General features: G+C 50.5%; 54 protein-coding genes and 1 pseudogene (2 of these 55 running past the window's edge). 28 read left to right on the top strand and 27 right to left on the bottom strand.

Going from position 1 to position 57,671, the window contains the following annotated elements; genetic code table 11:
- From ACN5NT_RS14600 to ACN5NT_RS14610, 3 genes are all read right to left on the bottom strand, one after another.
- Positions 1-444, bottom strand: the beginning of a protein-coding gene (locus ACN5NT_RS14600; protein ID WP_419175905.1) for an aryl-sulfate sulfotransferase. The gene continues 993 nt to the left of window position 1, outside the view; 444 of the gene's 1,437 nt are visible here — the first part of the coding sequence; its start codon is at positions 442-444; its stop codon lies beyond the left edge, outside the window.
- 39 nt (positions 445-483) lie between these two features.
- Positions 484-1,206, bottom strand: coding sequence for a FadR/GntR family transcriptional regulator (locus ACN5NT_RS14605; protein WP_419175906.1), 723 nt, complete (start codon positions 1,204-1,206; stop codon positions 484-486).
- A gap of 208 nt (positions 1,207-1,414) precedes the next feature.
- Positions 1,415-2,326 (bottom strand): DMT family transporter, encoded by a 912-nt coding sequence (locus tag ACN5NT_RS14610; protein WP_419175907.1) that lies wholly within the window; start codon positions 2,324-2,326, stop codon positions 1,415-1,417.
- Positions 2,327-2,925: 599 nt separating this feature from the next.
- Here ACN5NT_RS14610 and ACN5NT_RS14615 point away from each other — a divergent pair.
- From ACN5NT_RS14615 to hydG, 8 genes are all read left to right on the top strand, one after another.
- Positions 2,926-3,195: a hypothetical protein gene (locus tag ACN5NT_RS14615; protein WP_419175908.1), complete on the top strand. Its 270-nt coding sequence runs from the start codon at positions 2,926-2,928 to the stop codon at positions 3,193-3,195.
- Between the two features lie 450 nt (positions 3,196-3,645).
- Positions 3,646-5,004, top strand: coding sequence for a hypothetical protein (locus ACN5NT_RS14620; RefSeq protein WP_136797364.1), 1,359 nt, complete (start codon positions 3,646-3,648; stop codon positions 5,002-5,004).
- 383 nt (positions 5,005-5,387) lie between these two features.
- Positions 5,388-7,448, top strand: coding sequence for a formate dehydrogenase subunit alpha (fdhF, locus tag ACN5NT_RS14625; protein WP_136797362.1), 2,061 nt, complete (start codon positions 5,388-5,390; stop codon positions 7,446-7,448).
- A 19-nt stretch (positions 7,449-7,467) separates the two neighbouring features.
- Positions 7,468-8,076, top strand: coding sequence for a 4Fe-4S dicluster domain-containing protein (locus ACN5NT_RS14630; RefSeq protein ID WP_136797360.1), 609 nt, complete (start codon positions 7,468-7,470; stop codon positions 8,074-8,076).
- Between the two features lie 80 nt (positions 8,077-8,156).
- A complete protein-coding gene (locus ACN5NT_RS14635) occupies positions 8,157-9,536 on the top strand; it encodes a [FeFe] hydrogenase, group A (RefSeq protein ID WP_419175909.1) in 1,380 nt (459 codons plus the stop codon).
- Entirely contained in the window at positions 9,533-10,114 is a 582-nt protein-coding gene (locus ACN5NT_RS14640; protein ID WP_136797356.1) for a 4Fe-4S dicluster domain-containing protein, read from the top strand. Before ACN5NT_RS14635 ends, ACN5NT_RS14640 begins: the two co-directional genes overlap by 4 nt.
- 9 nt (positions 10,115-10,123) lie before the next feature.
- Complete coding sequence (locus ACN5NT_RS14645) at positions 10,124-11,506, top strand: sigma-54 interaction domain-containing protein (protein WP_136797354.1); 1,383 nt, start codon at positions 10,124-10,126, stop codon at positions 11,504-11,506.
- A 25-nt stretch (positions 11,507-11,531) separates the two neighbouring features.
- On the top strand, positions 11,532-12,941 hold the full coding sequence (hydG, locus tag ACN5NT_RS14650) for a [FeFe] hydrogenase H-cluster radical SAM maturase HydG (RefSeq protein ID WP_419175910.1): 1,410 nt from the start codon (positions 11,532-11,534) through the stop codon (positions 12,939-12,941).
- Positions 12,942-13,035: 94 nt separating this feature from the next.
- Here hydG and hydF read toward each other — a convergent pair whose 3' ends face one another.
- From hydF to hydE, 3 genes are read right to left on the bottom strand one after another with little or no spacing between them, the layout of a single operon-like run.
- Positions 13,036-14,256, bottom strand: a complete 1,221-nt coding sequence (hydF, locus tag ACN5NT_RS14655; protein WP_419175911.1) for a [FeFe] hydrogenase H-cluster maturation GTPase HydF — start codon at positions 14,254-14,256, stop codon at positions 13,036-13,038.
- Positions 14,256-15,611: a lyase family protein gene (locus tag ACN5NT_RS14660; protein WP_419175912.1), complete on the bottom strand. Its 1,356-nt coding sequence runs from the start codon at positions 15,609-15,611 to the stop codon at positions 14,256-14,258. The genes hydF and ACN5NT_RS14660 overlap by 1 nt, the downstream gene beginning before the upstream one ends.
- Positions 15,612-15,666: 55 nt before the next feature.
- Positions 15,667-16,704: a [FeFe] hydrogenase H-cluster radical SAM maturase HydE gene (gene hydE, locus ACN5NT_RS14665; RefSeq protein WP_419175913.1), complete on the bottom strand. Its 1,038-nt coding sequence runs from the start codon at positions 16,702-16,704 to the stop codon at positions 15,667-15,669.
- Positions 16,705-17,268: 564 nt separating this feature from the next.
- Here hydE and ACN5NT_RS14670 point away from each other — a divergent pair.
- Positions 17,269-19,284: an FAD-dependent oxidoreductase gene (locus tag ACN5NT_RS14670; RefSeq protein ID WP_419175914.1), complete on the top strand. Its 2,016-nt coding sequence runs from the start codon at positions 17,269-17,271 to the stop codon at positions 19,282-19,284.
- 17 nt (positions 19,285-19,301) lie between these two features.
- Entirely contained in the window at positions 19,302-21,104 is a 1,803-nt protein-coding gene (locus tag ACN5NT_RS14675) for a [FeFe] hydrogenase, group A (protein WP_419175915.1), read from the top strand.
- A 143-nt stretch (positions 21,105-21,247) separates the two neighbouring features.
- On the opposite strand, the gene ACN5NT_RS14680 is transcribed toward ACN5NT_RS14675, so the two are convergent.
- From ACN5NT_RS14680 to ACN5NT_RS14690, 3 genes are read right to left on the bottom strand one after another with little or no spacing between them, the layout of a single operon-like run.
- Entirely contained in the window at positions 21,248-22,741 is a 1,494-nt protein-coding gene (locus tag ACN5NT_RS14680) for a PhnE/PtxC family ABC transporter permease (protein WP_419175916.1), read from the bottom strand.
- A 2-nt stretch (positions 22,742-22,743) separates the two neighbouring features.
- Positions 22,744-23,442: a phosphonate ABC transporter ATP-binding protein gene (locus tag ACN5NT_RS14685; protein ID WP_419175917.1), complete on the bottom strand. Its 699-nt coding sequence runs from the start codon at positions 23,440-23,442 to the stop codon at positions 22,744-22,746.
- A gap of 59 nt (positions 23,443-23,501) precedes the next feature.
- On the bottom strand, positions 23,502-24,386 hold the full coding sequence (locus ACN5NT_RS14690) for a putative selenate ABC transporter substrate-binding protein (RefSeq protein ID WP_136797339.1): 885 nt from the start codon (positions 24,384-24,386) through the stop codon (positions 23,502-23,504).
- A 315-nt stretch (positions 24,387-24,701) separates the two neighbouring features.
- Here ACN5NT_RS14690 and ACN5NT_RS14695 point away from each other — a divergent pair, with 315 nt between their 5' ends.
- The 3 genes from ACN5NT_RS14695 (at position 24,702) to ACN5NT_RS14705 (ending at position 26,989) form a co-directional block, all read left to right on the top strand.
- On the top strand, positions 24,702-24,890 hold the full coding sequence (locus ACN5NT_RS14695; RefSeq protein WP_419175918.1) for a hypothetical protein: 189 nt from the start codon (positions 24,702-24,704) through the stop codon (positions 24,888-24,890).
- Positions 24,891-24,913: 23 nt separating this feature from the next.
- A complete protein-coding gene (locus tag ACN5NT_RS14700) occupies positions 24,914-25,093 on the top strand; it encodes a hypothetical protein (protein WP_419175919.1) in 180 nt (59 codons plus the stop codon).
- A gap of 639 nt (positions 25,094-25,732) precedes the next feature.
- A complete protein-coding gene (locus tag ACN5NT_RS14705) occupies positions 25,733-26,989 on the top strand; it encodes a cytochrome-c peroxidase (protein WP_419175920.1) in 1,257 nt (418 codons plus the stop codon).
- A 30-nt stretch (positions 26,990-27,019) separates the two neighbouring features.
- Here ACN5NT_RS14705 and ACN5NT_RS14710 read toward each other — a convergent pair whose 3' ends face one another.
- The 3 genes and pseudogenes from ACN5NT_RS14710 to ACN5NT_RS14720 all read right to left on the bottom strand — a co-directional run bounded on the left by ACN5NT_RS14710 (position 27,020) and on the right by ACN5NT_RS14720 (position 28,107).
- Positions 27,020-27,397, bottom strand: a complete 378-nt coding sequence (locus ACN5NT_RS14710) for a hypothetical protein (protein WP_419175921.1) — start codon at positions 27,395-27,397, stop codon at positions 27,020-27,022.
- Positions 27,397-27,588: pseudogene (locus ACN5NT_RS14715) on the bottom strand (integrase core domain-containing protein); the annotation flags it as partial. The gene ACN5NT_RS14710 and the pseudogene ACN5NT_RS14715, both read right to left, overlap by 1 nt.
- 18 nt (positions 27,589-27,606) lie before the next feature.
- Positions 27,607-28,107 (bottom strand): Lrp/AsnC family transcriptional regulator, encoded by a 501-nt coding sequence (locus ACN5NT_RS14720; protein ID WP_419175922.1) that lies wholly within the window; start codon positions 28,105-28,107, stop codon positions 27,607-27,609.
- 125 nt (positions 28,108-28,232) lie between these two features.
- Here ACN5NT_RS14720 and ACN5NT_RS14725 point away from each other — a divergent pair, with 125 nt between their 5' ends.
- Positions 28,233-28,874, top strand: a complete 642-nt coding sequence (locus ACN5NT_RS14725) for a LysE family translocator (RefSeq protein WP_419175923.1) — start codon at positions 28,233-28,235, stop codon at positions 28,872-28,874.
- Positions 28,875-29,038: 164 nt separating this feature from the next.
- Here ACN5NT_RS14725 and ACN5NT_RS14730 read toward each other — a convergent pair whose 3' ends face one another.
- Together ACN5NT_RS14730 and ACN5NT_RS14735 are read right to left on the bottom strand one after the other, a co-directional pair.
- A complete protein-coding gene (locus tag ACN5NT_RS14730) occupies positions 29,039-29,569 on the bottom strand; it encodes a GNAT family N-acetyltransferase (protein WP_419175924.1) in 531 nt (176 codons plus the stop codon).
- Positions 29,570-29,811: 242 nt separating this feature from the next.
- Positions 29,812-30,405: a nicotinamide mononucleotide transporter gene (locus ACN5NT_RS14735; protein ID WP_419175925.1), complete on the bottom strand. Its 594-nt coding sequence runs from the start codon at positions 30,403-30,405 to the stop codon at positions 29,812-29,814.
- A gap of 264 nt (positions 30,406-30,669) precedes the next feature.
- Between ACN5NT_RS14735 and ACN5NT_RS14740 the strand changes: the two genes are divergently transcribed.
- Positions 30,670-31,281 (top strand): uracil-DNA glycosylase, encoded by a 612-nt coding sequence (locus tag ACN5NT_RS14740; RefSeq protein ID WP_419175926.1) that lies wholly within the window; start codon positions 30,670-30,672, stop codon positions 31,279-31,281.
- On the opposite strand, the gene ACN5NT_RS14745 is transcribed toward ACN5NT_RS14740, so the two are convergent.
- From ACN5NT_RS14745 to ACN5NT_RS14770, 6 genes are all read right to left on the bottom strand, one after another.
- The gene (locus ACN5NT_RS14745) at positions 31,278-31,916 is read right to left on the bottom strand and encodes a transglutaminase-like domain-containing protein (RefSeq protein ID WP_419175927.1); all 639 of its coding nucleotides are present in this window, start codon (positions 31,914-31,916) and stop codon (positions 31,278-31,280) included. The two genes, ACN5NT_RS14740 and ACN5NT_RS14745, sit on opposite strands and share 4 nt — an antisense overlap.
- Entirely contained in the window at positions 31,913-32,749 is an 837-nt protein-coding gene (locus ACN5NT_RS14750) for a M48 family metallopeptidase (RefSeq protein WP_419175928.1), read from the bottom strand. Before ACN5NT_RS14750 ends, ACN5NT_RS14745 begins: the two co-directional genes overlap by 4 nt.
- The gene (locus tag ACN5NT_RS14755; protein ID WP_419175929.1) at positions 32,746-33,222 is read right to left on the bottom strand and encodes a YbjQ family protein; all 477 of its coding nucleotides are present in this window, start codon (positions 33,220-33,222) and stop codon (positions 32,746-32,748) included. Before ACN5NT_RS14755 ends, ACN5NT_RS14750 begins: the two co-directional genes overlap by 4 nt.
- A gap of 36 nt (positions 33,223-33,258) precedes the next feature.
- Positions 33,259-33,573: a YbjQ family protein gene (locus ACN5NT_RS14760; protein WP_136797320.1), complete on the bottom strand. Its 315-nt coding sequence runs from the start codon at positions 33,571-33,573 to the stop codon at positions 33,259-33,261.
- Between the two features lie 276 nt (positions 33,574-33,849).
- Positions 33,850-34,407 (bottom strand): hypothetical protein, encoded by a 558-nt coding sequence (locus tag ACN5NT_RS14765; protein WP_419175930.1) that lies wholly within the window; start codon positions 34,405-34,407, stop codon positions 33,850-33,852.
- Positions 34,408-34,495: 88 nt separating this feature from the next.
- Positions 34,496-35,074, bottom strand: coding sequence for a hypothetical protein (locus ACN5NT_RS14770; protein ID WP_419175931.1), 579 nt, complete (start codon positions 35,072-35,074; stop codon positions 34,496-34,498).
- A 413-nt stretch (positions 35,075-35,487) separates the two neighbouring features.
- On the opposite strand from ACN5NT_RS14770, the gene ACN5NT_RS14775 reads away from it, so the two are divergent.
- A complete protein-coding gene (locus ACN5NT_RS14775; protein WP_136797450.1) occupies positions 35,488-35,580 on the top strand; it encodes a PEP-CTERM sorting domain-containing protein in 93 nt (30 codons plus the stop codon).
- Positions 35,581-35,648: 68 nt separating this feature from the next.
- Here ACN5NT_RS14775 and ACN5NT_RS14780 read toward each other — a convergent pair whose 3' ends face one another.
- From ACN5NT_RS14780 to ACN5NT_RS14795, 4 genes are all read right to left on the bottom strand, one after another.
- Positions 35,649-36,293 carry a DNA-3-methyladenine glycosylase family protein gene (locus ACN5NT_RS14780; protein WP_419175932.1) on the bottom strand — a complete coding sequence of 215 codons (645 nt, stop codon included), beginning with the start codon at positions 36,291-36,293 and terminating at the stop codon, positions 35,649-35,651.
- Positions 36,294-36,301: 8 nt separating this feature from the next.
- Positions 36,302-37,099: an alpha/beta hydrolase gene (locus ACN5NT_RS14785; RefSeq protein WP_419175933.1), complete on the bottom strand. Its 798-nt coding sequence runs from the start codon at positions 37,097-37,099 to the stop codon at positions 36,302-36,304.
- Positions 37,100-37,386: 287 nt separating this feature from the next.
- On the bottom strand, positions 37,387-38,211 hold the full coding sequence (locus ACN5NT_RS14790; protein WP_419175934.1) for an AraC family transcriptional regulator: 825 nt from the start codon (positions 38,209-38,211) through the stop codon (positions 37,387-37,389).
- A 102-nt stretch (positions 38,212-38,313) separates the two neighbouring features.
- Positions 38,314-38,685 (bottom strand): hypothetical protein, encoded by a 372-nt coding sequence (locus tag ACN5NT_RS14795; protein ID WP_419175935.1) that lies wholly within the window; start codon positions 38,683-38,685, stop codon positions 38,314-38,316.
- 241 nt (positions 38,686-38,926) lie between these two features.
- On the opposite strand from ACN5NT_RS14795, the gene ACN5NT_RS14800 reads away from it, so the two are divergent.
- Together ACN5NT_RS14800 and ACN5NT_RS14805 are read left to right on the top strand one after the other, a co-directional pair.
- Entirely contained in the window at positions 38,927-39,484 is a 558-nt protein-coding gene (locus tag ACN5NT_RS14800) for a hypothetical protein (RefSeq protein WP_136797309.1), read from the top strand.
- 223 nt (positions 39,485-39,707) lie between these two features.
- Positions 39,708-40,970 (top strand): amidohydrolase family protein, encoded by a 1,263-nt coding sequence (locus tag ACN5NT_RS14805; protein ID WP_419175936.1) that lies wholly within the window; start codon positions 39,708-39,710, stop codon positions 40,968-40,970.
- A 172-nt stretch (positions 40,971-41,142) separates the two neighbouring features.
- On the opposite strand, the gene ACN5NT_RS14810 is transcribed toward ACN5NT_RS14805, so the two are convergent.
- The gene (locus ACN5NT_RS14810) at positions 41,143-41,850 is read right to left on the bottom strand and encodes an outer membrane protein (protein ID WP_419175937.1); all 708 of its coding nucleotides are present in this window, start codon (positions 41,848-41,850) and stop codon (positions 41,143-41,145) included.
- 313 nt (positions 41,851-42,163) lie between these two features.
- Here ACN5NT_RS14810 and ACN5NT_RS14815 point away from each other — a divergent pair, with 313 nt between their 5' ends.
- The 6 genes from ACN5NT_RS14815 (at position 42,164) to nrfA (ending at position 50,704) form a co-directional block, all read left to right on the top strand.
- Entirely contained in the window at positions 42,164-44,971 is a 2,808-nt protein-coding gene (locus tag ACN5NT_RS14815) for a molybdopterin-containing oxidoreductase family protein (RefSeq protein WP_419175938.1), read from the top strand.
- Between the two features lie 15 nt (positions 44,972-44,986).
- Complete coding sequence (locus tag ACN5NT_RS14820; RefSeq protein ID WP_419175939.1) at positions 44,987-45,598, top strand: 4Fe-4S dicluster domain-containing protein; 612 nt, start codon at positions 44,987-44,989, stop codon at positions 45,596-45,598.
- A 17-nt stretch (positions 45,599-45,615) separates the two neighbouring features.
- Positions 45,616-46,974 (top strand): radical SAM protein, encoded by a 1,359-nt coding sequence (locus ACN5NT_RS14825; protein ID WP_419175940.1) that lies wholly within the window; start codon positions 45,616-45,618, stop codon positions 46,972-46,974.
- 42 nt (positions 46,975-47,016) lie between these two features.
- Entirely contained in the window at positions 47,017-47,691 is a 675-nt protein-coding gene (locus tag ACN5NT_RS14830; RefSeq protein WP_136797299.1) for a TorD/DmsD family molecular chaperone, read from the top strand.
- Between the two features lie 176 nt (positions 47,692-47,867).
- Complete coding sequence (locus tag ACN5NT_RS14835; RefSeq protein ID WP_419175941.1) at positions 47,868-48,716, top strand: 4Fe-4S binding protein; 849 nt, start codon at positions 47,868-47,870, stop codon at positions 48,714-48,716.
- Between the two features lie 512 nt (positions 48,717-49,228).
- Entirely contained in the window at positions 49,229-50,704 is a 1,476-nt protein-coding gene (gene nrfA / locus ACN5NT_RS14840) for an ammonia-forming cytochrome c nitrite reductase (RefSeq protein ID WP_419175942.1), read from the top strand.
- Between the two features lie 133 nt (positions 50,705-50,837).
- On the opposite strand, the gene ACN5NT_RS14845 is transcribed toward nrfA, so the two are convergent.
- On the bottom strand, positions 50,838-51,473 hold the full coding sequence (locus tag ACN5NT_RS14845; RefSeq protein ID WP_419175943.1) for a class I SAM-dependent methyltransferase: 636 nt from the start codon (positions 51,471-51,473) through the stop codon (positions 50,838-50,840).
- Between the two features lie 540 nt (positions 51,474-52,013).
- On the opposite strand from ACN5NT_RS14845, the gene ACN5NT_RS14850 reads away from it, so the two are divergent.
- Both ACN5NT_RS14850 and ACN5NT_RS14855 read left to right on the top strand, forming a co-directional pair.
- A complete protein-coding gene (locus ACN5NT_RS14850) occupies positions 52,014-52,718 on the top strand; it encodes an outer membrane protein (protein ID WP_419175944.1) in 705 nt (234 codons plus the stop codon).
- 463 nt (positions 52,719-53,181) lie between these two features.
- Positions 53,182-53,871: a class I SAM-dependent methyltransferase gene (locus ACN5NT_RS14855; RefSeq protein WP_419175945.1), complete on the top strand. Its 690-nt coding sequence runs from the start codon at positions 53,182-53,184 to the stop codon at positions 53,869-53,871.
- A gap of 132 nt (positions 53,872-54,003) precedes the next feature.
- Here ACN5NT_RS14855 and ACN5NT_RS14860 read toward each other — a convergent pair whose 3' ends face one another.
- Positions 54,004-54,909: a transferrin-binding protein-like solute binding protein gene (locus ACN5NT_RS14860; protein ID WP_419175946.1), complete on the bottom strand. Its 906-nt coding sequence runs from the start codon at positions 54,907-54,909 to the stop codon at positions 54,004-54,006.
- 643 nt (positions 54,910-55,552) lie between these two features.
- Between ACN5NT_RS14860 and ACN5NT_RS14865 the strand changes: the two genes are divergently transcribed.
- Positions 55,553-56,638 carry an esterase/lipase family protein gene (locus ACN5NT_RS14865; protein WP_419175947.1) on the top strand — a complete coding sequence of 362 codons (1,086 nt, stop codon included), beginning with the start codon at positions 55,553-55,555 and terminating at the stop codon, positions 56,636-56,638.
- Between the two features lie 229 nt (positions 56,639-56,867).
- Positions 56,868-57,671 carry the 5' portion of a hypothetical protein gene (locus ACN5NT_RS14870; RefSeq protein ID WP_419175948.1) on the top strand. The gene runs 315 nt beyond the window's last position, so 804 of the gene's 1,119 nt are visible here — the first part of the coding sequence; it begins with the start codon at positions 56,868-56,870; the stop codon falls past the right edge of the window.

Here is a 57,671-nt window from a genome sequence, read left to right on the forward strand (position 1 = left end):
CAGGTTCTTGTGTCCAAGAATGAGGGTGTTGCCACCATCAACCTGGGCTTCCATGCCAGGCACGTAGTAGCCGACTGGATTACCCTGGCGCTGGTAATCGTGATGCACCCTTGCCATCCACTGGGGTTGCTCGCCCGGGTCCTCGATATATTCGTACTCGTTGAACTTCCAGACCACGTTTCCGTCCCAGTCCACCTGGATCAGGTCGCGGTAATCCTGCATACCAAAGAGCGTGGAGCGTTCACCGGTGTGGCCAAGCATCTGGCCACCTTTCAGGAGTTTGTTGGGAAAACCGTGCAACCCTCTCCAGAGTTTTATTTCCCCGCCGTTCATGTCGATGACCAGGGCGCCAAGCTCTTTGGCTTGAAAGACGGTGTAGCCGTTAAAGCATTTATCGGGGTTATAGATGGTGGCACCGGTGGGGTATATACTTGGGTATGTCATTATGAAGCGGACTCCTTGCTTTATCTGTTACTGCAGATTCTATTGTTTCTTAACTGATTCCGTTTTGGTGATGAGCTCTTCGAGTGTGTCGAAATGTTGAACCATTACTGCCTCTGCTTTCTCACCGTCCCTGTTCTTGATATGTTCGAAGAATAACTGATTGTATTCGATATCAATTTTGGCAGTTTCAAGATCAGGTACTTTGCCGAGTACTTTCTGGAACACTTCGACCAGCGCTTCCATCAGACTGCTGATAAAGGGATTGTGACAGGCGTTGGCAATAAGGCGATGAAAGCGAATGGCCTTGGTCTGATCGGGGCAGCCTCGCTCGATGGAGACTCTGATATCCCTGATGCATTCTTCCATCTCTTCAAGATCTTCATCGGTTCGTTTTTCGGCGGCAAGTTTGGCGAGTACCGGCTCGAGAATTCTTCTGAATTCTGCAAGATCACGGGCTGTTATGCCTCCAAACTGGTACGAGTTGATGACCACATCAACCATTTTTTCCGATCCGGGCTCGGCAACAAAGCTGCCTCCAAATGCGCCACGTTTCTTGACAATCAGTCCTTCAGCTTCCATCTCACGTAAGGCTTCTCTGGCTGAGACCTTGCTCACGCTGTATTGCTGGGCAATTTCGGCCTCGGGTGGGAGCTTATCTCCGGGTTTGAAGTGACCATCCAGAATGGACTGTTTCAGAATGGCTTTGATCTGGTCGGAGACCCGCTCTTTGTGTATTTCAGCGCTTTGCAGTTTTTTGGCCATAGTGACCTCGATAGAAAAAACAAAAGTTAGTTTTTTAAAAGTTAGTTTTTTATCAAAGGCTGAAATTTCCAGAGAATGAGTGTTTTGTCAAGCTGGAAAAAAAATGATATTGGCACGCCTGAACCCAAGTTCGTTGCCAGTTCAGGCGAGACAGGATCTCCAGGAAAATTCAAATTCGATAAGACTTGCCGGTTGAATTCTGTTTTGCCTAGCCTGGAGTAGGTATGGTGGCACTGTCTGGCTCAGATGAATCAACCGGCTGTTTTTCTCTGCCGAGGTAAACAGACCAGATTCCTCCGGAGACAATAAGCATCGCGCCGACCAGGGCAGAGGCGGCGGGAAGCTGCCCCCAGAAGAGCCAGCCCAAAAGGCCCGTGAACAGAACTCCGCTATAGCTGATTGGCGAGATAACCGTTGCCTTGGCGTAGCTGTAAGCGCGGGTGTAAAACCACATGGTCAGCCAGATAGAAATACCGATGCCGGCCATGAGCGGGATGGTGAACAGGGGCATGGGTTGCCAGTTAGTGATGGCCAGCGGCAGGCTGCAGAGGGCGGAGAAGGCAAAATAGTAGAACATGATCCTGCTGGTGGGCTCTGTGAGTGCAAGAGTCCGCGTCGTTACGATGGAGCCGGCCAGGGTTATTCCGGATAGCAGCCCGATAAGGTGCCAGAAACTTATCAAAGAACCTTGAGGTTTTAAAACAACGGCAATTCCGATAAAGCCCATAATCACGGGCAGCCAGCGCAGCAAAGGTAATCGAATCCCTTTCCAGATTAAAAAGATCACCGGAACACATACAGGGGCGGTATTTCGGAGCAGGCTGGCATCAACCAGGGGAATTCTCTCCAGCGCCAGATAATAGGTGTAAAAGCAGAGCCATCCGGCTGCGCCTCTTATCAGATGCAGCCAGGGGTGATCAGTCCTGAAGGTCTGAGTGCCTCTTCGCAATAAAAATGGCAGCATTACGATAGAACAAAACAGGTATTGAATAAAGACGATCTGCTCTACGGTCACGAATTCAGCGGTGTATTTGGTAGCTGCAGTTGCCAGACTGACAGTCATGGCTGTGGCGAGTGCCAGAAAGGCACCAAGAAACAAATGTAGTGTCGATTGCTGCATATAACAGGTACCTCAATAAAGAGAGCCGAAGAGTGTTGTTGACGGGGAAGCCGTTAATCAGGTATTTCCCTCGATAACAGTATCTTTGTAAAACCTTGCAGAAGCTTGTTACTCTGCTCTTCTGGCGGGATAGCGCATGAACCTCTTACCTTGGAAGTATGACTGATTATCGTGGATTATACTCTTAAACTATTATTTTCGTTTGAGATCAAGGTCTAGGAAAAATAATATTTGTGCCCCTGCGACCTGCATCCTGGAGATATATCCTGAATACAAAAAGATACGAGGTGATAAGGGCATTTGAGAAGAAAAAAATCGTTATCGATCCCCGGTATTTCTGCATTGATGATATTTGTTGGTTCAAATACCATTGCAAATGTATATCTCTGTATTTCTAAATTCTTCCTTGACAGTAAGCATCCCCGGAGACTAACACTAAATAGTAGTGGGCATATGTCTGTTATGTTACGCGGTCGTAGTTTCTTTCGAAAGATTTCTGGTGAAACTTTTTAGCTGGGTATATGAGATCCCGGTTAACTCAGAAAACGGAGGTCGTGCAAATGTGGAAGCGTATCTGGCCACACAAACGAGCATTGGCTATGAGCATTGTTGCGATGTTAGTATTTCCAGCACTATCTGTGGGGGACGATGATCTGGGACAGGACTGGTACTGTTCGGAGCCGGAGGCACATACTACTGCCTACAAGGAACATCTTGGTATGCACCTGGAGAGGGGGGCAGAAGCCATTACTGATGACCTTGACAAGATATACAGTGACGACAGTCTTACAGCCGATGAGAAAAAAGTGAGAGCCATCAAGGTAATAATGAAACACCTCACACAAATTAAATCCGGTATGGGAGATTGATGAAAAAATAGGTGCTGCGCACAGTCGGCAGGATCACCAGAATTTAGGTACTGCCGGGAGATGGATGACAGCTCTTCACCGTTCGTCCCGGCAGCAGCTGCATGCGTATCGGTGAAAAGGTTTCTTGCAGATGTTTTGCGGGAAAACACCTCATACCCCGCTTCATTGAACATGTTCACAGCCGGGAGTTGCTGACCATTGAGCTGGTTGTGCTCCGTCCGGAGTAATAGCTTTTCTTACATGTTTCCTCCAACGACAACAATAGCCCAATAGTATCGATCATCACGAGTGAAAATCGAAAGGAACAATTATCTGAATTTCAATCGGGTAATTAATGCTGCAGCCCCGGGCAATGGAGGGTGTATAATTACAGGTAAAATGGACTTGCTACGAGGTGCGGGTCTGCTCTGTATTGAGGCAAATTGAAGATGACTGCAAGATGAGGTGTGTATGTACCGGCTATTGATAGTTGTACTTCTTTTAATGAGCAATAAGGCAATGTGTAAGGAATTTGCCGCCAGCATGTCGGTTATTCCCCTGGAAATCGCCGCTCCTGAGAACACCGCTGGAGGGATGATAGCGGCAGATGTCAACGATGATGGCGCCTATGACCTGATAGTGACAGCTCCGGGATATGTAGGCGCTTATGCAACTGATGGAAGGAGGCTGTGGTCAAAACGCGTTGACATACGCGTGGGGGGACGTGCCGAGTCGGAAGGCCTGCCAGGTCACCATGCACCGGGCATTCAGGCTGGAGATATCAATGGTGATGGCGAAACCGAGGTCCTGTTTTTCGATCAGAAGAGTACCCTGCACGTGTTGCGCGGTGATAATGGAAGGGAGTTATGGTCGATCAAACTGGAGCCGCCGAAGGGCGCCAGGCGCTGGGAGCATGTGGTGATCGCCAATTTTCGCGGCAAAGGTGATCGGGACCTGCTGTTGCAGACAACACACGGCAGTGCACGCCACCGGCTCGGTAAATATCTTGCCGCCCATACGGTGCGTGATCTGCAAATGGGAAAGATCGCGCCGCTCTGGCAACGGGATGACTTTCTACCCTGTGGTCACAGTGGTGTCCGCGTAGCGGACCTTGATGGTGACGGGCGTGATGAAGTTCTGGGCGGAACCATCTTGGCTCCTGACGGCAGGCAACTGGTCGCGCTCGAGGTCGTTGGACATATCGACTCATTGTTTGTAGCTGATATTCGCCCGGATCTGCCAGGTCTTGAAGTGGTGATACTGGAAGAAGGGCGGCGTAACCGTATCTTTTTAGTTGGCCCGTCCGGCTTAATCTGGGAAACGGACCATAAGGGCCAGGAACCACAGAATGCCGTTATCGGCCGATTCTTGCCAGGACGCACTGATATGCAGATATGGTGTCGCAGCAGATACAACGAGCACCAGGTACCATTCGTGTTCGATGCGTTCGGCAGACTGCACTCAGAATACCGAATGGATGATGTCGCCCCAAAAGGCTGGACTATACGCGGGGTTGAGGTGATCCACAGTATCCAGTGGACCGGTCGCAAGCAATGGTATGCAGTTGCCAAGGAGCGTCATAAGCCGGGGGATGTGGCACTATTCGATCCTGTCACTGGCCGCTTTTTACTGTACTTGCCGGAACAGGCGAATCGCCTCTATGTGGCAGATGTTATCGGTGATAGGCGCGAGGAGATTATTGTTTGGAGTGATGACGAGCTCCATATTTATGCCAATCAACAGCTCAACCCACGCCCGGATGAGCCGCGACTGTGGACACTTCCATATTATCGTCGGAGCAAGATGACCTGGAATTATTATAGTCCGTAACTTCTCACCCTCCCGAAAAAAAGCAGCAGATTAATTTCCCTGAAAAAAATCGCCTCTGATTCAAGCGAACTCTGCAGTGCATTTTACCCTTGAGTATTACAATCCCGTCTCATTCTTCTCATTGAGTTGATAAAACTCTGTGCAATTTGCGGTTGCATGATTGTTGTATTGTGCATGCATAGTGCGCGGTTCATGCATGCAACACCTGGCCGCCTCTTCACTGGTGTAATCTCCTATCTGGCTAAATAAACGTGCAAGTTATACCTCGGTGTTTTTGGCACGTGATGTGCTTATATCACACCGTCGTGCAGTTGTGTGCAATGCGGCAATAAGTGCTTGTGTCCGTAAAATTGGTGTCCCCGTTATGCAATGAAGAGAAGACTATGAAGAAAACACTGACAACGTGCCCGTACTGTGGTTCGGGTTGCACGTTTTTTTTGGAAGTTGAAGCTGGTACCATTTCAGGCGTGACCCCGAATTGCAATGGCTCGGTAAATAATGGGGCGCTCTGCTCCAAGGGTCATTTTGGTACGGATTTTGTGCAAAGCAGGGACCGGTTGACAACGCCCCTTATCAGGAAAAACGGTGTCCTCACTCCTGTCGGCTGGCGGGAGGCGTATAGCTATACGGCGGAACGATTTTTAGATGTTGTAAATAAGCACGGCGGCAAAAGTGTTGCAGGCTTCAGTTCGGCCAGGTGTACAAATGAGGAAAACTATCTTTTCCAGAAAATGTTGAGAGCCGCGCTGGGAACCAACTCGGTTGACCATTGTGCCCGCCTCTGACACGCTCCCACAGTGGTCGGTCTGACCACGACTCTGGGCAGCGGCGCCATGACCAATTCCATTGCAGAACTCGATGAGATGGGACCCGGTGACACCATTTTCGCCATCGGCACCAACACCACGGAATGTCATCCTGTAATCGGCGTTGCCATGCTGCGTGCGGTGAGGCGCGGCACCCGCCTGGTGGTGGCGGACCCGCGGGCGACGACGCTGGCGCAAAAAGCCGATGTCTGGCTCCGCCTGGAGCCGGGCACCGATGTCGCGTTGCTGAACGGGATCGGCCAGATCATTGTCGAGGAAGGGCTTGAAAACGCCCAATTCATTTCCAGCCAGACTGAAAACTTTCAAGGGTACAGGGAGCATCTGCAACAGGTCAGTATCTCCGAGGTGGAGTCGATAACCGGAGTGGCAAAAGAACTGGTGGCGGCCGCGGCAAGAATCATAGGGGAATCTGCCAATGTCGCGACCTACTATACCATGGGGGTGACCCAGCATACCTCCGGGGTAGATAATGTGCTGGCGGTATCGAACCTTGCGCTATTGACCGGCAATATCGGCAGGCCCAAGACCGGGGTAAACCCGCTGCGCGGTCAGAACAATGTGCAGGGGGCCTGTGACATGGGGGCCTTGCCCGATGTTCTGCCCGGTTACCAGAAGATCACTGACCGCGCGGTTCGTGAAAGGTTTGCCGATGCCTGGGGGGGGGGACTCCCTGAACATGAGGGGCTGACCATACCTTCGGTCTTTTCGGCAATCGAGTGCGGCGAGGTGAAAGCGCTCTATATCTTCGGGGAGAACCCCATGCGGAGTGATCCCGATATCAATCATGTTCGCCACTGTCTTGAAAAAGCAGACTTTCTGGTAGTGCAGGATATCTTTTTAACGGAAACGGCCCAGCTTGCCGACGTGGTATTGCCGGGAGCCTCATTTGCCGAAAAAGACGGCACATTCACCAGCACCGAGCGAAGGGTGCAGCGGGTCCGCAAGGCGATTGAACCGGTTGGTACCAGCAAGGCGGACTGGCAGATATTCAGCGAGCTTATGCAGGCACTTGGCCATAAAGCGGCGTATACGCATCCCGAGGAGATTTTTGATGAGATGCGAAGCCTTACGCCGGGATATAGAGGGATAAGCTATCAACGGCTGGAAAACGAATCGCTGCAGTGGCCCTGTCTGGATGAAGATCATCCGGGCACACCGATTTTACACGTGGGAGGAGCCATTCGCGGCACGGCCCGGTTTGAACCGACACGTTACCGGCCACCGGCGGAACTGCCGGATAAAGACTACCCCCTGAAGCTGACCACCGGCCGAGTGGTGGCGCATTATCACACCGGCACCATGACCCGTCGCTGCTGGGGGCTGGAAGGGGTGGCTCCCCACGAGCAGGTGGAGATACATCCCGGGGACGCCCTGTCCCTTGATATCGTTGACGGAGATCCTGTGCGGGTGGAGTCCCGGCGGGGTACGGTGGAAGCGGTGGCCAGGGTGACAGATGTCGTCGGTAAAGGCCTGGTATTCATGACATTCCATTATAGCGAGAGTTCAGCCAATATGCTGACCAACAGCGCAGCCGATCCGGTAACACAGACCCCGGAGCTGAAAATCTGTGCGGTAAAGGTAACAAAATTGACCAATGAACTGCATGTTTGCAGTTGAAGGAACCTGAAGAGTTACGATGAAGAACTACAGTTTAAACAGTTTTGTGGTGGCTGATCCGGATAAATGTATCGGCTGCCGGGTGTGCCAGATAGCCTGTTCGGCGGCACATGCAGATGGAGATCGTGCGCTCACGGTGGGCAGTATGAAAAATCCTTTCCAGCCGCGTTTACACCTTATGCGCCATCGCTACGGTTATGCCCCGGTGCAGTGTCGCCACTGTGAGGGTGCTCCATGCGCCAACAGCTGTCAGGTTGCCGCCATAATCCAGAAAGAGGGTGTCATCCTGGTGGATGAAGATAAATGCATGGGCTGCAAGACCTGCCTGATTGCCTGCCCCTTCGGCGCCTTGGAAATGGCTCCTGTCTACAGAGACGGCAAAGCGGTGGAACAAAATTTTTATCTGGACCGGGAGGGAACCGTTCAGGCCGCTGGAGCAGAGCACGCCAAGCATCGCTATGTGGCAACGAAATGTGATCTCTGCCGCGACAGCGACCGGCAGCCCGCCTGCGTGGCGAATTGCCCGCAGCAGGCTCTGGGGTTGATAGATCCCGGTCAGCACCGGGCACAGCGCATGAGTGCAGCGGCAACAGGACTGGCGAAAATGAGCACGCATCGTAACAGATGAGCTGTGCAGGCCGGACGATTACAGGCGGTTATGCCGCTTTAGTGAAAGAACACAGTACGAATTTTCAATGAGATACAGTTATGACTGAATCAATTGTTTCAATCGATAGCGAGTTGTGTACCGGCTGCGGCAGATGCAAGGATATCTGCCCGGTCGGTGCCATCAGCGGTGAGCCGGCTGAGCCTCACCGAATAGCCGCATCCAGTTGTATAGTGTGCGGTCAATGTGTGCAGGTGTGCAGCGGTTTCGATTCCTCCCTTGAGGAGTATCCCACCGGCAGGCAGCAGCGTCTCCGGCAAAGAGGCATGCTCGACTCGGTGTCAGAGCCCCTTTTTGCCGCGCATTACCGGGGGGATATCCACGCCCTGCTTGCAGCCCTTGAAGATGGCAGCACCTCAACCTTCGTGCAATGTGCGCCAGCGGTGCGCGTCGCCCTGGGTGAGGAGTTCGGCATGGGCTATGGCGCGCTTACTCCGGGCAAACTGGCCGCAGCCCTTCGCGCGCTGGGGTTTGACCGGGTCTATGATACAACTTTTGCCGCGGATCTCACCATCATGGAAGAAGGGGCGGAACTTATAGAACGCATCCAGGGCAAGGGGCGGCTGCCGATGTTTACCTCATGCTGTCCCGGCTGGGTGAAGTTTATCGAAGACCAGCACCCCGATCTGCTAGAGAATATGTCCAGCTGCAAGTCGCCGCAGCAAATGGCGGGTACCCTGTTCAAAACCTATGGTGCCGGGGTGGATAAGGTTGATCCCGCCTCGATCTTCAGTGTGGCGGTCATGCCCTGTACCGCCAAGAAATTTGAATGTGCCAGGCCCGAGATGGATGCCAGCGGCCACCGTGACGTCGATCTGGTCATAACCACCAGGGAGCTGGCCCAGCTTATCAAACATAAGGGTTTGGATTTTCTCGGTCTGGACGATGAACCGTTCGACAACCCGCTGGGCTGTTATTCCGGGGCCGGTAATATTTTCGGCACCACCGGCGGAGTGATGGAAGCGGCTCTGCGGAGCGCCTGCGAGGTGCTTACCGGGGTTCCCCTGGGGGAGATCGAGCTGGAATATGTGCGGGGTGGTGAAGGTCTGCGCTATGCGGATATCGTCCACCAGGATCTTGAGTTGCGGGTCGCTATTGTGGCAGGTCTGGCCAACGTTCGTCGTTTGCTGGATGAGGTGCGGCGCGGTGAGGCGGATGTGCATTTTGTTGAGGTGATGTGCTGTCCCATGGGTTGTGTGAGTGGTGGCGGCCAACCCAAGCCGTTGTTGCCGGCTCAGCATCTCGAAGCCCATGCAGGGCGCAAGTCCGGCCTGTATTGTCATGACAAGAAGCTTGCCGTGCGCAAATCCCATGACAACCCTCAGGTGAAAAAGCTGTATGCGGATTTTCTGGGTGAACCGCTGGGCCATGAGTCGCACAGGCTGCTGCATACCGATCATACCAGCAGGAGGCGGGCATGAACGCATTTGTTGTCGCTGATGCAGGGTTGTGTATAGGTTGCCAGGCCTGCATGATCGCCTGTGCCAAAGCGCATAGCCCTGCAGGAAGCCCTGAAAGTGGCCAGACAACAGGAGCAATGGCGGCTGGCCGTGTATTTCAATCCAGAATCACCCTGGTGCGTACCGCAGAGGTTACTGTACCCGTGCAATGCAGGCATTGTGAGAATTCCCCTTGCGCCAATGTCTGCCCGGTGGATGCCATCGTGCAGAAAGACGCGTGCATAGATATTGTCGAAAAGAGCTGTGTAGGTTGTAAAAGCTGTATGCTGGCCTGTCCGTACGGGGCCATTCAGGTAGTTGCGGATGATACCGTCTGTGGAAAACAAGCGGTTGTAGAATTTCGGGAAAAAACCGGTCAGGACACTCTTCATGTTGTGGTTAAATGCGATCTCTGTTTTGATCATGGTTCTCCGGCCTGTGTCAAGATCTGCCCGGCGGGGGCGCTGAGGCTGGTGGAAGGACGTCAGCTCAGTGAGAGTATCGTGTCGAAACGCAGGGCCGCCGCGGGCAGGATGGGGCGGATAGGTAGTCAGCATTAAGGAAGAAGAATGTCGCAGAACAGAGATATATCCCGTCAGGATTCAGCGCAAAAAGGAGAACTCGTCAGGGTGTTTCTCGCCGATGGCACTATCACCTACGTGAACAGTGTCTGCTGTGATTTTTACGAGAAAACGATGGATGAGATGATAGGCAGCAACCTGGCGGCCTATCTCTCCGAAGACGAGCGGGAAGATATTATCGCGGCCATTTTTTCCATGAGCCAGGACAACCCTGAGGTTATAACCCGACCGCGATTTACCGGCAAAGACGGCAAATCCCGCTATCTCGAATATCGCAACCGGGGAATATTCCAGGCCGACGGCACCATAGTGGCGTACCAGTCGGTGGGAGTGGTCCTCGCCGAAGAACAACGGCTGGTGCCTGTTCCCGGGACCATGGAAGTGCCATCGAAGGTGGCGGGCAGTCCCCATACCTCCGGAAGAAGCCGGGAAAATGCACCCGGCTTTTTTTCCGAGCAGATGCGTGAGATCAGGCGTCAGGCCGAGATGTATCACCACGACCGTTCGATTCCGGTGTTGATCGAAGGGGAGACCGGGGTGGGTAAGGAAATCATAGCCAAACTCATCCATTTCGGGGGCACCACCTCACTGCGCCCATTTGTCGATATCAACTGTACCGCCATCACCCCATCACTTTTTGAGAGTGAGCTGTTTGGGTATGATTCCGGAGCGTTTACCGGCGCGGATGGCCGTGGAAAACAGGGCAAGCTCGATTGCGCCAGGGGCGGCACGCTCTTTCTGGATGAGGTGGCGGAGATTCCTACTGAACTCCAGGCTAAACTTCTCAGGGTGCTGGAGGAGAAAGCCTTTTACCGGGTGGGTGGCCTGCGCCGCATACATACCGATATCCGGGTGGTTGCGGCCACCAATGTCGACTTAGACAGTCGTGTCGCAGCCGAGACCTTTCGTCGGGATCTGTACTATCGCCTGCGTGTCGGCCATATCCGCATTCCGGCCTTGCGGGAACGGCGGGAGGATATCCTGCCCCTGGCCGGGCTTCTGCTGAACCAGTCTGCCCGAAAGCGTAATAAGAGGTTTGCGGATATCAATGACGGGGCCGCCCGCCTGCTGCTCGATCACCCGTGGCCCGGGAACATTCGTGAATTGAAAAACCTCATGGAATGGGTCACGTTCATGTTTGATGCCCGGCACCTTGCTGCTGAACATATCGCCGATCGTCTGACCGTTCCCGCCCATTACCAGCCCGCTGTACCGGCTCTTTTGCCGTCAGGCAGAGGCCGGAGTTCAGTCCGGATCGAAATTTCGAAAGCTGAGGTGCTGGCAGCCATTGATCAATGCCGGGGCAATAAGACCCAAGCTGCCCGCAGGCTGGGGATTTCCATTCGTACCCTCTATAACCGACTGATGTAATGTTCTTGATATGTAAAGGAATTTTATGATAGTGCATGCCGATCCATCCTACAATTTTATCGACCCTGAGCAGATCTCACGCATTATTGACGCAGCTCGACAACCGGCTCCGTCACAGGTGCGTGAGATCATCGCCAGGGGGCTTGAGAAAAAAGGCCTCTCTTTATCAGATGTTGCTGTCTTGCTGCAAAGTGACGATACCGAACTGGATGCGGAGATTTTTGCGGCCGCCAGACGGATAAAGCAGGAAATCTATGGCAACCGGATAGTGCTGTTCGCCCCTCTGTATGTGAGCAACGAATGTGCCAATCAATGCAGTTACTGCGGCTTCAACGCGAAAAACAGCGAACTGGTACGAAAAACCCTGACCAGCGAAGAGATTGCAGGAGAAGTACGCGCTCTGGAAGACTGCGGGCAAAAACGATTGCTGCTCGTTTATGGCGAGCACCCGAAGATTACAGCGCAGTGGATCGCCGACAGCGTTGCCACGGTATACGAGACGCTCTCAGACAAAAGCGGCGCCATCAGACGGGTGAATATCAACTGTGCGCCGCTGGACGTTGCCGGCTTCAAGCTCCTGCACCAGGCGGGAATAGGCACCTACCAGTGTTTTCAGGAGACCTACCATCAGCCGACCTATGAGAAGATGCACCTGGCCGGGAACAAGACCGATTACCTGTGGCGTCTGCAGGCCATGGACCGGGCGCAGCAGGCGGGCATCGATGACGTGGGCATCGGCGTGCTGTTTGGCCTGTATGACCATCGTTTCGAGTTGCTGGCCATGCTGAGGCATGCTGAGGAGCTGGAGAGTCGTTGGGGTGCGGGGCCGCATACCATCTCTTTCCCGCGTATGGAACCCGCCCTGGGTTCCGAGCTTTCCCAGGCTCCCCCGTACCTGATCTCCGACCATACGTTCAAGAAAATTGTGGCTATTACCAGGCTGGCGGTGCCGTATACCGGAATAATCATGAGTACCCGCGAGAGTGCCACGATGCGAACCGAACTGCTGCAGCTCGGGGTATCCCAGATGAGCGCTGGCTCAAGCACCTCGCCGGGCGGATACCGTGACGGTTCTTCGGACGAGATCACCAGTCAGCAGTTCTCTTTGGGGGATCATCGACAGCTGGATGATATCGTTCTTGATCTGGTGCGGCAGGGTTTTACCCCGTCCTGGTGCACGGCCTGTTACCGAACGGGACGGACCGGCGAGCATTTCATGACTCTGGCCAAAGAGGGCTTCATCCAGAATTTTTGCCACCCCAATGCCTTGCTCACCCTCAAGGAATACCTCAATGATTATGCCGGAACCGCGACTGTCGAGGCGGGCAAACGCCATATTGAGGGCGAGCTGGAAGCGTGTCAGCTGAAAGTCAAACCTCAACTTGAGGCCAAACTTACCAAAATCGAGGCTGGTGAGCGTGACCTCTATGTGTGAACGGTGAGCAGGGGAAATGAGTATTCCGGCAGCCTTTGCACATGTTCCTGACAGGAGTTGATCAGTATCATGATTAAAAAGGCTGCACTGCTCTTCAGCCCGGCTGGTGGAGTTCCCGGTAGAGTGAAATCATCTCGTCAATGGGTTCCAGTGCTCTGGGCATCAGCCCGTTGGCCCAGGCCAGAAACATGCCGAAGTTGATCACCGGAATCCCCTGCGCCTCAAATTGTCGCATGCGGTAGAGGATGGCTTTGCGGGAGAGCATACAGCCGCCGCAATGGAGAATGAGATCATAGGAGGTGAGGTCGTCGGGCAGCTTTCTGGTGTGACAGAATTCCACCTGGGAGCCAACCACCTGTCTGAATAACCGCGGAATTTTCACCGTGCCGAGATCATCTGCCTGCCGGTGATGGGAGCATGCCTCCATCACCAGTACCCTGCCGTTTGCCGGGAAATTCTCCAGCACTTTCAAACTCTTGATCAGCCATTTTGGGTCGGCTTTTTTCCTGGCAAAGAGCAGGGAAAACGAGGTGAGCGGCTGGTCCGGCGGCAGATCCGCCGCCACCTTGCTGAACGCCTGACTATCGGTGATGACCAGGGCCGGACGTATGCCGAGGTTGTTATAATAACTGCGCAACTCCCTCTCTTTTACCACCAGCGCCGCACAATCCCGGTCGAGCAGATCACGGATGGTTTCCACCTGGGGAAGTATCAGGCGTCCCCTGGGGGCGGCCCGATCGACAGGCGTGACCAGGAGTACCAGATCCCCTTCCTTTACCAGCCCCTGAACCGGAGTGAGTTCCTGTTCCAGGAGATGCTCCAGCGATTCCATTCTCCTGATCAGCTCCAGCCCGCTATCAAAGCTGTTGTTATTGACGGAAACAGAGTTCGCCCTCTGAAAGAACTTCTCTTTTTCCGGGTGGACGGCCTGATCGGCAAAAGTCATCACTCCCAGCCAGGGGCGGGTATTTGTCCTGAGCCAGTTGAGAAAATCCAGCTCCGCCTGCTCGGGCGGACGGTTGGCGGGGGTGGCAAAAAGAATCAGGTCTGCCGTCTCCAGTCTTTCGCTTGTTTTGCTCACCCGCAATTCCCCGAGGTCCCCTTCATCGTCAAAACCTGCGGTATCGGTGACTGCGCACATGCCCAGTTTGCCGAGTTCTATCTTTCTGGTGACCGGGTCGGTGGTGGTGCCCGGCGTGGTGGAGATTATCGCTTCATCCTTCTGGAACAGGTTGTTCAGCAGGCTCGATTTTCCGGCATTTCGTACACCGGCTATTACAATACGGCACAGTTCCGCAAGGGGAGTGGTGGTCATTATCGAAAATCCTTTTTCATGGTGGTAAGTGTCACGGGGGAAGACCAGTTGTCGAGAAAGGCCCTGTCCAGTTCTGTGTGCGCCTCCAGCCAATCGGCCAGTTCCTGCACAGTCGAGATCCTCGCCGCTTTGATTTGCGGCAGCAGCTTTTTCAGCCCATGGTAGCCCAGCGCCGCTCTCAAGGTGTTAATGAGGGCGGGGCTTGAGGTGAGGTTTGCTTCAAGTCGTTCCCTGTCCGGTACCAGGGCCTCCATGAGCGGGCCTGAGGCGGTGGTGAGCGCTTTTTCGAGTCGGCTGGCAAGCCGTATCATCTGCTCGGCAAGAAAGGGCAGGTTGGCGTTAAGCTGAAGCTGACCCGACCTGGCGTAGAGGCCGATGAGGTCGGCGGTGGAGGAACATTCCATGGCAAGGCCGCGTATCAGTTCCAATAGAATCGGGTTGGCCTTGTCCGGCATAATCGTTGAACCGTAGGCAACTTCATGATGGCGGATTTCGCGGCAGAATGACGAGCTGTAGAGGATCAGGTCTGAGGCAATCTTGTACAGATTGTCGGCACAGAGCCCCATGCCGCGGGCGCATTCGGCCAGGTTGTCCACATGGGCCACCTGGTCGCAGAGGTTCTGGCTGCGGCAGAGCGGCAGGCCGGTGATTCGCTGCAGGTGGCGCTCGGCCGCAAAGACATAGGCTCTGGGGGCCGAAAAACCGGTACCGAGCGCGGTGCCGCCAAGGGGGATGGTACGCAAACGCTCTTTCAGCTTGTGCAGGCGCCAGCGGTCGCGCTCGATTGGTCCCGCCCAGGCACCGAAAACCTGGCCCAGGGTGATGGGCAGGGCGTCCTGCATTTCAGTTCGGCCGCACATCAGCCACTGTTCGTAGAGTTGTTCGCGTTTTACCAGTTGTTCCTGCAGGTGGATGACCTGCTGCTCGATACGCTCAAGGAAACGGTAGCTCATCAGGATGACACTGGTGGGGAAAATGTCATTGGTCGATTGGAACCGGGCCAGATGCTCCAGCGGGTCGAGCCGCTCCTGCGGCGACTGCCCTGCACGACACTCTGCGGCCCGGTTGACATAGGAGGCCAGCACTTCGCAGATATTCATATGCAGGCTGGTCCCGGCTCCGCCCTGGGCCAGATCGAGCGGGAAGTGTTCATTCAGCTCTCCGGAGATGACTTTTGCCGCCGCCTCCTGCAGCAATTCGAAGAGCTCTGCCGGATAGAGACTGCATGTCTCCTGCTGGGCCAGTATGGCGGCAAGCTTGACCTGAGCCAGCGCCTCGATCATCGGCCGGGGTGTCTGGCCAGGGCCGAGATAGCTGAGTGCTTTTGAGGTTTCCGTCCCGTATAAAGGTTTCATAATACTGGTATCTCTGTTGTGGGGTAAAGGTTGCCCGGATCAGTCCGTGAACGGCTCAGATTTGCTGGTTACTTGAAGACCATATCGGGGCGTCACCCCGGGCAAAGCTGAGTTTTTTGCCAAGAGTTGCGAGGGTGGGAACCAGACCCTGAACCGCACCTTCGATATCTGTTTCATCGAGGCAGATCTTGCCGGGATACAATGCGTAATCTTTACGAAAATCCTTGGTGGTGATATTGGGCATCAGGACATTGGCACCAGCCGCAATCATCTGTTCACGACCATCCGCGGCAAGAGAACCTGCGGAGGTGGTGGCGGGCAGGTGTGCCTGTGGCAGAGCCAGCCGGAGCAGGGCGGTTGCCCGAATGGTGGCTTCGAGTCCCTGCTGTCTGCTGCTGGCAAGTGGTGTCTGCGGGTGGGGAATAAAGGGGCCGACCCCGACCATGTCGAGTTCGAGTTCCTTGCTGAGCAGAATATTGTTCAACTCTGTTTCAACCGTCTGGCCGGGAAGGCCGGTCATGAATCCGGAGCCTGTCTGCAGCCCGGCAGCCTGCACGGCTCGCACTGCATCGAGCCTTTCGGCGAGTGATTGCCCGTGATGCAGTCGCGCATATAACTCCGGGTCGGAGGTCTCAAAACGGATGAGGTATCTGTCGGCACCGGCACTGGCCATGGAGCGGTACTCCGCCGGTGTGCGATTGCCGCAGCTGAGGGTGACGGCTGCGGCCGGTCCGGTAAACGCCTTGATGCGTTCCACAAGCCTGCAGATACGGTCGGTATGCCACTCCGGGTCTTCACCTCCCTGCAGAACAAACGTCGATAATTGCAACTCGCGGCCACGTGCCACCAGTTCCAGGATTTCCTCTTCTGCGAGTCGGTAGCGCCGAATGGCCTGATTGCCGCGCCTGATCCCGCAGTAGAGACAGTTGCAGTTGCAATGATTGGTGAATTCAATCAATCCGCGAAGCAGTACGCTCTTGCCCATTGTCTGCTGACAGGTTGCAAAACCACGTTGGACCAGCTCTTCGGTCGGGGTGGTAAAGAAATGATTTTGTATCTGGTGCCGGCTAGCTCCGGGAGAATTGGGCTTCATGAATACATTTCCATCATGCTGAGAAATACCTGCTGAAAGAGGCTTAATCCCGATTTGTTATGATTTTTTGCTCAATTATGGCTGACTGTTGAACAATTGACCCCCGGTCGAGCGGGAATGTTAGACGAAAGTCTTTGGTCTTACCAGTATTCCAATAATCCTTTTGTGTCGACAGGATTAGGCGCTTATCGCAACTTTGTTTTGTGATAAGGAGATCAACCTCAAAAGGATTATTGTAAAAAAACATAAACAGCGTGTAAAGTGTTTCCTCCTTTGTAAAAAAAGGTCTGCTGATGAGACCATAGCAGGGCTCGCAAAAGATCAATGGATGACGGGCAGCTGATTGATTTTGCAGAATTTACACCAACTACACATGCGAAGAGTCAGGCCGGAGGCATGAATAGCCTCATCGGTTGAATCGTATTACCGCGCTTCTTCCGCCACAGTGTATTGGGCTGCTAAACTCAAGATTTGAAAGAACATGGCATGGCAGGCCTGAGCGAGCAGTTCCACAAAATAACTGAACAAAATATTTGAGAGTTTTTTTGATAGGAGAGGTAGCTGATGGCAAAAGTGATTTTTGGGGCCTGGGATAACCGGGTCATTGACAACCGGGAAAAGAAAATCTTTGAGATTGAGGATTATCCCGAATTCACCAATTTTGATGAATTCAATCCGGGTAATCCCGTCAAGGCGTTTTTTGGTGGTCATGGTTTCTTTATTTTTGAAAAAAACGTCAACCTGCTCGATGCAGCTTTTCAGCATATGGGGCGTGTAACCGAAGAATCCTGCGGCAAGTGTACTCCATGCAGGGTTGGCACGCAGATCATTACCACCAGGCTGAAGCGGCTGATTGATAACGGTTGTGGTAAAGACGGTCGTTTTAGCAAAACCGAAATTACCGAGCGGATCGAAGAAATCCGCGAGATTGCCGAGCAGGTTCGCACCACCTCGTTGTGCGGGCTGGGGCAGACCGCCACTGTGGCCTTGCTGGCGATGATCCGCTATTTCGAAGAGGAATTGATACGTGAAGCCGCCGAGGGCGTGTGTTCCCTGCCGCAGAAAGGTACGACCTATGTCTCTGCGCCATGTATCGAGGCATGTCCCTCAAGGGTCGATGTGCCCCGCTATATCGATTACGTCAAAGACGGCAAGTTTACCCATTCCCTGGGGGTTATTCTGCAGAAATACCCGATGGCCGCGACCTGCGGCAGGGTGTGCGTGCGATTCTGTGAGATAGCCTGCCGCAGAACTCAGGTTGATGAAGCCGTGGGCATCAAGATCCTGAAACGTTTTGTCGCAGATCACGAAAAGGATCTCATCAACCAGTGGTTCGACTCCTACAAACCTGTGGAGACGAAAGACCCTGAGCTGAAAATTGCCGTAATTGGTGCTGGTCCGGCAGGTATTTCCGCCGCATATCACCTGCTGCTCAGAGGCTACAAAGTCGATATTTTCGAGGCCAAGTCTGTGCCGGGCGGCATGGCCTACACCGGGATTCCCGAATACCGCTTGCCGAAGAGTGTATTGAGTAAAGAGGTATCGATTATCGAGAGCCTCGGTGGCCGGATATTCTATGACCAGAAAATGGGCCGTGATTTTACCATGAGTGACCTGATGTCACGGGGCTATAAGAGTGTATTCCTGGCTGTTGGCGCTCATAAAGGCAAACAGATCGGGGTGAGCGGCGAAGATGTGAACCTTGAAGGCTACGATTTCGGCGTTGATTTTCTACTTCGTCTCAACCGCGACCATATAGATCAGGGATTGCCGTTGAAGATGGGTAAAAAGGTTGTGGTGGTCGGGGGTGGAAACGTGGCCATGGACTGTGCCAGATCCTCACTCCGCCTGGGCGTTGAAGAGGTTCACTTGGTGTATCGCAGGAGCCGGGCGGAAATGCCGGCCGACCATGAAGAGGTGGAAGCTGCGGAAAAAGAGGGTGTCCAATTCCATTATCTGACTAATCCCGTGCAGATCTTCAGTGAAGACGGCAAGGTATGTGGCATGGAGCTTATCAGGATGGAGCTTGGCGAACCGGATGAGAGTGGCAGACGAGGTGTCTCCCCTGTTGCCGGCTCTGAATTTACCCTTGATGTGGATCAGGTCATTCCGGCAATCGGACAGGCTGTGGAGCTTGGTTTCGTAACACCGGAAGAGGATCATATCGAATTCAGCCGCTGGGGCACCATCAAGTGCAATGATGACACCCTCATGACCAGCCGCAAAGGTGTTTTCGGCGGTGGTGATGCGGTCACCGGACCAGCGACCCTTGTTCAGGCCATGGCCCAGGGAGAGCGGGGCGCCAGGAGCATGGCAGACTATTTGACGTTTGGCCGGGTTCATTTCGATCCGATGAGGCGCATGAGCCAGTTGGTGGCGGACGTTCAACCGATGATCTCCACAGGAATCAATATCCCGGTCAAGCATGAGTACCGGGTGAAACTGAGAGAGCTGGACCCGGAAGTTCGCAAGCGCCTTTTTGAAGAGGTTGAAAAGCCTATCTCCGTCGAGGAGGCATACCGGGAAGCGGATCGCTGTATGCGTTGTTACCGGGTTTATTCGGTTATTACAGAGCAATAATGGAGGCCCGGACGAAAATGAAAGCATTCATCAACAGTAAGGAAATCGAGTTCAGGGAAAACGACACCGTATTGGCTGTGGCCAAATCTCACGGTTTTTTTATCCCTTCACTGTGTGAGTTGGCAGACATCTGCCACGCTCCCGGCACCTGCAGGGTCTGCCTGGTGCAGATTCAGCGGCCAGGCAGCGAAATCACCCAGATTGTTACCTCCTGTAATACGCCACTGGAAGAGGGTATGCGGGTGCTGACCAGGACACCGGAACTCCGCAGGATGCAGCGCCTTCAGGTGGAGTTGCTGCTGGCGGATCACAATCAGGACTGCGCGTCCTGTATCCGGCATGGCAATTGCGAGCTTCAGGATGTTGCCCAGTTCGTCGGTCTTGAACTGACCCGCTACAGATACCCCCACTTCTTCAAGCAGAGAACCCAGGACAAGTCGTCAAGCTGTGTTGTCCGGGATATGAGCAAATGTATCCGTTGTTTCAGGTGCCTCAGCGTTTGCCGCGAGATTCAGGGTGTTGACGCGCTGGTCATCAGCAAGAAGGGGCTGGAGACCGAGATAGGCGTTCGCGACAGTCTGCCCCTCAACGCGTCGGACTGTGTCGGTTGCGGGCAGTGTACCCTGGTGTGTCCCGTGGGAGCGTTGGCGGAGAAAAACGATATCGAGCAGGTGATAGACTACCTGTATGACCCGGAAATTGTCACGGTATTTCAGGTCGCACCGGCCGTTCGTACCGCCCTTGGCGAAGATTTCGGCTTTGCGGCGGGCGAGAATGTGCAGGGGCAACTGGTAGGCGCGTTGCAGAAGCTGGGTGCGGATATCATTCAGGATACCAACTTCACCGCTGATCTGGTGATAATGGAAGAGGGCAGTGAGCTGCTGCAGCGGGTGCAGAATGGCGGCACAATGCCGATGTTTACCTCCTGCTGCCCCGGCTGGGTGAACTTTGCGGAGAAGAATCACCCCGAACTGCTGCCAAACATTTCTTCCGCCAGGTCTCCCCAGCAATGTTTCGGCGTGCTGGCCAAAACCTACATGGCGGAGCAGATGGAAAAAGATCCGGCGAAAATGCGGGTAATATCCATTATGCCCTGTACCGCCAAAAAGGGAGAAGCGCAACGGGCTGAATTCAGCAGCGAATATGGGCGAGATGTGGATGTGGTCCTGACCACCAGAGAGTTCAGTCTGCTGCTGAAGAGGGAAGGCATTCATCTGCGGGACGTGACCCCGTCTGAGTTCGATGCCCCGTTGATGTCGTCCTACAGTGGAGCCGCCGCTATTTTCGGTACCACCGGCGGGGTGATGGAGGCCGCTGTGCGCACCGTCTATTATGTGTTGAATCAGAAGGAGTTACCGCAGATTGTCTTCACTCCGTTGCGTGGTATGGAAAACATCCGCGTGGCGACGGTGCAGGTCACGCCGGACCGGGAGCTTACCCTGGCGGTTGCGCATAGCCTGAAGGCTGCAGAAACACTGGTTCAGTCGATACAATCAGGAGAGTTGCACTGCGATTTCGTGGAGATCATGGCCTGTCCCGGCGGTTGTATGTGCGGAGGCGGCCAGCCGAGAACCAAGCATTCCTATAACGCCTCAGGGTTGGCCCGACGCAAAGGCTTGTTTGCCATTGACGAGAAAGCGACAGTGCGACAGTCTCACAAAAACAAGATGGTGCAATATCTCTATGAACAGTTTCTGGGGGAACCGCTTGGCGAAAAATCCCATCACCTGCTGCATACCACCTACAGCGACCGAAAGCAGCAGGATACGCAGGCAATGACCATGGAAGATATCTGGCAGGAAGTGGAAGAGCGCATCTGATGCGCGTTCTGAAAGGCTCGTCTTATGACCATTCCCGACATTTCCCGGGAATGGTCATCTCTTCGGCAATGTTGAATTTCATAATTCCGCCTGGTGGATAGACTCTATTTCGAAAACCAGAATGCCTATCCCGCTCATCCCGTCTATCTGGCCTGTTCGAACCTGACTCCACTGATTTTGTATCGTTTCCTGAGCGAGTTTGAGATTCGGTCGATTGCCATGGTCAACAGGGCGGTAACAACTATGATCAGGGCTGCAACATCCAGATGATCATTGCTTATGGCGTTATCCACATAGTAGCCCAGAGTTGTTACCCCAAGTATGCCCAGGATGGCCGATTCCCGCATAATGATCTCCCAACGGTAAAAGAGAAAAGCCAGAAACTGACCGTAGCATCTCGGCAGAACCTCATAGCAGAATCTATCAAGCCGTGATATCGGTCCATCGAATGGAATCTCCATCTGGTAACCATTTCGAGCCGTAAGGTACGACAGGATTGCGCCGTTATGCAGAAAGAGGGCAACTATCGCCGGCAGCATGGATGGTCCCCATAAGGTGAGGAAGATGTAGGCGATTATATATTCCGGTGTCGTTCTGCAAACGATGAGCAGGGTATGCATGAACCATGTGGTTCTTCGTTTATAAAAGGCTGTGCTGGCAAAAGGAAAGCTTAAGAGTGCGAACAGGCCGGTGCATACCAGAGCGATCTGAGTGAGCACCAGGGTGTTCCATGCACCTGGCAGAACCTCAGTTTTCAGCACATGTACTGCCCACTGAAATGTTTCAGCAACAGGGAAAGTGATTGCCAGGGTTCCCGCATAATATCCATCCGCCTTCATTGGCCACGGCAGGATGTCATAGGTGAAGAAACGAATAATGTTCCCGCTGGAAAACGACATGTCCCAGGAGGTGTACCAGCAGGCAGCGACTATCAGCACAAGAATGACTCTGCTCTTGGCCCAAAGGTGGATGGAGGCGATCAGCAGATAAAAGCTATACAGCAGGGCGGTTGCCTGGCTATATAGCCCTTCCCGAAAAGCAGTCTCCAGATGGTAGCCAAGGGTAGGTAAGCCGATAAAGCCAAGGATGGCACTTGATCGCAGGGCACACTCAAATCGGTATGAAGTGTAATTTTTCAGATCCCGGTAGATGACCGGCAGGGTAGCGAATAAGAAGCCGCTCAGGCGTGAGCTATCCGGTGGCAGGGCCTCGTACGGTTGCCTGTCCGATTCCTGTCGTATTTCGGCATAGACTTTGGCAAAAATCCCTGAGTAGGGAATGGCGATGGCCAGAATGCCGCATAGGCTGTTCAAGCCGACAAGCGGCATAAAGATGAAGGCCCAGAACAGTTCATGTATTGAGCGTATAAAAGAGCAGAACAGCCGCACGATCATCAATTCATATACCAGGGACAGCAAGGAACCCAGCACAACCGCGATACTGATGCCAAGCAGAGCGAAGCTGATGGTGTTGAGTATTGCCGAGCCGAAATCTGATAGAGAGAGGAGATCGGGGGTGAGCAGGCCGACGCCTATCTTGCCAAGTTCCCCCCATGGATCGAGGGTGGAAATTGAGATATCCGCAGCAATCAGTGCCAGCAGCGCGATAAAAATAAACGACAGGCTGATTCGCACCATTATTAACTGTACAACTCAGCCAGTTGTCTGTCGGTGAGTTGGCTTACAGTCATATCGAACAGGATGGAGCGGTCTTTAATCCCAATCACACGCTGAAAATATCGTTTGGCCAACTCCACCGAGTGCAGGGTTGTAATGACCGTTTTACCTGAGTCGACAATGGCGGCCATGATTTCTTCTCGCTGAAGTTCGTCGAGTGATGAGACCGGTTCATCGGCCATAAGGATGGGGCAGTTTCTATACAATGCCCGGCCGATACCGACACGTTGCTGCTGGCCGCCTGACAGTTCACCTACTCTTGCGAACAGCTTGTCGGCAAGGCCAAGTTGACAAGCGATTGGCTCAATGGCCGATTTGTATTTTTGAGCAGGGGACAGGAGGTTGCGGATATTGTCCAGTACCGGGTGCTGATCAAGTTTTCCCATATAAATATTATGAAAAACAGATAACTGCGGTACCAATGCCTTGTGTTGGTGAATAAAGGCGCATAATCGGGGGTTGGTAAGATATAACCGCTTCAGGAGCGTGGTTTTGCCTGCGCCGCTTCTGCCTATTAAGGCAACCTTTTCCCCTTGGCTGATGCCGATAGTGATATTTTTAAGAGCCACGACATCACCATAGCTGATATCTTCACTTTGTAGCTCAATGAGCGTCTGGAGAGGTTTTGAAGGGGAGCGGTATGAATCCATAAAAGCGGTCATCAGGAACTCTATGCAGCTGTTTTACCTGGTCCTGTTGAGGACCAGGCTTTCCAGTTTTTTTAGCGGAAGATGCCAATTTCTTTGCCGGTTTCGAGTATGGGTTGATACATCCCGTTATCGGCAGGAATGAAGCTTTTGCGGGGAAAGGCGTCAAGCAGTTCCTGGTCGGTTATTTCCACCAGCGCTTTCTGGATCTTTTCTATTGTCCCGGCCCCGTAGATGGAATCCACATCACCGCGCACGGTCCAGTTATAGTCCGGGTATTCAGGGGTCTTCCAGATAACGGAAACCTTGCTGCTATCAATAGTACCCGCCTCAAGCTCTCTCTCCCACACTTTATAATTCACAGCCCCGAGTTGATAACTGCCGGACTGAACAAGGGCAATGGTCTTGGAGTGGTCACCGCTGAAGCCAACTTTGCTGAAGAGGGCGTCAGGGGCCTGGTTGAACTCTTTACGGAGATAATACTCGGGCATCAGCCTGCCGGAGGTGGAGCCTTTGGAACCGAAAGTGAAGGTCATTCCGGAAATTTCTTTAGGGAGCTTATCCCCACCGTTCAATCCAGTGGAGCTATGAGCGATGAAGTACGAGACGAAATGCTCGTCTTCTTCACCCTGGGCAATAGCCTTGGAGCCGGGTACAGCAAGCCGTGCCTGTACTCCCGAAAGCCCGCCAAACCAGGCCATCTGCACTTCATTGTTTTTAAAAGCCTGCACCGAAGATGAATAGGATTTGACCGGTACATAGGTAACGGTAAAGCCGAGTTGATCGCTCAAATATTGAGCTACCTTACCAAAACGCTGTTCAAGACGGGTTGTATCCTGATCGGGGATGGCAGTGAACTTGAATTCTTTGGTGTTTTGGTTCGCATTGACCAGAGACGCTGTCACCAACGTGAGCGCTATAGTGGTGATGAGGGGTGCAAAAAATCTATAACCTGCCATGAGTTCTCCTGATTTAATTAACGACAATTACTGGCGACATGATCAGCCAAAAGCTTCTAAGAGTGGAAAATACTATGGTCGTAAAAGCGGAGAGGGTCAAATAGTTACATCTGATAGCCGGGGATTTAAAAATCGGAAAAATCTATAAAGATAATTTAAGAAGCGAATGGCAAAAACGGGGGAAGTTTGCGTATAAGCTTCTTGAATATGCTAATTAACTGATTTTGCTGGACACAGCCTGGCTCTGTGCTTGTGTGCGAAAGAGGAGATGAACTAGACGTGGTATTTCAAGGCTGGTGTTTGTAGCATATGATCTTGGAAAAAATTTTACAGATTCAGCTCATAGGCGATATGGTCGAGCCATCCTCCGTTCACGCATTCGGCATTGGCGAGAGTCTCTTTTTCATGCTAACCAAGGCCCTCAGGTATGGTACGGCTTTTGACATTTTCTACGATACAACTGATGCCGCTGATTTTTTAATCATAATACTCTTTGTTGTATAAGCTTTGTCACGGATCTACTCATTATGCCCAAGGCGGGTAAATCTTCTGAGCATAAACGGCAGCATAATGAGGGGACAGAAGAGGTATTGGATAAATACAATCTGTTCAACAGAGACAAACTCAGCAGTGTATTGAGTGGCTGCGGTGGCCAGGATGACCTCATGGCCGTGGCAAGCGCCAGGAAGGCAGCGAGAAGTAAATGAGGAGTCGATTGCTGCATACAGGGATGTATCCCAGGCCAAAAGTGTGGAGAATGTAGCAGAATACGGAATGAATATTTACCACGAAATCTTTTAGGTATCAGCCAGATTGTAGACCTTGCCCGAATCTTACTTTATGGCAGTGGCTTTGGCAGGGGACTCCTTCTTCGCAAAAATCCAGAGAAAGGTCACTGAAAGACATGGCTGGAGGAAGAAAGTAGTAGTGTTGTAGCAGTCTCCAGCTCGCCTCTCTTGACCGGTCGTCAGCGCTTGGCATATACTAAAATTACTCAAAATCGATATGAGACAGAGCCTGAACCGTCATAAAAACTTACATATCCTGGGATGATTCCTGCTCGACAGAGGGTCACCTCGTAATGAACAATTGGTCAGACGGTGTTTAACCAGAAAGATATCTGAACCATAAATCCGGATGAGCAGCTCAGAGCGTTTGGGAATATAGCAAGATCGAAAGAACCACCGCCTTGCAACGATCTGAGTCAATAGAAGTCTTTGGCAAGTTTGGCCATCTGCATCGGGCCGGTCGAGCCAGGCGGTGGGGCGGGTGTTATAAATGAGAGAGCTATAGAACTCTTGGAAGCAGCGATCAGCTCAACACAAGTCAATTGAAGAGGAGGTGCAATGGAAATGACTAACAAACGGAAAGGAATCACATTATTCACTATTTGTTCATTTTTTATCGGTCTTGGGGCTGGTGCTGCAAATGCCCAAACGCCCATGGAGGAGCTTGGCGAGTTCCTGTATTTTGATGAAAATCTCTCTGAACCCGCCGGACAGTCTTGTGCAAGCTGTCATCTTCCAAGGACAGGTTTTGATGAGCCAGACGAGGAATTCCCAGTTTCTGAAGGGGTCATACCTGGAGAATTTGGAGGTCGAAACTCACCAATCTCAGCCTACGCAATGTATTCGCCCATTTTTCACTATGACGGCGAGTTGTATGTAGGCGGTGCATTCTGGGACGGAAGAGCAACTGGCGAGGTCTTGGGTGACCCCTTAGCTGACCAAGCCCTAGGTCCTTTTTTGAATCCAGTTGAGATGGCTAATCCCTCCAAACAGCATGTCATCGATGATATTAAAGTTTCAGAGTATGCTGCGCTTTTTGAGCAAGTTTGGGGACCAGGTAGTCTGGATGATACGGAGGCAGCCTACGATCAGGTGGCGCTGTCAATTGCGGCCTTTGAGCGAACAGTGATCTTCGGCCAATTCACCTCCAAGTACGACTACTATCTTGAGCAATGCCTGGAAGCTTTGGCTCCTGTTAACGACGAGATCCGGGCTGCTTGTGCCACGGGAAGCACCCCTGATGCATTAGCGATAGCAGAAGGGATCTTCACCCAAAATGAATTAAGAGGTTTCATACTCTTTATGGGGGAAAACAACAACGACGGCTTCTTAGATCCAGGGGAGGGGGCCATGTGCTCAGCCTGTCACATTGCTGAATGGACTCAGCCCACTGATGATTCGAATAAGGTGGTGGTACCTGATTGGGCTGATGGATTTATCCCGCCTCTTTTCTCAGATTTTACATATGATAATTTGGGAGTGCCAAAGAGCAAAAACAGGTTATTGGCTAAGAATCCGCCAGATCTTGGATTAGGCGTTGTTACTACTGATCCAGATGACTATGGCAAGTTTAAAGTGATGCCATTACGAGGCCTTAAAGAATCTGGCCCTTATGCACATAATGGTTTTTTTGATGAATTGGACGAGATTGTTAACTTTTATAATACTAGGGATGTAGGGACGTGGAAAGATCCTGAGTATCCGGCGACTATTAATACCAGTGAGTTAGGGAATCTTGGATTAAGCCCAGATGATGAAGGAGCCCTTGTTCAGTTCATGAAAACACTCAGTGACGGTTTTTTTACACCTGAATAGGGTCAAAAGCTAAAGCCAGTAGCTATTTAGTTAGCCAGGAAAATTCACATATTTTCTTGGCTTTTCTGTTTCTCTTCGATGGCTGACAGCAAAGGAAATGATCTCGCCCTTGTTAGGCATGATGGAATATTCCACGGCAGAGTTTTGCATGGCGAGATTGAAGATTTTCATCGGTAATCTGATGGAGTTGGCAGATAGAACAACTGAAGATTTTTCTTGATAAGACCGGTGGGGCCAGCGAATTCGGCAGGTTGACCTTATTCCTGTATATACGTAATAAAATCGTGACCTGAGATATGATACAATAAGGTCATCAACATCCTGTTTTTTCCAAGAAGAAGGAGGATGCAATGTGATCTTGCAACAATAAAGTGGAACCGTAGTTAAACCGTTTTCATCCTGCTCCATCACTCCTGCTCCAAAAGGGCTGGTGCTTTGTACCTGTTCGTAGAGTGCTTTCTCTGACGATTATAGTAGACCTCTATATTGGTGAACAGTGAATGCTCAGCCTCAAGTTTGTCACGAAATTTCACGTGATGAGTCAGCTGTGTTTTCAGAGAAGCAAAGAAGGATTCTGCCACGGCATTGTCCCAGCAATCACTAATGAATTTAATTTTCTATTTCTCACCCCTCAAATTCTGCACCGGCAACCGTGAGGAGTTTTTTACCTCCCGGAGCGAGATACTTGTCTGGATTGACCTTACCCCGGGCAGTTTGCGCAGAACGGTCCGCAAAAACAGTTCATAGGAGGCCAGATCTCTCGCTACGACCTGCAGCAGATAATCTGTCTCACCGGTGACATTGTAGCAGGAAAGGATTTCTGGAATCTCCTGGATTTTCTCTTCGAACAGAACCGGCGCCTCATCTGTGGGGTCAGCAAAGCTTATCTGCACCAGCGCCATAACTCCAAAGCCGAGAAGTTCACGGTTCAGGTTGGCCTGGTAATTCACAATTATGCCTGCCTCTTCAAGACGCTTTCGACGTCTCCAGCATGGCGCTTCACTGAGTGACAACTTCTCCGCTACTTTGGTGTTGGATATCCTACCGTCCTGTTGGACCAGTTCAAGCAACGATAGATCTGTCTCATCTAAATTGATGTCTGAATTATTCTTTCTCAAAAAGCACCTCCTTTTGCTATTTCTTGCTCGATGATAGTCGATGTCGGCATGAGATAGCAAAAATATTTCGAGTTATCTGCTGTATAATTGTTGAAAATTCAGATGAAAGAAAAGAAGGGATGCTCATGATCGAACTCACTCTGTTACCACTTTATTTAGGCGCCTTGATTGTGGCGTATGTGACTCCTGGGCCTGACATGGCGCTTGTGCTGGCCGTTTCTGCCAGTAGAGGCAAGATGGCTGGTTTCCGCACCGTTAAAGGATTTGCCGTTGGCCGGGCAATTCATGTACTTGGCTCGGGTGCAGGGCTTGCCGTGCTGTTTACCAGTTATCCCGGCCTGCAAATGGTGGTTCGTATACTTGGTGCTGTCTATCTGCTGAATTGGGCCTGGAAAATTGCCCGGGCTCCTGTGGGACTTCGACAACCGGACTCGCCAGATTTCAGGCATGGCTCAGATATGTGGCGCGGCTTTCTAACCAGTCTGCTCAATCCCAAGGCGGTTTTGTTCTGCAGTATGCTGCTTCCCCAATTTGTTTCCCCTGCAACTGGTTCACTTTTTACACAGTTTATGGTGCTGGGACTACTTTTAGTCATTGTCGGATTCATATTTGATTGCAGCTACGTCGTGTTATCGGATTGGCTTACAAGGACTTTAAGCCGTAATATCTCTGAAGGATCGCAGACAGGGCAATTGGTAGAAAGATGCCGTAATTATCTGATGGTGACTGTCTTGGGAGGAGTTGCGCTGCTTTTGTTGAAAGCCTGAGATGATTGCGTGGCGGTTTATATGCGCATCCCTGAAGATGCCGGTCTGGTCAATGTGGATCTCAAATTGATTATGAAGCAACGGGCTGAAAATGGAGTGGAGCTGGAATCGCCCGCATATGTAAAAGACCGGTGCTTGTTAAACATACTTTTCAGACACAGACCTTACAGATTCAGCTCATAGACTATATGGTCGAGCCATCGTCCGTTCACGCATTCGGCATTGGCGAGAGTCTCTTTTTCATGAAAACCAAGACGTTCAGGTATGGCACGGCTTTTGATATTTTCTACGGCACAACTGATGCGGCAGGTCTTTAAATCATAATACTCTTTGCCGAGTTGTATAATTTCAGTCACAGATTTACTCATTATGCCAAGGCCGGTGAACTCTTCTGCCAGCCAGTAACCAATAACAGCGGTTCCGGTCTGGCTGTCGATGGATTTAAAGGCTAAAGTTCCTCCAATCCGCTCATGTACCAAAAGAAGAGTGTATAAGGCTTCACCCCGAGCAAACTTCATTAACTCAGCTGAGATAAAGGTTTTGGTGTCAGCGGGGCTCTGAGTTTCGTCGAGCCACGGCAACCATTGGCCAAGATGGTCCCGGTTCCTGTCTATGAGCCGATAGAGCTCGTCACCATATTGGGGGATTGCCAGGCACATTCGCAAGGTGTCGCCATTAATTTTCCGTGAAAACATCGATACTATCTCTTTTGAATTATAGTTTTGCCGTGTTTTGTTCAAGCGATGTAGTCCGGTTTCTGTTGAGCCGGCTAAGATACGGGATATTGCCTTTTGCCTGCATCAGTTTCCTTTAGTATTTCAAACTCGTATTCGAGTAATCTGTTAAAGTTGGTGGTTGATGATTGTTCCTGTGAACGTAATATAATCACGTCCGGTTACGATTATTTCAGCTTGTCGTTAGTATTGTGTACCTGTTTTCAAGTTGTGGCAGCTATTCGATCACGGGCCGTGATTGCGGTAACAAAGCCATAAATAACAACACAGAGCGACACCCCTTGCTGTGCAGCGAGAATATACTTGGCGTTTACGAGCATTAAGGCGGCCATGCTGCTATTCATAAGCATGAAAAAGATCCAGCCGGTGAGCTTGTTTTTAGCGAGCAGGTAACTCCCCAACAGAAACCCGGTGGCGGCAATTATTTCCAGGAACTGGGAGAGCGAGGTGAGCCCACCGTAGTCGTAAATGCTATAACAGGTACCAAAAATTAAGAAAAAATAGGTGGAAAAGGCTGCGAACCGATCAAAGAGAACCGGGGCATTCCGGCATTTACTCCAGACACAATACAGCCCGAGAAACATGGCGGGCACCCCACCCAGTTCAAGGGAGGCTGCGATCCAGTTCTGTTTTGCCAGCAGAATAATGATCCAGGCGGGAACTCCAAGGATGTAGACCGACCAGCCGATAATTTTGAGTTGCCGCTTACGGACCGGGTCTTTGCCTTCGGCGAGGGCAAAAAAGACTTTATTCGAGAGGTAAAATAGCCCTCCCCACATTTGCAAAGCAAAATCCATGGAATCCTCTGGGAGCGTCTGGGACGGTGGGTGAATGATGCGAGTATACTTCGGAATGACGACTGAATTTTCATTACTACTCTACATGGCCAAGCAAACTCAATAGAAAATATTGATATAATAAGCACTCGACAGGTTGGCGTATTTGTAATTTCAGCCCCTGGTAGATACGGCACCACGGCGGAAAACAGGCTATTGTGTTGGAGATGATGCACAGCAGCAGGAGTTGTTCACAACCTTGAAATAACATTGCGTGTCGGTGAGATGACGGATATTGAGAGTTTTTTGAGCCGCTTGCGAAGGGGTAAAAACAGTGACCGGGTATATAACCCCTATCGCAAAAAGCATCTGCTCAACAATTTGCGGATCTATCTGAATAGCATAATGGACTATTCGGTTGAACGAGTGCTGCTGGTAGGTGAGGCGCCGGGCTATAAAGGCTGCAGGATTACGGGTATTCCGTTTACCTCCAGTGAGCAGATAATCAACTCTGTCCACCCATTTTTTTTAGCAATCAGGTCTGAACTGGTATTTGAAAAACTTGAGTCGGAAAACAGCGCCACAATTGTCTGGGACTTCCTGCAGAGCAGGAAAACAGTTCCGCTTTGCTGGAATTCCTTTCCTTTTCACCCGTTCAAGGCGGGCGACCCAAATTCCAACCGCGCTCCAAGCAGGGAAGAGTTAACGATTGGTCTGGAATATCTTCAAGAGTTGATTACTCTTTTCAAGCCAGACAGAGTCGCGGGCATCGGCCGCAAGGGTGAGGGGGCGATACGAACTTTATCGCCAGAAGATGACCTTTTCTATATTCGGCATCCATCCCATGGCGGCAAAAATGATTTCATCCGTGGTATGGAGAGGCTGATTCCGAATTAATGACTGTGAAGTTCTGCCACACCTTGTGGACTCCATTCTGAAGGGGCAGAGTCGGGCAGGTTCCGGGCAAAATCCTTATAGGTTTGATATTTGTGCAGGCAATCGATCACACTCTTTACAGGCTCTGCAAATATGCCGGGTAAATCTGCTTCGCCTTCGGAAATTATTGAGAAGGCAAGTTTCTCTCCAGGAGGGCAAAAATCAGCTGTAACACCCTCTTTATGCCCTCTGGGGTCTATCCTGTACCAGCCAAAATCATCAAGATATACAGCTACCAAGCCGTGGATACAGAATGGTGGCACGTCTCCCTCGATGGTAAGACGCTGGTAGCAGAGCCCGGCCGGGATCGAGTTTGCCCTGAGCAGGGCTACCAGCAGATGGCTCTTGGCATAGCACCAACCGTGGGATGACCGTAGCACCTCAGAGGCTTTACATGTGGTAGGGCTAAGTTGCCAATCGCCTGAATGTTTGATCTCATCCCGCACAAAGAGATAACATCCATGGGCGATATCCCGGTTGCTGGAGTAACAGGAGGCAAGTCGAGCGGCCTTGCTCTTGATTTCCGGATGCTGCCAGTCAATATATTCACTGGCAGCAAGGAACGGCTGTAGATCAGTTATCGCCGTGTGTGTCATTGAAAGTTTTCTTTTAAGAGGATGCCTTTGGCCAGTTGAGTCGTTGCTTCAACAGGATAACCGTTTTCTTTTATCAGATTGTTTATGGCATCTATCCTGTCCCGAGGATGCGGGTGCGAGGCGAGAAGGTATTTAAGATGACTGGTTTTGTTGGAATTTTCTTTGGCCAGTCGGTCGAAAAAAACGGTTGCGCCGCCCACATGACCATAATGATTGGCCAGTTGTTCAAGGGCAAAGCCGTCGGCGGCGCTTTCCTGATCCTGGGTGTAGTTGGCCTGGAAGCTGAGCAGGGTTTTTGCCACCAGATCGGCGGCGCCGCTGTCATTGCCGAAGAGCAGGGCGGAGCCTACAGCCAGACCGAGTCCGCGTCCCAGGCCGCGAAGATGGTCACGATGTGCAAAGTGGCCAAGCTCGTGATAGAGCACCATAGCCAATTCGTTTTCAGATTCCACGCGGTCGACAAGCCCTCGATAAACAGCGATTTTGCCGCCGGGAATGGCAAAGGCGTTGACGATATCGCTGTCGACCAGATCAATAGTGAATTCATATTCCCGTAACGGTGAATCTTCGGGCAAGGTGGTGAGCAAGTCATCGAACCTTCGTTGCAGAGCGGGATTAGCCTCGCCTTTCATTTCGAAGGACAGATGTGTACCAAGCCAGTTCTCAATTTTGGGTGAAGTACGGGACACGGCCAGGTCGGTGAGGAGGCCGAGGGTAAGGAAGACAATCCCCACCACAAGCAGCAGCCCACCGGCCAGCCAGAAAAACTCAACCAGCGGGTGGGTTTTGGAAACGTTGACGTTTTCTTCTATTTCTTTTGGCGTGAATTTCATTGCTTGATTAACGAAACGGCAGTGCCATAGGCGACCGCCTCAACGCTGCCAACCTGTCGTTTTTTATTGGCACTCTGCCCGATGGCTGATGTCTCAAGGCGCAGGTTGATAATGATATCGGCGCCCTTTTCTTTCGCCTTTTCTTTCATGCGCAGGATTGCTTCCCTACGTGCCCGATCGATAAGGGACTCGTATGATTTGACATTACCCCCGAATATATTACGCAGGATGGCCAGAAGTCTTTTGAAGTAGTCGATTGAGACCACAACCGATCCCGTTACCAACGTACTCTTTTCAGCTTCCCCTATAATATAACTTTCCTTGCCGGTTACCACAGGCAGATGTGCGAATTCCTTTTCACGTTTGGTGATAGATGTGTAGTGGCGTCTCTCGGCCCAACTTCCCACACCGTAACCGAGGCACAGCAGAATGAAGAAAAGTACCAAATCAGCATGTTGTAACAGGATTTCCATACATGCACCATGTAGTTCAACGATTTATAAATGTGATTACTCGACGCGTACAGCAGTGCCGTAAACAAAGAGTTCTGCGGCTCCCTGGGCTACTGATGAAGTGGCGAAGCGAATGTTGACCACAGCGTTGGCACCCATCTGGCGGGCTTGCTCGCCCATGCGATGCGTAGCTTCTTCACGCGAATCCTGAAGCAGCTCGGTATAGCCTTTCAGTTCGCCGCCGACAATGTTTTTCAGGCTGGCCATAAGGTCGCGGCCCAGATGTTTTGCTCTTACCGTAGAGCCCTGCACAATACCGAAATGCTCGACAATCCTCCTGCCGGGAATGGTTTCGACGTTGGTGTAAATCATGAGATTCTCCGGAGTAAAGTGTTGTGAAATTGATATGTTATGGGGCAAATTTTGATTTGAGGAACTGTTATCTTTAGCACTGTGGATAGAAGGTGTCAATTTGAAAATCTGCCAGGGTTTTTTATAGTTTTTTGGAGGGGTAAGCTAATTTCTGTGCGAAGGGAGTGAGGTTTGATTCTGAGCTCTTAGTGGTAATCAGCGTCCCACCTGGCTCGCCTTGTTAAATTGGATGGTTATCAGAATTGTAATGAAAAGAGAGAAATACAACGTTGTTATTCAGAAGAATTTATTAGTTGCGTATATTTTATGAACCAGGCTTTCATCAATTGTATCAAAGTCGTCTTCATAATAGTCCCTGGCCCATTTTATATACTCTTCCGGGGTAACCGGGATTTCATCCAACAGCCATTTCGAGCCATTATTTATGCCATTAGCGAAGATGACAGGGCCTTGCTGCCAGGACTGGTCAGCTTCAGTTTTCCAGAAGCAGAAGGTTACATCTTGGTAGGTTGGATCTGCTTTTTTGAGTTGCTGAAAGAGAGTATCGGGAAGGCTATCATAGATGCCGGGCCAGATAGCATGATCGTCTCTTGCATAAGGGCTTACCTGGGACTCGTGGTCGAAACCTTTTATAACTGCTGAGTTACCTGCGAAAACGACTACAAAATTATCGCCGGAACCGTTGTCGTAAAAACCAACAGCAGTATCATTTCCCTCATTTTCACTGAAGGCGAAGCATCTCAGCCATTCTTCGTCGGAAAGGATTTCATCAAGTTCGGCCGATGATTGTAAAGCTACCTTAATATCTTTGATGCTGAGACTTTTTATCTTCAAATCGATTTTTGATGTATAGATGACTGCTCACTTGCTGGTATGTGGGCAAGAGTGAATAGCTCTGTTTAAAATTCAATTTTGCCCCCAGTTACTTACCAAATAACCTGGTCAAAAAGCCTTTGCGCATGGTGGGGTGTGTTAAAACAGTGAATTGTCCGTTGGAAATATGCGGGCATTCTTCATCATGCCTGAAGTCTACGAATACTTGAGCTACCTTGAGCGGAACTTCGAAAAGATAATCGACCACGGCAGAATCGCCCCCCTCTGCCTGTTGCAATTTCTCCATTTCGAGCTTTATTGCCGTGAAACACTCCGGTATCTCTCCGGCAGTATAGATCCCCATCGGGCCATTTTCGCCTTGATGGGAGATCAGCCATTTACGCTCACCTCCCGACCAGAATTGGGCTGAGCTGGCCATTACATGCTCTTCGATAAGACAGAGATAAACATCGTGGTCATGGGAGATATCAGCCAATATTTTTTCAGTGATTAACGGGCTATTGTATCGATTGCACCAGATAACCTGCCAGCCAGTATCAAGTTGTGCCATTGATACTGCGGACTCGGGAAATTCTTCTGTTTTGCCTGTTGGTGATAATTCGAAGGTCTCCAGTATCTTTTGCTCATTTGCTGTGCGAACTGCACACCATGTTATAGAAAATCCCATTTATTATTCATCTCCTTAAGGACGGTCGTCAATGGCAGACACCGAAGGATTTTGACAATGTGAGTTGGCGCGACGTTTCGTAAACAGAATCGCCTTATCCAGCAGCAAGTTTTACGGGCCCATTACGAAACCCTTTCGAGTATCGGCTATTTATTTGGTTGCTCATCCGGACAGCTTCATTTCATGGGATAATTAACATTGGAGGCCCCTTTATTCAACTTGGATCAGTCTCTAACTCTTTAATGTGTAGTGGTTTGTTTTGGCTAAAAAAAATTGTGCGTTAGGCCTTGACTGTCCTTCATCCTTTACACACAGACTGATCTTTATCCAGGGGATGCCTGGGCAGGGGATAGTGTTTGGGGGTGGAACAACTTCTGGAAACTATCAGATTACCTTATTTGCGGGGATAAGCTATTCGGAAGGAGCCCGTACCTGAACCGGCAACTCTGATACTTTTTGCTTCCGGTTTGGCAGCACTAGCAGCATATAGAAAAGCTAAGAAGTAATCGGCAGTTTTACCAGTCGTACTGCGAGGCTATGAATGATGGTCTTGCTTTTTTGTAGAGACGATCAATTATATCAATTGCGCAGCTCCTCGGCTGGAAAGGTAGTAATGCCAGAGCAGTGTTGCTGCGACGGAACGGTATGGCTTCCAGGGCTCACTGAACTTCTCCATCTCATCGTTGCCGGGTCGGCCATCAATAGCTGTGAGTTGCTGGTACGCCGTAGCCAGGGCGATATCGCCTTTTGGCCAGACGTCGGGGCGCTGCATGGCCATCAACAGGTAGATGTTTGCCGTCCAGATACCTATTCCCTTGATTTTGGTCAATTCTCCTCTAACCTGGTCGTCATCGAGCCTGGTTAATCCCTCAAGGTCGAGATCATTGTCATTTATAGCCTGGGCAAGATAGCGACCATAGCTGGTTTTTTGCCTGCTGAAACCGATGGTGTTCAGTTCTTCGTCGGAAAATTCCAGAAAACGGGGTGGCGTTAGTTCACCGCTGGCAGCAAGCAGCTTGTCGAATGCGGCTTTGGCTGAAGCAAGACTGACCTGTTGTTCTAAGATGATGCGGATGAGGGAGGGAAAGCCCTTAGGACGTTGCCAAAGCGGAGGTGGCCCGTAGAGATCGACAATCTTGCCAAAGACCGGCTCAGCCTTGATAAGCTGGTCAATGGCCTGTTGCTGGCTTTCTTGAATTGCTGAGTGGGAAGCGTTCATGTAAGCAATCAGCTATCAACTGGTTCGGGCTTTTCACCTGTGGTGAAAAAGGTGAACAACTCCCTGTCGTAACTTGGGGATTCGCAGATAGAGTTATGATCGACTCCGTCAATAGTAATTACCCTGGTGTGGTCCGGGTTGAGCGCTTCGGCGAGTTTCTCGCTGTGTCCGGTAGGGATGAGTTCATCCTTGGCGGCGATCAACAGTAAGGTGTTCGCTGAAAGCAGACCAGCGCGGGCATGGGAGTCGAAGCGATCTTTCAGCAATCGCCTGACCGGCAGGTAGGGATACTGGCCCGCTGCCACATTGGTAATTGAGTCGTACGGAGTAACCAGGGCGAGGTTCTCCACCTTTCTCTCACTGGCAAGATAGACGGCCACGCCGGTGCCGAGGCTTCTGCCGATCACATTGATGGAGCCGTGCCTTTCGGCGAGATGATCGTAAAGCGCCAGGGCGTCTGCAAACAAACCTTCTTCAGTCGGCTTGCCTTCACTGCCGCCGTAACCCCTGTAGTTATGCAGATAAACGGTGTGATTCGGGAAAAGATCTCTGTATTTCGAGATGTTGGTGCTCACGTCTTCGTTGTTTCCACCGAAATAAATAAGTGCCTTGTCGCTCGTCTTGGCAGTTGCCCAGACTTTCAGTGACAGGCCCTCATTGAACAGGCGAAAGGCCTGGGCCTCATCGGTCTGTACTTCCGGGGTAGGGAAATAGATCAAGGATCTCTGCAGAGCGTACATCATGCTGCAGACCACGGCATATGCGCCGCTGGTAAAAAGGAGTATGGTTAATGTCAGTTTTAGCATGTCTTGGTATCGGTAGTGGTATTACCAGTAAAAACAAATTCTCTGGTAAAAAAAGTATACACTGATTAGTGGTGGGCAAGGAAGAAATAACGAGTCTGGAGACAAGGGTAATATGTAATTACATGCAGACTTTAGGGAGTTACATATGAAAAAAGATGAATGTTGCCCGAGATCGGTTTGTGGTCTGCTTTGTTCCACAAACTTACAAGGCCTGACGAAGTTTTTTGCTTCGTTTACCGGATGATAAAAACCAGGTCATGGCAAACAGGTGGAGCCGGAATAAAATTTCAACTCAGATATGCCTGGCGGTACTGGCCGGGGGTGATGCCATAGGTGGCTTTGAAGCGGCGGCTCATATGACTTTGATCGGAAAAGCCCGCGTCCAGTGCGGCATCTGAGAGAGATGTTCCGAGACGAATACTTGTGCGTGCCAGTTGCAGCCTTTTATGCAGTAGATACGACCAGGGTGATATTCCCTTTTCATCACGGAAGAGTCTGAGAAAATGGTAACGGGAGAGCCCTGCTGCGGCTGCGATATCGTCGAGACTAATCTCTTCTTTCACCATATCATCGATGAAGGTGCATGCCTTTTGTATCGGAGTGTGGATGGCGTTGCCTGTGATCAGCGTCCTGCGCTCGGTGCCATGCCGCTCAAGCATCAAGGCCAGCAGACCAAAGAGCAGTGTCTGCATTTCCAGAAGGTCTGTGCTCTCTCCCTCCAGTAATGCAAAGAGTGAGGTCAGGCCTGCTGCGACTTCCGGGTCATTGGTTACCGGATTTTTAAAGGTGTGAAAACTGCGCGGTGCAACCATTTCGTTACCGATATTCTGCAGCAGCTCAACCGGCAAATAAATAACTTTATAATGAAACTCACTCTGGTCTGCTGACATGCCATCATGGATTTCATCCGGGTTGACGGAGATCAGGCTGCCCGGGGTGGCAAACCGTGCTTCGCCACGACAGTAAAATTTCTGTACACCATGTTCCATTATGCCGAGCGCAAAGTCCTCGTGGGTATGGCGTCCAAATTTGAACTGTTGATACCTGGCCTGAAAAACCAGAAGGTTTTCAAGTTTTTCTGCCCGGTATATGGTTGCCTGTTCTTTGTCCATCAGCGGTAGAGTTCAGTAAACAGAATGTTTAGGGAATATGCGACGAATTTATACGGTCTTCTCATTGAGAAGACCGTATTGTCTCGCCCCTTTCAAGCCGATCTAAATGGAGAAAGACTGGGCTTGTATAACCTCAATGGCCAACTGCGAGCGTGCCTCGCTATTCATGGGCAGATTCTTTTCCTCGCACCACTGTGGAAAGGTTTCTGGATCGATATGAACTTTCACCACGGTATCTCCGGTACCTTCCACCTGGGATTTCATGGCTTCGGCCCGCTGCAGCCAATCTTCATATTGTACTGGCAGCAGGTGGCTGTCCACAAACAGCTCTCTTAAAGTATCCCAATGCTCTTTTTTATACCAGACCAGCGCCTGTATTGACGGTTGGTGGTTCGGGTCCGGCTGAGGGGCTGCTGTGGGCTGATTTGTTTTGTTCGTTTTTTGTTGCGCACGTTGAAACTTTCTTTGTGACATGAATTTCTCCAATCTCTGAAACTGCAAAAAAATAAATACTATTTAGAAGCTGAAAACGCGAATTTTCATTAATGTGATATCAAGAGAACCACTATACATGAAGTAGCTTGAACCTTCAAAGGCTTGTTTCACCGGTATTTCGGCTGCCAACGCCCGGCTGGTAATAGGAACCGCTGTGCTTATACTATAACCAGTTCAGCGAATTCGCCATTTTCAATTTATTCAATAATTCAGAATAGACATGAGAGATTATCCGAAACGTTTGGCTTTTGGTTCCGAGCGGCAGATCAGGCAAGTAAGTGATGATTATTGCCCGGAATGTGGTTGTGCTGTGGGGACCATGCATCATGGGGGGTGCGCCGGTGAGGAGTGCCCGGTCTGTGGCAAGGCTGTTATAGGGTGTTGTTGCGAAAAGCTTTCACCATATGATGGTGAAAAGATTATACAGGGGTTGTATAACCAGTTTCGCGATTTGGAAAGTGCCATAAAAGCTGCAGGGGAAGAACGTTGTCCGCTTGGATCCGGCTCATCGTATCTCCAGCATGCCGTAATGCGATTCATTTTCGACAACGTGCCCGAAGAGGCGCGGGCAGAGGTTGCCAGGGCATTTCATCTGCGCTTCCCCGGCCTGGTTCCGCAAATGCAGGATGAGGACGGCCGCAACTACTACACCGCCGAGCAACTTTCAGAGGCGCTGGATATCCCGGTAAGCGAAGTGAATGAGCGTATCGAGGCCATGGTCAAGGCTGGCAAGACTATCCATTTTGGCAATGGCAGGAAACTGCGGAAGGTCCACTAGGGTTCTGTCCGACAATGGCTTTTTCCCAAACTCTTCGGAATTGCCAAAAAAAAATACTCGCAGATAAGTGAACGAAGTGAGACTTCGATATCAAATGCATGACTGTGCTTATTTTTTGAAAATGTCTCGATTTTGACCAAAAGCCCTATTTTCGGACAGCCTCCTAGGGTTCTGTCAGAGTAGGGGCAGTGTCGATTTTATTTATAGAAAGGAAGAACGAAGTTTGAACTCCGTCAGCGTTATTAAGGGCCATATTGTCTTCACCGATTCGGCGAGTGAATTTACCATAATTGAGAACGGATACATCGTTTCAGAGAACGGCAGCATTATCGATGTGTGTGACTCCTTACCCGAAAAGTATCATGGTATAGACGTTACCGATTACGGTGACAGCCTGATCATTCCTGGGTTTTACGATCTGCACAACCATGCCGGGCAGTATCTGCAATGCGGCACCGGCATGAATAAAGAGTTGCTGGACTGGCTGCAGGATTACACTTACAAGCTGGAGAAGGACCTGGCCGACCCCGAATATGCACATCGGGTATACAGCAGGTACGTTGAAGATCTCTGCAAATACGGAACACTGGGGGCCTGTGCTTTTGCCACCTCCTCGACGGTCGGCACCGAATGCCTGTTCGAAGAGTTCAAAAAAATTGGGATTCGCGGTTTTGTGGGCAAGGTCAACATGGACTGCAACGCGCCTGATTTTATTATTGAAGAGGCGCAGAAGTCGCTTGAGGGAACCCGTTATCTGGTCGAGAAATATAAGGATGAGCCGCTGGTTAGACCGATAATCACACCTCGGTTTGCCCCCACCAGCACAAGAGAAGCTCTCAAGATGCTTGGTGAGATGGCTGTAGCCAACGGATTGCCGGTTCAATCTCACTTAAGTGAGAATCGGGCCGAGATCGAATGGGTAAGAGAGCTGTTCCCTGAATATGCCAATTATGCTTCGGTATATGCAGGCAACCAACTTTTTGGCGACACCCCGACGCTCATGGCCCATGGGGTGTATCTCACGGAAGAAGAGGTCGAGATGTGCCGGAATGGGAATGTCTACCTGGTGCATTGCCCCGATTCGAACATCAACGTACGTAGCGGCATTGCCCCGGTTAAAGAATTCCTGAACCGTGGCCTGAAAGTTGGTCTGGGCAGTGATATTGCCGGTGGGCACAAGATTCAGATGAACGAGGCGATCGTCCGGGCTGTACAGTCTTCCAAAATCCTGGCCGTGGACAAACCAGATGCACAACTGAGCCTTTCGGAAGCTTTTTATATGGCGACCGTGACCGGCGGCGGTTTTTTCGGCAGGATGGGGAAACTAAAGAGAGATTACCAACTTGATGCTCTGGTGATAGATGATGATCCCCTCTACAAGGAACGGTATTCGCTGGAGGACAGGCTGGAGAAGTTCCTCTATATTGGTGACGACAGGTGGATTGCAGCCCGTTATGTAGGTGGAAAACTACTTAAACCCGGGTAATATCAGCATTGTAGAGGCAGGGAGTGCCGGGTTGGTGAACAGGAAAAGCATACTGTGCATCCGCTGCTTCTTGACACCTTTTCTGATAATTTTCTTCTACCAGTGAGCAGTAATATTGAAAAGAAAAGGCCCCGTCGGTTTTCACCGGCGGGGCCTTTTTTTTCGACGACACTTAGAACTGGTACCTCAGCCCCATAAACAACTCCTTGGAGTTGAGTCGCGGGGTGAAGCTGCCTGCGTCTGCCCCGCCCATGCCAGCACTTTTGAGCGCTATATCTACCTTGCCGAGATCGACGAAGCGTAAGCCTCCATAAAGGGAGAAGTTGTCGGTGAGCAGGTACTCGACGCCCGTCTCAATCTTCCAGGCGAAGTTGGTGGTGGAGTCAGAGCCGTAGAGGTCCAGTGAGTTCGCCAAGTTCCTTTCTTCAAGATCTGTATCCAGCATGGCCACACCGATACCGCCACCAATGAAAAAACTGGTTTTCTCGAACTGCAGATAATCGTAATTCACGGTGAGAAAGACGGCTTCCGTTTCGAGGTCTGTATAGATCAAATAAGGAAAAGAGTCAGCAGTTGATGTTACAAAACTGCTATCACCATATTTGGCATATCCCAGGTCCACTCTCAGGTTGTCATTTACCTCGGCACCAATTTTTATGGTGCCAAAATTTACCCCGTCTGAATCGTGGCCGTCAAAAGGAAGGTAAGTGGGATAGAAGCCACCATAGTTCGTACTTCCACCAGCCTTCAGCTTGGTGTCACTCCAGCCACCCTCGGTTGCCACATAAACTTTGAAATTACTGCTACTCTCCGCGGTTGCCGTCTGCACACCTGTAGGTGCTACAGCTGCCAGAGTTAAAAGTATTACTGCTTTTTTCATTACTCAAATCCCCTTTCTGAAATTAACACCACAACGTAGTAGGTCGTCGTTGGATGGTAATGTGTAATAAAATGAAAATAAACAGTAAAATGACATTCTCTTTGGCGGGTATTTGTCAGTGCGGAAGTGATTTCGCGAAAGTGGTTGAGTTCTTAGCCTCTTCATTGAATTTGACTCCTTCCATGCGCTATAATTTTGGAAGTCATTTGTTGTGCGATTTTTTCCGGAAGAACAGATTTCCAGGCAATTACGGCATAAGTAACCTTTTATCTTATGCCATCTCTGAAACTACGGCAATTGAGAGGAAAGGTTGATGGAAAAGGGAAATACCACCACAAAGTCCTTGGAGCCGAATGTCTCAAGAAGAACAGTCCTGAAAGGTATGGGTGCGGCAACGTTGGCAACTGCCATGAATCTGGGTGGTGAAAAATCCGGAGCGGCAAAGGCGCAATTCGAGGCAAGTCAACAGTCCAATGGTCCTCCACCGATAAAAGGCGAAGTGGTCATGGGCGCAACTCCACATAATTGTGGTGGGCGTTGTGTAAGTAAATATTACCTGGAAGAAGGTGTCGTGAAGCGGATCGTCACCGATGAGCGCCCGGATAAGGGGGTGAAGGAAGGAAACGATCCCCAGTTACGCTCATGTGTGCGCTGCCGTTCCAGGCGTGAGTGGTTTTACCGTGCAGACCGGCTTCAGCACCCATTGAAGCAGACCGGTAAGCGGGGTGATATGAACGGTTTCGTCAAAATTTCCTGGGAACAGGCCTTTAAGGAGATTGGTACCGGGTTGCAGGGGATATATGACAAATATGGCGGTGAACGGGTTTTTGCTTCATACAGCTCTGGGGATTCAACCGGTTGGGCCAGGGATTCTGCCAAACATCTCCTCAATACTGTCTATTCCGGCTTTGCGGGATATCGGGATGATTACAGTTGGGGGGCCATAGATCATATGGCTTCTTTCTTCGAGGGTGCCGGTTACACCCCTGCCTGTAACTATCGGGACGATGCGATCAACGCAGAGCAGTTGGTGGTCTGGAGCCTGAATAACCTGGAGTCGATCTGGGGAACCCAGAGCGGATGGCTGCTCACCCAGATTCGGGAAGCAGGCGTGCCGATAACTGCGGTGGATGGGCGGGTGTCCATGACCGTTGACACTGTGGCTGATGATTTTATCGCCGTTATGCCCGGCACCGACGCAGCTCTCATTACCGGTATGCTGCACCATCTGCTTACCAAACGGTTGAAGGACCTGGATATTGGTTTCATCAAGTCGCATGTGCATGGTTTTTTCGATGATCCGGAGGCTGCATCGTACCATGATGATGTAGAAGGGTATACCGTGCCGGTCGGTGCTTCGCTGAGTGCATTCATTATGGGGAATGATGATTCCCTGGTAAAGGCGGGTCTCAACAAGGCGACGTCGGTTTATCCTGAGACTATCGGTTACTGCGTCAATAAGGAAGATGAACTCTTCGGTAAACGGGCGCCGATTTACGGTCAGCTGCCGAAAACCCCGGAATGGGCCTCCGAGATATGCGGTGTGCCTGCAGATAAAATACGCAAATTTGCCGACCTCTATCTCGACAGCAAGGTCACCACCTGGATGGGCACCGGCCTGCAGCGAAACTCCGAGGCGGAGCAGGGCGTCTGGTTGGGCAGGATTCTTTCGACTATAACCGGGAATATCGGTCACCCCGGCGCAGCCTGGGGCATGCCGAGCTGGAGTTATGTGAAAGCGCCTGGTCATGGTATGAACACCGGGGATTTAAAACTCTCTTTTTACGATTACGACGAACTGTCTGTGCCAAAAGAGTATCTTAAGAATGGCACGGATAAGGATCTCGCCGCTTTTGTCTGGCTGGACAATGTTGAAAATGATGTAGGTGCCTCCCGCTGGAACGATGGCCAGGTCAGGAAGATGGCATCGTATAAAGCATTGTTGAACTTCGGCGGTAATGTCCTGTTGAACCAGAATGGTGACGTCAATTTGGGGATTGAGATCATCGAAGACCGCAGCAAGGCCGAGCTGATTGTTACCTGCGATCACTTCATGACCACCAGCGCTAAATACTCAGATTATGTTCTGCCCGGTGCCATGCAGATGGAAAAACCGGGCGCTACCACAGGCTGGTTCGGCAATGAAGTTGTTGGGGTGAATCAGGCCATTGCTCCCCCCGGGGAGGCGATGACCGAGTATGATATCTGTGCCGGAATAGCTGAAGCCATGGGTAAAAAGGAGCTTTTTACCGAAGGCAAAACCATGGAAGAGCGCCTCAGCGAAGGCTGGCAAAAACTGCAGGCAGAGGGGTACTACGACATCTCCTGGGAGGAGTTCAAGAAGGAAGGTGTCTGGAAGGCTCCGACCCCGCCGCTTGTGGTTTATGGCGAGTTTTTTACCAACCCCGTTGCCAACCCGCTGGCCACACCATCGGGTAAGATAGAAGCCTACTCTAAACTGTTGATGGAGGATTTTCAGGCACGCTTCCACGACAACTACGATCCTGATGACAGATTAGTCGGCGGGCTGATCATGGATGCCAAAAATCCCCAGGGCTCAGACTCCGCCAGATTTGTTTATCCTATCCCGATGTATATTCCGCTTGTGGAGGGCAGACATCCGGATGGCAGTAAATATCCGCATCCGGATCTGACCGAATCGACCCCAAAAGGATATACCTACAACTTGCACACCTGGCACCTGATGCAGCGCTCCCACTCCACCCTGAACAAGGTTGCCTGGCTTAATCAGCAGTATAAGAAAGATGCTGACGGCAACCCGGCGTTTATCAGCAACAAATCGACCAGCCTCAATGTCTGGGAAGAGGGGGTGTATGAATCGGTGATCGTCAACTCAGATCATGAAAAAGAGCTGGGAATGAAGACAGGCGACAAGGTCAAGATCAGTAATGACCGTGGCGCGATTTATGCCTCTGTCATCTTCAGTCAGCTGATACCAAAAGGCTATATCATGATCGGCCAGGGGAGTTGGACCGAACTCGATGCAGACGGAGTGGACATAGGCGGCAACGCTAACTGCCTGATCAGTCTGCGACCGTCGAGGATTGCCAAGGCTATGACCCTGGCAAACGACTGTCGGGTGGCAATAGTCAAAGCTTAGGGATAGGAGGTCGATGTGAGCCCACAACATGGATTTTATTACGATCAGACCAGATGTTCCGGCTGCAAGGCCTGTATAGTTGCCTGCCAGGACTGGAACAGTGTTGCTCCCGGCCCTGCCGTGTGGCGTAAGGTCACCCATATAGAGCAGGGGAAATTTCCGGACGCCCGAAGTTTTAACCTCTCCATGGCCTGCAATCATTGCGCGGACCCGGCCTGTTTGCCGGTGTGCCCGGTGGATGCCATATATAAACGAGATGAAGACGGAGTGGTGCTTGTCGATCGGACGATCTGTATCGAGTGTCACGAATGTGAACGGGCCTGTCCCTTTGGTGCACCGCAATTCGGGAATGATGACAGCGAACCGGTATCAGGTGAAGACTGGGAAGAGGCGCACCCCATGCAGAAGTGTACCAGCTGCTGGGACAGGAGGGAGGTGGGGCTGGCCCCTGCCTGTGTCGGTGCCTGTCTCCAGCGCGCTCTTGATTTCGGGCCGCTGGAGGAACTGGAGAAAAAGTATGAAAAGACAGTGAAAACGGTTCTGGGGCTGCCCGCCGATAATGTTTCTATGGAAGGGGAAAAAATCGACCCCACGGTGCCGTCGTTTATTTTTAAGCAAAAGACCTGACTGAGGCTGGGCAGACAATGCTCTGCTCACCTGTATATCAACCCAGAACTATTCATGAGGGGGCGATTATCGACTCACATAGTTTTGTCGACCCACGTTATCAAGCGTATTGTCAGCCAATTGAGAACAAGTTAAGACGATTGCGCGAAGCGGTGCACCGGCTAGGACTTGAGTTCGGCCCGAATAGATTTGAAGAGATCTCGGCGCTGAAACGGCAGCTTACCGCTTTCGATCTCAAACAAAGAAATAATGCGCATAGCCTGTTTTTAAACCGCCTCTCGCCAGCCTGTAAATATTGTAATAGAGCAGAGGGTTCCACGACTTTTATCCTTACCCTTGCCTGTAACAGGGACTGTTTTTTCTGTACCAATCGTAATCAGCATAACTATGAACAGTTGAGCAGGACAACCAATGATGTAATCAGCCAATTCGACAATTTTGCCCAAAGGCAAAAGACAGTCCAGGCAGTGGCGTTGACTGGTGGAGAGCCATTGCTCCATCCTGATATGTGCAGGGATTTCTTTCATCATGTGAAAGCACACGATGCCAGAATTCATACCCGTCTGTACAGCAATGGAGACCTGGTAACAGACGATATGCTGTCGAGTCTGTCGCCCTGGCTAAACGAGATTCGGCTGGGTCTCAAGCCCGATATGTATGGTGAGTTTTTGCTACAGCCAATCGGGGATGTGCTCAGTTGCTGTGCAAGACATATCTCCCAGGTCACTGTTGAAGTACCGGTTATGCCGAACAGTTTCGCCAATATGGTGGCGCTTCTCGAGCTTTGCAATACGCTTGATATTTTCAGTGTTAACCTGCTGGAATTTCTTTTTCCCTGGCACCATGCCGATTGGTACCAAAAGCAGGGCTACCGCATCAAAAAGAGGCCGTACAAGGTCCTTTACAATTACGATTATGCAGGGGGCCTGCCTATCGACGGCAGTGAAACGGAAGCTTTGCGTTGCCTGTTGCATGCGAGCAGGCATGAATTTCGGGTCGGTGTACACTACTGCAGCCTTGAGAATAAGCTAACATCTCAGATTTACCAGCAAAACAAGGCAGTTCATCCCGCCCCTACCGAGCTGGCCTCGCAAGAGGATCATTTTCTGAAATCGGTGCGTTTTCTGGGAACGGATGCTGACAAAGCGTATCGAATTTTGCGTAATTGCGGGGTTCGACGACTTATCAGGGATATTGAACAGAGGACTCTTGAATGTCATCCTGAAGACCTGCTTCATCTCAAAACCAGCGATATACGTGAAGCCGTGTTGACATACGCTGTTGCTGAAAATGAAAAAGCGGAGGGACTCACTGTTGTCCGTGAGGTGCATATGGAACAGATAGATCCACAGACATTTGATCCATTCGGCCTGTAGTGAGGGCGATAACCAAGTGTTACCAGACGAGAGGAGATCGATATGAGCGAGATGATAAACGGTAAAATCCTGCATCGGATAAGATCTCAGTTGGCGAGCCTGTTCTCGGATATATTTTTTAATTATCCCAAGTCAGTGCAGTTTGAGTCTCTGCTCTATTTGCTGGATCGGTATTACGAACATGAGCTGGATGCAAATGGCTTATACGCCAGAGGGCTGGTCGAGTTTGAAGAGTGGCAGGCCGGGGTGGGAAATCTCACCGAAGCAGAACAGCAACTCATGATGGAGAAAAACTACACCGGCCTGTTTTGTCTGGGACGAGGTGTTGTTACCACAGCCTCAGCTGTTTTGTCATCTCAAAGGGTGCATAAGAGGGAACCGTGGCGCAAAGTCCGGCGCTTCTATTACGAACATGGTTTGCGACTCGTTGAAGGCTCACCGCTTTATGAAGACAGTATCGTCACTGAGATGGCCTTCTATTCGCTGCTGATAGACCAGCTTGATGATTTTGCCGGTGAGAAACGAAGAGAGGCGTTTAACGCTCAGCAGCGCTTTCTGCAGAAGCATCTGTTGATCTGGCTACCGCAATTTTGTGAAGAGTTGCATGAAGTTGCAGGCAGGGGAAGTGTTTACAGTTCCATCGCCAGCTTGCTGAGTGGCTACATCCAGGCTGAACCGCGATTGCTGGATCGATTTCTTCAGGTCGAGATGGCTTGAATGGTATGTGGTCAGTACCTTCGTTCCTGGCAAAGCTTTGTGAGTTACGGACAGGGCAACCTGCTATTCATCCTCGGCGTTGCATACGCCTCTACCACAAAAGGGCAGGGTGCCGCAACTGCCTTGATGTTTGCCCCACCAGTGCTGTTTGTATCGGCAAACCAGGCACATCCGTAATGGTTGGTGATGAATGCGTGCAGTGTGAGAGGTGTGTCGCGGCCTGCCCGGTTGATGTGTTTCAACGCGAATCCGGAACAGAACAACAGTGGCTGGAAACATTGCTCACGGGTGTCGTGCATGGAGAGCTTACTCTCTATTGCGGCAATCTTAACGAAAAGAGCAGAAAGGAAAGTGGTGTCCTGCTGCCATGTCTTGCCAGTCTCCATGCCGGAGCGATTGTGTTTTTAGGTACCCATGGCGTATGCCGGCTGGAGCTGAGCTTCGGGAACTGTAACTCCTGCCTTTATGGTGGTGGCTGGGAGCATGTGGAAATTTGTCTGAACAGCCTGCAGAGAACACTGTATTTAAACGGGCTCCCTCCTGTCGATATCCGGAAACAGGAGTCCGTTATTACCTGTTCGATGCATCATGATTCAGGTGATCCAGGTAATGTGAATAATGCATTGGGGAATAACATCCGTGAGCCGGACCGCAGAACCCTCCTGAAACAGGTAGCAGCACTGAGCGGACGGATTGTTGAAACGACGATCCGTGGCGGTCCGGCGGAAAGAGACGCCCCACGACCCTTTGACCCTGAACAGACCAAGCACAGGTTATACCTCCGGGAGCTCAGGAGGTATCGTGATCTGACCGGCGGAAAAGGTGAAGTCAGGATCTCCCCCCATAGTCGTATCATTGATCACGAACTGTGCAACGGCTGCGGTCTTTGTTCAAAGATGTGCCGTAATTCAGCCTTGGTTTGTTCAACTGAAGGCGATGTCCCAATATTTGATGTATCCCGCTGCAGTGATTGCGGGCTTTGTGAGACTGCTTGCCGGAGAGCGGCGATCAGGAGTGAAATTTAGAACAGATTAAAGATTATCACACCTCGATTTTTTGACATCGCAAGCTCGCTAAGTATAACTATAGAAAGAGTATTTGTTTGTCATGACAATGATCATTTCGTTCGTGCTTTAAAGAGAGTTAATCCCTGCATGAGAGGTGGTAAACCTTCCGGAATTCAGTTGAAACCTATCCAGATAATACTCTCTATGAATACAAAGGCAGCGTTTGGCAGGAGTAAACGTCAGGGACACGGTCTCCTTTCAAACGAGTGCAGGTTGTGTTCATGAAAACCCTGTAATTGTCCTGGGGCGACAGTCGTCGGGACGATTGCAGATATTGGCAAAGTCGCCAGTCCGGTTTGGTATCGAACGTAACAGTATACGAGAAATGTCAGCACGAAGCTTTACGAGGACCAGTGGATAGAGAGCAGTTGCTTGAGTGACACCATGCAGTACCGCATGGTTGGGAGAGAAACCGGCTTAATGCTCACTCTAATCTGGGTGTACGAGAATTCTAATGTGTGGAGGAAACCGTGAAAAAATATGCGCTGTTACTTGGAGTTTCACTGATTGCTTTGATGGCATTGGGGATGTTCTCTTCTGCCATTGGCGACAGTCATGGGGGGACGAAAGGGAAATCGGCTGTAAAAGCCAAGAACGAAGACTGGAAAGCGGAGTTTCCAGACTATTACGAGTCCTGGAGGGGAACAAGCAAAAGTGATGAAATCGTAGATATGCTCAAGAAAAACCCGCAGATGGTCATTCTTTGGGCTGGCTATGGTTTTGCTAAAGACTATAACAAGGCTCGTGGGCATATGTATGGTCTGGTCAGCAATGTCAATTCGCTACGTACCGGAGCACCGACAGGCCCCACAGACGGCCCGATGCCAACGGCCTGCTGGACCTGTAAGTCACCTGATGTTCAGCGCGTAATTGACGAAGATGGTGAAAATGAATATTTCACCGGTAAGTGGGCCCGACTGGGGGATCAGATTGTCAATACAATTGGTTGTGCCGATTGTCATGACAGCGAGTCCTACGAATTGACAATATCCAGAGATTATCTGGCGCGCGGATTGGAGGCAAGCCCGGTAGATTATAGCAAAGTTGATGATACCCAGATGCACTCTCTGGTCTGTGCCGGATGCCATGTCGAATACTACTTTAAGGCAACTGAGTATAAAGACACGGCGGGAGCGGATCAGAAAGCGATGGTTGTTACCTTGCCGTGGTCAGAAGGATTCCTCGCCGAAGAGGCGGAGGCGTACTACGATGGCATTGACTTTGCCGACTGGACCCACAGTATCAGCAAGGCCCCGATGCTGAAAGCACAACATCCCGATTATGAGCTCTATACCACCGGCCTTCATTTTAAGCGCGGGGTGTCCTGTGCTGATTGTCATATGCCTGAGACGGCTGATGGCGAAGCTGATCATGCGGTGAGTAACCCCATGACAAATATTAAAAACAGCTGCCTGAATTGCCACGATGCGACCGAAGAAGAGCTCAAGGCGACACTTGAGACAAAGTACAATCGCAGAGAGCAGTTGAATCAGATGGCAATGAACACCCTGGCTACGGCTCATCTGGAAGCAGGAAAAGCCTGGGAAGCCGGGGCAACCGAGGCCGAGATGGCAGAGGTGCTGCAACTGCTCCGCTCCGGTCAGTGGTTCTGGGATTACGCCATCGCCAGTCATGGCGGGTATATCCATGCCCCGGAAGAGTCATTGAGGGTCCTTGGGGTGGCTATTAATAAAGGTTCAGATGCGCGAATCAAGCTTGCCGGAATCCTGGCCAAGCATGGTGTCATGAACTACGAGGCCCCGGATTACTCAACCAAGGAGAAAGCACAGGCCCTTGCCGGTGTTGATCTGGAAAAAGAGATCAAAGCGAAAATCCAGTTCCGTAACACTCTTTTTAAAGAGTGGACTGAATCGGCAATCAAGAACGGGTATCTCGATCCTGATGCAAGAAAAGGCATGACGGATAATACTTCATATCCGAAGTAATACTTTTTAAAGGCTATACAATCTGGATAAAAACGTATCCCCCTGCCGATCTGTACAATAACAGATCGGTCAGGGGGATTCTTTTGTTTGCAACATGATATTGGGGAATAGCAAATGTGAATCAGTATTCTTTTCAGCCTTCCTTTGCCGCATAAACAAATACATCCGTAGTAACTGAGCCGTCCGGCTCGGGGTAGTCCTCAGTTTGTAATTCCATCAAGTTCAGGCCATTTGTTTTCAACAGATGCTCAATGTCGATTCGGTTGTAATAATTAAAGAATATCTCTTCATCAGAAAAGCTGGTGGTCTCAAAGCCGGAACCAGCTCCCTCCATAAAGCTCAGATACAGTGTGCCGTTGGCAACCAGGCTGTCGGCGATGAACTTGATGAGGTTTTCAGTCTCTTCATTGTTTAGGTGGACTATGCAGAATGAGGCGAGAATGACGTCGTATTTTCGCTCTGCCTTCAGCTCGCAGATGTTGGCCTGGACAAAGGTCGCAGTCGGGTTGTACTGCCTGGCAATTTTTACGAACTCCTCTGACAGATCGATACCGGTGGCGCGGATTGATTGATCACGCGCTGTGATGGCTTTGATATTTTGTCCCGGCCCGCAGCCCAGATCAAGAAGGGTCGCCCCTTGAGAAATATGCTTTTTCTGAAAATCGAGAATCGTATTTTTATAGACTGAGTAGTCTGTAAATTTTGCGTCATACTTTTTCGCATTCAGGTTATACGCTTTGATGGTTTGTTCGGTTCTGGAGTTGTTCATGGCTGGTTGAGTTCTTTGAGGCATGGCTTTGTTGTCGGTTTAAGGTATTTCAGGGCAGACAATGACACCACATTCTGTGGCCTGAAGGTGTCGGTTGTAGACGTGATATTGAGGTTAATAGAAATTGTTGTAACATGAAAATGCTGTATTTTCGATTTTATATCAATGATCTCAAAGTCTTTTTGTCTATTGCAGTTTCTGCCTCTTTCACTAGTGAGGCAATGTCGTCGAGTATGTGTAGCCCTTTGTTACGATCTATCTATTTACTTATGGTTGTCGTCGGCCTGCTGGGGACTATTCCTGCATAAGGAATGATTGTACGGAGGTAAAAATAATTTCTCGGAATAACAGCGAAAAAAGTTAAGAGGGATGCAGTGTGTTGTATTACAGGGTCTTTAGATGGCAGCCTAGCAATAAGATGAAGGTTTATGGAAATATGTGACATAGTATCAATGGTTTACAAAGAAGTCGTAACGATTTAGTATCCCTGAAATGTTAGAGGACGAAGTGTGTTGAAATACTATGCAAGGATAGGGGACTATGAGAACTTTTATGTTGGCGGCAGGGATAGTAGCATTTACGGCAATCAGCAGTCAGGCGGCGGGGTTGGAAAAGAGTAACGGCCGATTTTATGTCGCTGCTGAGGGGGGCTACGGAAAGGTTGAGAACTCAACAGGTGGATATGCCGGAGAGATAGTATACGATGGGGCGCCTTGGCTAAATACAGGCAGTGACGATGACAATGGAGGCTCTATAGGGGTGAAGGTGGGTATGCACCTTGGTGAGCGCTTCAGGATGGATCTAGGCTATGCGTATTACGGCGAGAATGATTTTACGACTAAGAGTGACCCTCTAGAAGGTGGGTATCTCTGGCAAAGTGAGGCTGAGATACATACGGTAATGCTTGCAGCATATTATGATTATGCTCAATTCAAAAAGGTTAATTTATATATTGGGGCAGGGATTGGAGCCTCATTCGTTGATTTTGATGCTTTGGAGTATTGGACAGGTTCTGGCGAACCCACAGGCTGGTATAGTTCTGAATCTGATACTCTTTTCTCTTGGCAGATCGAAACCGGAATTGAGTATCTGATAGCACAAAATATAACCCTGTATGGCGGCTTTCGTTATATTGACCTTGGCGAGATAGATTCTGTTGTTGTTAATGTAAGAGGCCCAGACGGCAACCTCACGGCAGATCTCGATGTTCAGGAGATATTTGTTGGTTTGAGATATCGATTTTAAGCTCTACTGCCACCGGCACACTGGTAGGTATTCCTTGTGCCGGTAGCCTCTGTTACGCTCATTGATTGAATCCAAAGGACTGTCGGGCTAGACCCTTTCCCTCCCATATCTTCGCTATTGGCAGGAAATTGATGCTCGCAATATTAACGATATGGCTCCGCTTGCTTTCCTGGCAATCCCTCGATTTGACCTAAAATGTCTCAACCCCGACAGCCTCCTAGTCATTTTTGTGTTATGAGTATTTTCAAAACATAATTATTCTGAATGATTATAGATTTTAATCTATCTTTCGTTTTCTACGATCCGATATTCAGGCTTTCACCTTTTAGTTAATATTTTGATGTGATTGCAGAGTATAGAGTAGCTTGTACGAGCGAAGTGGAAAATGTACCGATTTTGTTTGCTGAGATCGCACATGTTGATGATGTGTAATGCTGGTGAAGATTAATAGAGAAAAAATATTATGTCCGTCCAATCTGTTTTTAACAAGTACGCCGGCCAGTATGACCAGTCCCGGAAGAAGCTTATCCCCTGTTTTGACGACTACTATCAGACCATGCTCGAAGTGATTCCGTTTGGGCAGGATAGTGCTCTGGAGGTGCTCGATCTAGGGGCGGGCACCGGGCTTGTCGCAGGTCTGGTGGCAGATAATTACCCGGGAGCAAGGATTACCCTTGTCGATATCGCCGGTGAGATGCTGGCCAAGGCTAGAAATGCGCTGGCCGGCTATGATAATAATTTCGAGTTTGTAACCGCAGATTATGTCGCCGGTGAGAGCTTTGGGCCTGTAGAGAGAGGGTTTGATCTGATTATCTCCTCACTTTCCATCCATCACCTGGAAGATGAGACCAAAAGTAACCTGTTCAGAAAGATTTTTGCCAACCTGAAGCCGGGCGGAGTTTTTGTAAACGCCGATCAGGCCCTGGGTGAGACTGAAGCCATCGAGAAGGTGAACCACAACAAATGGCTGGAGCAGGCCAGGGCGCTCGGCGCGACCGAACAGGAGCTGGCAGCATCGCTGGAGCGTATGCGAGAGGACAGGATGGCACCCCTTGATGACCAATTACAATGGCTCAGGGAGGCTGGATTCGCAGAGGTTACCTGCTGGTACAAGAATTATAGCTTTATAGTGTACAGCGGTATGAAACGGTAGGTGTGGTTACGTGTTTGTTGTTTTTTTTTGTAATTGGCCTATTGAGACCGGGTCCCGATCAGCAATGATATGTTTCTGCTCCCGAGAGTGGATACTACCCGGAAGCAGTGGTGAGGATCTGTTTATATTGAATTACATGCCGCTTACCGCGCCAAATGAACCGGTATATTGTGCTTCACCTGGGCCAGAGAGGGCGAACACTCCACCAAGCTCCTCGGCGTTTGGCCCATAAAAAGTGCCGGAGGCTGTTCCTGACATTTCATTAGCGGTGGATACATCTCCTGTGAACGCATTGTTACCGGAGTCGTAGCTCAGGGTTCCCCTCATATCCAGCTCGGGGGCCAGACCATTTTCAGTGAGAGACAGCATGTTGAACTTCTCTGTGTCGTAGCTGGCAAACCATAAAGATCTGTCGCTGAAGTCTGCTTCAACGTAGAGGCCACTTATTGTCAGGTAGAGGCGTGAACCGTCTTCATCGACATAGGTACCTGCAGTTAAACCATAGAACTCAGCGAGACCGGTTGCGGGTACGGCGCTGTCTGGGGTCTGTTTCCCGAAAGAGATTGCGCCGCCGGGTCCTTGATAGGGGTCCAGCCCGGTTTGCCATACGCCAAACGTTTGATATCCGAAGTCTATATCCACATTTAGCGGATCGATAAAAATGCAGAAGTCTGAATCACTATTTCCTATAGCTACCAGCGAATCATGATAAATCTCACCGTTACCGGCAGACCATGAGGCACTGGAATATGGAGTTGTAACTGCAATGGATGTTATCTTCCCCTGGGAATCATAATTGAGAGTTGCGGATGAGTTGATGGAGTTTTGGGCAATGATATCGGTAGTGTGGCCGTATTCATCTAAACTCCAGTCGGTATTGATTGATTGACCGCTAGCGGTGATTGTCGTTCCGTTGGCCTCCATTTGAAAAGGAGCTAAAGCATTGACCGTGCCACTGCTCGAGCCTCCCCCGCAACCGGAAATCGAAACCAAAGTCATACAACATAGCAACACAGAACCAGATCTTGCAAAGCTCATAGTATTCTCCGTTGGTTTGACGTGTCGGTGTTTTACAACTCTGAGACGGTAATGATGAGTTCGTACTGGATTTGCTTAACGTTGGTATGTCCGGAGCGTGTATATCATTTAATGAAGCATAGACACACCACAACAGACGCAAATGATTGATATACAGTACTGGATATTGGTTAGGTGGTCGAATAAAAATGTGCGATCATAGCAAAGCCAAAAACGTTATTACTCCCCTGTTAAGCGAAAACGTTAAGGAGTCACCAGGGTGTTAGGGTGTTGCTTGTAGGTTTTCGAAATCTATTGTGGAAGTCGCAGCTCGGTTTAGAGAGATTATGATGATCTTTTCTCTGTGTACGTTTGCTGTCCTGATGAGTCTGTAAATCAATTTTCTTTTAGTTAAATATTTGTATATCTGATATATTCCTTTTGAAGCGCAAGCCGTTGTCGTTGAAGTTTAGGGGTGGCATGGTTTGCGTGAACTACCGTTATCTCTTTCTTCAATCACAATCGTCCCGGTTGTAGAGTGTCTGTAACCCGGGAGACCTGTACCTGGAACACGTCATTTTTGTTGTTTTACCACTTGCAGTTGTTGGTTGTCCTGTAATGAAAGTGCACCAGAAAACCTGATAATTATTTGAAGGAGAACATTATGAAGAGCTGCAGGCTGGGGATAATTTTTATGGCCATATCGCTGTTTGCGGTTACCGCTGCATATGCTGTCGAGTCGGATCATCCGGTAATCTTTGCCCATGGTATGGCGGGATTCGACGACATTCTCGGCTATGATTACTGGGGCAACGATTACGGGGCTTTTGTCGGCAGCGGCTATACCAATGGTGGTCTCAGTATCTGGCAACAGTCATATGCAGCGCAGGTCACCCCTTTTGCGAGCTCAGAAGTGCGCGGTTATCAGTTGGCCAATGAAATAGAGACGTATATGGCGTCGGTCGGGGCAACCTACGTCAATATCATCGGGCACTCCCAGGGCGGCCTCGATGCACGTAAAGCCGCAAAACTGTTACGGGAGCGAAAAGGATACCGGGTCGTCAAGGTACTCTGTTCAATATCCTCACCGCATCGGGGATCGCCTATCGCACAACATGTGCTGGAAATGGGGGCAGGGGTGCAAAGCATCGCCTCTGCCTTGGCTGAGATGTTTGGCAATGTTGTGTATGGCAGCGGCAACGACCTTGAGGCCTCTCTCAAGCAACTGGTGTACGACGATTATGATGCCGCAGATGGGATTATCACTGGGATGAAAGCCTTTAACATAACGTACCCGGTGAGCAGCAGTTATGCTGAACGATATGTGTCCTTTTTAACGGCCCAGGAAGGGATAAGTGTAAACCCGGCGTTGTGGATAGCCCGGGAGCTGTTTTATGACATCGATGGCGATGGGTATTGTGTCGATGACGGTGATGGCGATGGTGCCGGTGGTTGCGGCGATGGCTATTCGGGCGACACCGATGACGATGGTCTGGTCGGCATCAATTCCCAGCAAATGGGCTATCGGCTCGACTATGATGACAATTACCTGCTCTTTTTTGAAGAAGTCTGGACCGATTATGATCGGGGCTATGTTGCGGACCTGAACTCACCATCTTCAATCCAGATGACGTCACACAGTAACGTGATAAACCAGGACCACCTGGATGTCATTGGGGTAGGCCCCGACACCTTCGATGAGATGGATTTTTATGCGGCGCTGATCGATTACATTGATTACTGGGACTAGGAGCCTGTCGGACTAAGCCCTTTTCAGCCAACTCATCGTTATCGAGAGAAAATTAATGCTCGCAGATAAGCGAACGAAGTGAGACTTCGATATTATGTATATAGCTCCGCTTCATTTTCTTTCGATGCCTCGATTTGAGTGAAAATCGCGATAGTCAGACAGCCTCCTGAAACAGACTCCTTACATAAACGAGTAGAACTAAGTGAAAAGGTGAGCGAGGAGGGTGTCTATGCATATATTGAAAAATCTCCGCCGGTTTTTCTTCGCACCTGCCCGTCTGGGGGCAATGGCATCGTTGCTGATACTGCTGCCTGTCTTGTATATGGTGCTGAAAGGTCCCCAGGAGGGGTGGGATGTGTCTGACTGGTTGATTGTTGGAAATGAAAAACAGTCCGATTCAGGTACCACCGAAGAGGTACAGGCCGAAGCCCGGGAGGGTCAGACGGCAGAAGCTGAAACCGTTGCAATAATAGGCAGGCAGGTTTCTTTCTCAAAACTGATCCCAGATCAGGACGTCCAGCTTATCAGCACACTGCATGATTATTTCGGCGTGGATATTGTCGAATTGGACAGGCAGGTGGAGATGCTCGATAAGCTGTTCGCCTACCTCAAGCACCAATATCCTGGCGAGAGTTGGGACGCGCTGGAAGCGATAATCCGCTCTGCGTATCCAGCGCGGGCGGAAGAATTGCTGGATCTTGCCAAAAAACTCGGGGAGTACAGGCAGTGGTTTGAAGACCAGCAGGATTTTTCAGGATTCTCAGGCCCGGAGCGTCGGGAACTTATCTGGCAGATGAGAATGGAGATATTTGGCGTTGAAGCCGCAGAAGAGATCTGGAACCATGAATTGAGAAATGAGACAATAACCGATGCAATGAAGAGGATTGGTCAGTTGGAGGGGACTTCCCTTCATGAAAAAATGGATTATCTGCTGGAGTCTATCGATTCGGTCTATGACGAGGGTGTAGATCTGATTGGGGAAGATCTCAGGCTCAGCTTGCTGAATGTGTTTCTAGGCCTTGACGGCGTGCAG

The organism is Desulfosediminicola sp., from assembly GCF_048381775.1.
In the GTDB taxonomy this organism is placed as follows: Bacteria; Desulfobacterota; Desulfobulbia; order Desulfobulbales; family Desulfocapsaceae; genus Desulfopila; species Desulfopila ganghwensis.

Bases quoted from the DNA above. Each gene is read 5' to 3' on its own strand.
- ACN5NT_RS14605 (WP_419175906.1), bottom strand. From the start codon at position 1,206: ATGGCCAAAAAACTGCAAAGCGCTGAAATACACAAAGAGCGGGTCTCC.
- ACN5NT_RS14610 (WP_419175907.1), bottom strand. From the start codon at position 2,326: ATGCAGCAATCGACACTACATTTGTTTCTTGGTGCCTTTCTGGCACTC.
- ACN5NT_RS14615 (WP_419175908.1), top strand. From the start codon at position 2,926: ATGAGCATTGTTGCGATGTTAGTATTTCCAGCACTATCTGTGGGGGAC.
- ACN5NT_RS14620 (WP_136797364.1), top strand. From the start codon at position 3,646: ATGTACCGGCTATTGATAGTTGTACTTCTTTTAATGAGCAATAAGGCA.
- ACN5NT_RS14630 (WP_136797360.1), top strand. From the start codon at position 7,468: ATGAAGAACTACAGTTTAAACAGTTTTGTGGTGGCTGATCCGGATAAA.
- ACN5NT_RS14635 (WP_419175909.1), top strand. From the start codon at position 8,157: ATGACTGAATCAATTGTTTCAATCGATAGCGAGTTGTGTACCGGCTGC.
- ACN5NT_RS14640 (WP_136797356.1), top strand. From the start codon at position 9,533: ATGAACGCATTTGTTGTCGCTGATGCAGGGTTGTGTATAGGTTGCCAG.
- ACN5NT_RS14645 (WP_136797354.1), top strand. From the start codon at position 10,124: ATGTCGCAGAACAGAGATATATCCCGTCAGGATTCAGCGCAAAAAGGA.
- hydG (WP_419175910.1), top strand. From the start codon at position 11,532: ATGATAGTGCATGCCGATCCATCCTACAATTTTATCGACCCTGAGCAG.
- hydF (WP_419175911.1), bottom strand. From the start codon at position 14,256: ATGACCACCACTCCCCTTGCGGAACTGTGCCGTATTGTAATAGCCGGT.
- ACN5NT_RS14660 (WP_419175912.1), bottom strand. From the start codon at position 15,611: ATGAAACCTTTATACGGGACGGAAACCTCAAAAGCACTCAGCTATCTC.
- hydE (WP_419175913.1), bottom strand. From the start codon at position 16,704: ATGAAGCCCAATTCTCCCGGAGCTAGCCGGCACCAGATACAAAATCAT.
- ACN5NT_RS14670 (WP_419175914.1), top strand. From the start codon at position 17,269: ATGGCAAAAGTGATTTTTGGGGCCTGGGATAACCGGGTCATTGACAAC.
- ACN5NT_RS14675 (WP_419175915.1), top strand. From the start codon at position 19,302: ATGAAAGCATTCATCAACAGTAAGGAAATCGAGTTCAGGGAAAACGAC.
- ACN5NT_RS14680 (WP_419175916.1), bottom strand. From the start codon at position 22,741: ATGGTGCGAATCAGCCTGTCGTTTATTTTTATCGCGCTGCTGGCACTG.
- ACN5NT_RS14685 (WP_419175917.1), bottom strand. From the start codon at position 23,442: ATGACCGCTTTTATGGATTCATACCGCTCCCCTTCAAAACCTCTCCAG.
- ACN5NT_RS14690 (WP_136797339.1), bottom strand. From the start codon at position 24,386: ATGGCAGGTTATAGATTTTTTGCACCCCTCATCACCACTATAGCGCTC.
- ACN5NT_RS14700 (WP_419175919.1), top strand. From the start codon at position 24,914: ATGCCCAAGGCGGGTAAATCTTCTGAGCATAAACGGCAGCATAATGAG.
- ACN5NT_RS14705 (WP_419175920.1), top strand. From the start codon at position 25,733: ATGGAAATGACTAACAAACGGAAAGGAATCACATTATTCACTATTTGT.
- ACN5NT_RS14710 (WP_419175921.1), bottom strand. From the start codon at position 27,397: ATGGAGCAGGATGAAAACGGTTTAACTACGGTTCCACTTTATTGTTGC.
- ACN5NT_RS14725 (WP_419175923.1), top strand. From the start codon at position 28,233: ATGATCGAACTCACTCTGTTACCACTTTATTTAGGCGCCTTGATTGTG.
- ACN5NT_RS14730 (WP_419175924.1), bottom strand. From the start codon at position 29,569: ATGTTTTCACGGAAAATTAATGGCGACACCTTGCGAATGTGCCTGGCA.
- ACN5NT_RS14735 (WP_419175925.1), bottom strand. From the start codon at position 30,405: ATGGATTTTGCTTTGCAAATGTGGGGAGGGCTATTTTACCTCTCGAAT.
- ACN5NT_RS14740 (WP_419175926.1), top strand. From the start codon at position 30,670: ATGACGGATATTGAGAGTTTTTTGAGCCGCTTGCGAAGGGGTAAAAAC.
- ACN5NT_RS14745 (WP_419175927.1), bottom strand. From the start codon at position 31,916: ATGACACACACGGCGATAACTGATCTACAGCCGTTCCTTGCTGCCAGT.
- ACN5NT_RS14750 (WP_419175928.1), bottom strand. From the start codon at position 32,749: ATGAAATTCACGCCAAAAGAAATAGAAGAAAACGTCAACGTTTCCAAA.
- ACN5NT_RS14755 (WP_419175929.1), bottom strand. From the start codon at position 33,222: ATGGAAATCCTGTTACAACATGCTGATTTGGTACTTTTCTTCATTCTG.
- ACN5NT_RS14760 (WP_136797320.1), bottom strand. From the start codon at position 33,573: ATGATTTACACCAACGTCGAAACCATTCCCGGCAGGAGGATTGTCGAG.
- ACN5NT_RS14770 (WP_419175931.1), bottom strand. From the start codon at position 35,074: ATGGGATTTTCTATAACATGGTGTGCAGTTCGCACAGCAAATGAGCAA.
- ACN5NT_RS14780 (WP_419175932.1), bottom strand. From the start codon at position 36,293: ATGAACGCTTCCCACTCAGCAATTCAAGAAAGCCAGCAACAGGCCATT.
- ACN5NT_RS14785 (WP_419175933.1), bottom strand. From the start codon at position 37,099: ATGCTAAAACTGACATTAACCATACTCCTTTTTACCAGCGGCGCATAT.
- ACN5NT_RS14790 (WP_419175934.1), bottom strand. From the start codon at position 38,211: ATGGACAAAGAACAGGCAACCATATACCGGGCAGAAAAACTTGAAAAC.
- ACN5NT_RS14795 (WP_419175935.1), bottom strand. From the start codon at position 38,685: ATGTCACAAAGAAAGTTTCAACGTGCGCAACAAAAAACGAACAAAACA.
- ACN5NT_RS14800 (WP_136797309.1), top strand. From the start codon at position 38,927: ATGAGAGATTATCCGAAACGTTTGGCTTTTGGTTCCGAGCGGCAGATC.
- ACN5NT_RS14810 (WP_419175937.1), bottom strand. From the start codon at position 41,850: ATGAAAAAAGCAGTAATACTTTTAACTCTGGCAGCTGTAGCACCTACA.
- ACN5NT_RS14815 (WP_419175938.1), top strand. From the start codon at position 42,164: ATGGAAAAGGGAAATACCACCACAAAGTCCTTGGAGCCGAATGTCTCA.
- ACN5NT_RS14825 (WP_419175940.1), top strand. From the start codon at position 45,616: ATGCTCTGCTCACCTGTATATCAACCCAGAACTATTCATGAGGGGGCG.
- ACN5NT_RS14830 (WP_136797299.1), top strand. From the start codon at position 47,017: ATGAGCGAGATGATAAACGGTAAAATCCTGCATCGGATAAGATCTCAG.
- ACN5NT_RS14835 (WP_419175941.1), top strand. From the start codon at position 47,868: ATGGTTGGTGATGAATGCGTGCAGTGTGAGAGGTGTGTCGCGGCCTGC.
- ACN5NT_RS14845 (WP_419175943.1), bottom strand. From the start codon at position 51,473: ATGAACAACTCCAGAACCGAACAAACCATCAAAGCGTATAACCTGAAT.
- ACN5NT_RS14850 (WP_419175944.1), top strand. From the start codon at position 52,014: ATGAGAACTTTTATGTTGGCGGCAGGGATAGTAGCATTTACGGCAATC.
- ACN5NT_RS14855 (WP_419175945.1), top strand. From the start codon at position 53,182: ATGTCCGTCCAATCTGTTTTTAACAAGTACGCCGGCCAGTATGACCAG.
- ACN5NT_RS14860 (WP_419175946.1), bottom strand. From the start codon at position 54,909: ATGAGCTTTGCAAGATCTGGTTCTGTGTTGCTATGTTGTATGACTTTG.
- ACN5NT_RS14865 (WP_419175947.1), top strand. From the start codon at position 55,553: ATGAAGAGCTGCAGGCTGGGGATAATTTTTATGGCCATATCGCTGTTT.